This window comes from Longimicrobium sp., assembly GCF_036399935.1.
In the GTDB taxonomy this organism is placed as follows: Bacteria; Gemmatimonadota; Gemmatimonadetes; order Longimicrobiales; family Longimicrobiaceae; genus Longimicrobium.
Map to the genome: position 1 here is coordinate 57,672 of NZ_DASWMD010000083.1, position 57,515 is coordinate 115,186.

Genomic DNA, 57,515 nt, shown 5'->3' on the forward strand with positions numbered 1-57,515 from the left:
AGGATCACCTCCATCCCGGCCTCGTGCAGCGCCTTGACCATCTCCTTGAACTCGCGCACCTGGTCGCAGAAGCCGCGCACCGAGGAGTAGCGGCCCGCCGGGGCGAAGTAGTTGATGGTGTTGTAGCCCCAGTAGTTGCGCAGCCCTTTCTCGACCAGGAACGAGTCGTCGACGATCTCGTGCACCGGCAGCAGCTCGATGGCGGTGACGCCCAGCGACTTCAGGTGCTCGATGATGGCCGGGTGCGACACGGCCCGGTACGTCCCACGGATGTCATCGGGGATGTCGGGGTGAAGCATGGTGAGGCCCTTCACGTGGGCCTCGTAGATCACCGTCTGGTACCAGGGCGTGTCGGGCCGCCGGTCGTCGCCCCAGTCGAAGTGGCCGTCGATGACCACGCCCTTGGGCACGGCGCGATAGTCGAACTCGTCGTCCAGGACGTAGTCTTCGCCGGGCTGGTCCATCATGTACCCGAACGGCATGCCCTCGCCGCGTTCGCGGGCGCTCCAGTCTACCCTGCCGGCCAGCGCGCGGGCGTACGGATCGATCAGCAGCTTGAACGGGTTGCAGCGCTGGCCCAGGTCGGGGTTGTACGGCCCGTTGATGCGGTAGCCGTAATACGTTCCAGGGCCGATGCCCTCGACGAAGCCGTGCCACACGAAGGCGGTGCGCTCGCGCAGCCGGTAGGTGCGCGAGGGCTCGGGGTCGTCGGGGGTTTCGAAAATGCAGAGCTCCACCTCGACGGCGAGCTCGGAGTAGATGGCGAAGTTGGTGCCCCCGGCCTTTTCGTTCCAGGTGGCGCCGAGGGGAAAGGGCTTGCCGGGCCAGGCGGTGACCGCCGTTTCCAGGAAGCCGGGAACGTACATCTCCGGCTGGCGCTTGACCGGGCCCGAGGGTACGGGCGGGTGCTGGTCCGGGTGTAGCGCGTTGGACTGCGGCTGCTCGGTATCGGTGTTCTGGTCGAATTCCATTCCGTCGGTTCCTTCCGTCGTTTCGCGGGCGGCGAACGTGTCGCCGCCGCGTCTCTCAAAGGCACGAAGCCCGCCGTACCCACGGCAGGTGGGTACACGCCAGGGTCTGGTGCGTCGGGACTGGCCCGGTGCTCGGGCCGGGGCCCCCCATCCCCAGCCCTTCCCCCGCAAACCGCGCGGGGGAAGGGAGCCAGTGTGGCGCGTCCGGCCAGCCGGAGCGCGGTCAGGTCTCCCCCTCCCCTGCGCAGCGGGGGACCGGGGCCGGGGGCCGGGGGGGGGCTCCCAGGGGCATGAGCGCCCCCCTGCCGAACCCGCGCCCGAAGTTCCCCCCTCTCCCGCGCGGTTTGCGGGGGAGGGGCCGGGGGAGGGGGAACCCGCTGGGCCCGCGTTCGCCCGGATCTTGCCTCGCCGCGCGCCGGCCCGCGCCGCATCATGACGGCCGCGACGAGCACCGAAATCCACAAGGCAGACCGTGAACCAGCCCGAAACCACCCCGGGAGCGCCCACCCGCGTCCCGTCATCCACCTATCGCCTGCAGCTGCACGCCGGGTTCACCTTCCGGCAGGCCGCCGACATCGTTCCGTACCTGGCCGAGCTGGGGATCAGCGACCTGTACGCGTCGCCGTACCTGCAGGCCCGCCCCGGCAGCATGCACGGCTACGACATCGTGGACCACCGCACGCTCAACCGCGAGATCGGCACCGAGCACGACCACGCGCGCATGACGGCGGCGTTGCGTGAGCAGAACATGGGCCACCTGCTCGACATCGTTCCCAACCACATGGGCGTGGCCATGGGCGTGCGCGGCCACCGCAACCCGTGGTGGATGAGCGTGCTGGAAAACGGGCCCGCCTCGCCCTACGCCCGCTACTTCGACATCGACTGGGAGCCGCTGAACCCCGAGCTGCACGGCAAGGTGCTGCTTCCCGTGCTGGGCGACCAGTTCGGCTGCGTGCTCGAGGCGGGCGAGCTGAAGCTGGTCTACGAGGACGGCCAGTTCCGGGTGGAGTACTACGAAACCGTGCTGCCCGTGGCCCCCGGCGCCACCGCGCCCGTGCTGCAGCTTGCCCTGGAAAAGACCGGACTGGCCGCCGACCACCCGGACCGCATGGAGCTGGAAAGCATCCTTACGGCCCTGCGCCACCTGCCGCCGCGGGCCAGCACCGACCCGGAAAGCGTCACCGAGCGCGACCGCGAGCGCGTGGTCACCCGCCGGCGGCTGGACGTGCTGTACGAGACGTCGACGGCCGTGCGCGAGGCGCTGGACGCCGCCGTCGCCGAGTTCAACGGCACGCCGGGCGAGCCCCACTCGTTCGATCTGCTGGCCGCGCTGCTGAACGACCAGGCGTACCGGCTGGCGTTCTGGCGGGTGGCGGCCGAGGAGATCAACTACCGGCGCTTCTTCGACGTCAACGACCTGGCGGGGCTGCGCACGGAGCTGCCCGCGGTCTTCCACGACAGCCACGAGCTGATCCTTCGCATGGTGCGCGAGGGGCACGTGACGGGGCTGCGCATCGACCACCCCGACGGCCTGTTCGATCCCCAAGGCTACCTGCGCGACCTGCAGCGCGAGTGCGTGGGGCTGGATGCGAAGGAGCGGTTCTACGTGCTGGTGGAAAAGATCCTCACCGGCGACGAGACGCTTCCGGAGGAGTGGCCCGTGGCGGGTACGGTGGGCTACGAGTACATGAACCGCGTCAACGGCCTGTTCGTAGACCCGGCGAACGAGGCGGCGATGGACGCCATCTACCGCACGTTCACGGGCCAGCGGACGGACTTCGAAGACCTGGTCTATCAGAAGAAGCTGCTGATCCTGCGCGCCTCCCTCGTCAGCGAGCTCACTGTGCTGACGACCATGCTGGACCGCATCAGCGAGCAGAACCGCTGCTACCGCGACTTCACCTGGGGCAGCCTTCGCGACGCGCTGCGCGAGGTGATCGCCTGCTTCCCCGTCTACCGCACCTACATCGACGCGTTCGCCGGAAAGATCACCGAGCGCGACCGGGGCTACGTGATGCAGGCGGTGGAGCTGGCGCGGGAGCGCAACCACAACATGCCCAGCTCGCTCTTCGATTTCGTACGCGACACGCTGCTGCTGGAGTGGCCGGACTCGCTGGACGAGGAGGCGCGCCAGCAGCACGCGCGCTTCGTGATGAAGGTGCAGCAGCTGACGGGTCCCGTGATGGCCAAGGGGGTGGAAGACACCACGTTCTACGTCTTCAACCGGCTGATCTCGCTGAACGAGGTGGGCGGCGAGCCCGACCGCTTCGGCATCGGCCCCGACGAGTTCCACGCCTTCAACCTGGAGCGGGCGGAGCGCTGGCCGCACGCCATGTCGGCCAGCAGCACGCACGACACCAAGCGCAGCGAAGACGTGCGCGCCCGCATCAACGTGCTTTCCGAGATCCCGGTGCTGTGGTCGGACCGGGTGAACGCGTGGGCGGCGGAGAACGCGCGCTTCAAGCGGGGCACGGAGCGCCGGCCCATTCCGCACGCCAACGACGAGTACCTGCTGTACCAGACCATCGTGGGCGCCTGGCCATTCGAGGACACCAGCGACCAGGCCCGGCAGGACTTCATCGGCCGCGTGCAGGCGTACATGGAAAAGGCCACGCGCGAGGCCAAGATGCACACCAGCTGGATCAACCCGTCCGCGGCGTACGACGAGGGGCTGCGCGACTTCGTGGCCGACGTGCTGCGTCCCGGCGAGAACGCGTTCGTGGAGAGCCTGGCGGAGTTCCACCCCCTCGTCTCGCGGCTGGGGATGGTGAACTCGCTGGCGCAGACGCTGGTGAAGCTGGCGTCACCCGGTGTGCCCGACATCTACCAGGGGCAGGAGATCTGGGACTTTTCGCTGGTGGATCCCGACAACCGGCGCCCCGTGGACTTCGACCTGCGCCGCCGGCTGATGGACGGCCTGAAGCGGCGGACGGAGGATGGGGACGGCGTGGCGGCGGCGCGGGGCCTGGTCGAAAACTGGCACGATGGGCGGATCAAGCTTCACGTCGTGCAGTCCGGGCTGCGGCTGCGCGCGGCGTATCCCGCGGTGTTCGGCACGGGCGAGTACGTGCCACTGGAGTCGGAGGGGGAGAAGGCCGAGCACGTGGTCGCCTTCGCTCGGTCGGCGGAAGGCGCCGCGGTGATCGCCGTGGTGCCGCGCCTGGTGGCGAAGCTTACGCGCGATCGCGAGTTCGCGCTGCCGGAGGCGGGTGACTTCGCGGCGACGCGCCTGACGCTGCCCGCGCACCTGGCCGGCCGCTACCGCAACGTGCTTACGGGCGAGGATCTGTCGGGTGTGGATGGATCGCTGGCCGTCGAGGAGGTCTTCGCCACCTTTCCCGTGGCCCTGCTCGAGCGCATCGGCTAACAAGAACGTCTCACGCAGAGGACGCAGAGGGGAACGGAGAGGACGCAGAGGAAAGCCACGGCCCCTCTGCGTCCTCTCTGTTTTCTCTGCGCCCTCTGCGTGAAACCTTCAGTTCAGAACGCCCAGTGGAGCGAGAGCCTGAGCTGCCGCGGCTCCACCGGGTGAAAGTGCACGTCTTCCACGCCGCCCGCCGGCTCGCCCGGCAGCCGCGACGCGTAGTAGTACTGGATGTCGCTCGCGTCGGAGTCCAGCAGGTTCAGCACGGTGGCCTCTACCCGCAGGCCGGAGGCGAACGCGTACCCCGCTTCCGCGTTGAAGAGCGTCGCCGGGTCCGCGCGGACGCTGTTGTCCTCGATCAGCGGATACGCCCCGAAGTGCCGCAGCCGCAGCGCGCCGGTCAGCCCGCGCTCCGGCATCCAGGCGATGCCGCCGGCGAAGACGTTCTCCAGCGCGCCGGGAATCCGGCTCTCCTCCACCGGCACGTCCGCCAGCCGCGCCCGCGCGAACGACACGTCCGCATCGATGGAAAGCGACGGCATCGGCCGGTAGAAGTTGGCCCAGGTCACGCCGCCACGCCGGCTCGTGGCGCTGGGCTCCGTCGCCCCCGCGTCTCCCACGAACAACAGCTCGCTGTCCAGCTCAAGCGCCCACACCGTCAGCGTGGAGCGCAGGCCCTGCACGGGCGCCGCACGGATGCCGATCTCCGCCCCGCGGGACCGCACCAGGGGATCCACCCGGGCCGCCGGATCGCCGCTCACCGGATCGACCCTGATGGTGGTGCCGCGCGCGTCGTTGCTGTGGAATCCGTATCCGCCGCTCAGGTACAGCTCCGTCTGGCGGGACGGGGAGTAGACGAGCGATGCCTTGGGGCTGACGATGCCCGCGGCCCGGCGACCGGAGTTGTCCGCCCGGTCGCTCTGGACGTCGAACGCGTAGCTGTCCGCGCGCAGGCCCAGTACCGTGCGGAACCGCGAGCTCCAGCGCGAATCCGCCTCCAGGAATACGCCCGTCGAGGACTGCCGGACGCGGTCCTCCCGCACCGTCCCCACTCGCTCCTGTGCCTGAGTTCGATGCAGACCCAGTCCGCCGATCCCATCCGTGCGGGCCTGCAGTCCCAGGGAGAGCAGGTGCGCGGCGCCGAGGCCGCGGACGTCCTGCGCGTGCTTGGCGTCCACCCCCAGCACCGAACGCCGGTCCACCTGGTTGAACTGGTCTCCCTGGGCCGGGTCGTCCAGGAAGTAGGTAAAGTTGGAGTACAGGTCCAGGTCGGAGTGGATGCCGTACACCTGCACCTGCTGCACCGCGTCCGGCAGCGTGCGGCTCCACGAGCCCGCCAGGCTGAAGCGCTCCGAGTTTCCGCCGTCGTCCGCCTCGATCTGCCCGAACCGGCCCACCAGCCCGCTCGCCACCGCCCGGGCGGGAATCTGGTCCGTCGCGTTCCACCGGCTGCGATACGCCATCCCCAGCAGCGAGAACCGCGACGGCCCGCGCTCCCACGAGTACCGCGCCACGCCGCTGAGCTTGCGCAGGTCCTGCCCCATCTCCCAGGGCCCGTCGTACGACTTCGCCTCCGCCGCGACCAGGAAGTCGCCCGCACCCACCGGCGCCGACGCGCCCGCCGCCACGCGCGCCAGGCCGTTCTGCCCGCCGGACACGGTGGCGAACGGCCGCTCCAGCCTGCGCACCAGGTGGAACACCGCGCCGCCCGCACTGCCGAAGTCGCCAAGCTCGGCGTGGTAGACGCCCAGCTTGTATTCCAGGTGGTCCACCAGCTCCGGAATGAGGAAGTTCAGGTCCGTCCACCCCTGGCCATGGCCGTGCGTGGGCATGTTGACGGGCATCCCCTCGATGCGCGTCTGGAAGTCCGTCCCGTGGTCCAGGTTGAAGCCGCGGACGAAGTACTGGTTCGCCTTTCCCTCGCCCGAGTGCTGGGTGACGATCACCCCGGGCACCGTCTCCAGCAGCTCGCCCTCTCGCGTGATGGGGCGCGTGCGAAGGTCCGCCGCGCCCACGTAGCCCTCCGACGCGGTGCCCGCGATGCCGATCAGGTCGTGGATGCGCCCCGTGACGCTGATGGTGTCCATCACCACCGGCGCCACGGCCGTGTCGCGCCTCGCCGGCTGCGTCTGCGCGTCAGCCGTGCTCGTCGCACCGATGCCCACCAGCGCCGCGAGCAGGATCGCTCGCCTCAGGCGGTGCGCCCGTTCGTCTGTTCCTGCATGTGGATCGATCATCGTCCCGAATGTCCCCTGTCCGTGATTTGCCGGTTTCAGGGATGCGCGGGCCTGGATCCGGCTGCGCAGGCGCGGCCGGACTCGGGCATGCGAACGCGCATCCCGCGCCTGGCCCACCGGGCGCACGCGCGCTTGGGACCAGGCGAGAAAAAGCTGAAAGACGAGCTTCAGCCCGGCAGTTGGGGTGGGGGAGATTCGATGGAGGGAACAGCCTGGTCCAGCGCCGCGGCGACCCACGGCGTGCGCGACCGGCTCCGTGCGACGCGCGGCGGGGATGCCGCGGATGCGGGAACGTAGAACTCCGAGAACGGAGCGGGCGGGAGCACCAGCTCCTCGTCGGACCGCGGGTCGTGGGTGTGGATCAGACCGCCGTGCTCGTGCGGCGCGCTCGCGATCGGCCGATGCCGCTCCTCCGCGGGCGGCGAAACAGCCTGCCGATCAGCCGCGTGGTGATGATCCTCGTCCCGCGGATGCTCGTGTGCACTGGCATGATGCGCCGGATGCTCGTGCGCGTCGGCTCCACGGGAGGGATGCTCGTGCGGCTCATCCGAAGGGGCGACGTGCACGACCGCATGCGAGTCGATCACCGAAGGCGGATCGACCGGGGCCGGCGGAGGCGTGTCGTGATGGGCGGTGGCGAGGTGCAGCGAGAGCAATCCCGCGTGCCCGATGTGCGATGTGCCGAGCCCGATGGCACAGGCGAGGAGCACCGGAAGCAGAACGATCCGCCAGGCGTGCATCTTCGACCTGCTTGGCGAGCGTCCAGCCATCCGCATCTTCGTGCGATTCAGGGTTCGTGTGGGTGGTCGGGACGGCGCGCCATCACCCGTGCCCGGAGACTCCATCTACGGGGGTAGCGTCGGTTTTATAGGCGGCCGCCCCGCCGAACTCGGATCCACCCGCCCCGGACGGCACCTACGGCAGGGGCCGCGCGCCGTCGCCGGGGGTAAAGAGAAGGCTGCGCGCGCGCCCGGCGTACTGCGCCCGCACCACGTTCACCTGGTCCTGGTACAGGTTGAAGAGCATGGCGTTGCGCACCTGCCCGCCGCGCACCCCGCTGGCTGCGGCGCCGCGCAGGCACACCCACACCACCTCGCCCTGGTACCGCGTTCCGCACCACGTAAACCGCACCGGCCGCCCGTTCCGCTCCCGCAGCACGAACGACGCACCCACGTACACGCGTTCGCGCTCGTTGAGCGTGGCGCCGCGCGCCGTGGCGACCGCGCGCGCGTAGTCGTCGGCAAAGACGCGCATCTGCACCTGCACCGCCCCGTTCGCGCCGGCCTGCAGCTCCGTGAGCGTGGTGTGCAGCGGATGGGCGGCCGGCCGCGCCGCGCCCGCCACCAGCGCCGTCACGCCCACCAGGAGGATGCAGAGCCAGCGGCGGATTACCACGGGCTGCGCTCCACCGCCCAGGCGCAGGCCACCACGGCCACCGCGGACGAAACGGCGATCACGCGAAGCCGCACCGGGGCCGGCGCGCGGGGGGGAAGCTTCACCAGCCCGATCAGGCGGTCCAGTGCGGCGAACGCCGCGAACGCGCCCGCCAGCACCAGCACCTGCCCCACCTCCAGCCCCACGTTGAAGCCCATCAGCGGCACCGCCAGGTCGTCCATGAACAGGCTGCGCAGGTAGTTGGCGAAGCCGGCGCCGTGCACCAGGCCGAAGATCCCCGCGAACACGGGCCGGGCGCGCATCCGCCAGCCGTCCTGCCGGTCGCGCTGCGCCAGGTTCTCGATGGCCGTCGCCACGATGGTGACGGGGATCAGGAACTCGATCAGCGGCGTGGGCAGGGCCAGCAGGCCGCTGACGGCCAGCGCCAGCGTGATGGAGTGGCCCACGGTGAAGGCCGTCACCACCCACAGCGCCGGGCGCCAGTCCGCCGGGCGGTAGATGGCCGCCAGCACCAGCAGGAACAGCACGTGGTCAAGCCCGTTGGGATCGGTGATGTGCCGGAACCCGAGCTGCGCAAAGGCCAGGAAGTCGCTCATCTAAATCCTCGCTTTCACCAGGGCAGGCGCAGGCGCCCGCCGCCCGGAAGGGAACGGAGCGCGGCGCGCGCGGTGGCCGCGTGGCGGGGGTGGAAGCGCGGGTTCAGCTCCAGCGCCTGGCGCAGGTGCCGGCGCGCCGCCTCGTCGTCGCCCGCGGCGCGCTCGATCATCCCCGCGTGAAAGAAGAGCAGGGGATCGCGCGTGCCCAGCCGCAGCGCCTGCTTCATCTGTGCCCGCGCCTCGGCGTGGCGGCCCGCGCGGAACAGCGCCCACGCCATCAGGTCGTGCCCGTACACGTCGCGCCGCTCGGCCAGCTCGGCCCGGGCGCGCTCCGTCACCATCACCACGTCGCCGCCGTGGTCCAGCAGGAACAGCCCCCACTCGCGGTGGATGCCGGCGGCCTGCCCCTGCACGGCCACCTTCATGGCCCCCGCGTACTCGTCGGCCCGCTCGCGGTCGCCCAGCAGCGCGTACGCCTCGCTGACGATTCCGAGGGTGGCCGGGTCCAGCACGCTGGCGGTCGCCTGCTCGCCCAGCTCCGCCGCCTTCGCGTATCGCCCGCGCGCCAGCTCCAGCCGCGCCATGGCGGAAAGCAGCCGGTAGTCGCCGGGAGCAATCACCAGCCCCGAGCGAAAGGCGCTTTCGGCCGCGTTCACCTTGCCCGCGCGAAGCTCCACGTCGCCCAGGCGCAGGTAGTACCAGGCCACCTGCTCGCCGGTGAAGTCGGTGCGGTACAGCGCCTGGCGCAGGGCGCCCGCGAAGATGGCGCGCGCCTCGTCGGGGCGGCCGTGCAGCTCGGCCCAGCGGGCCACGCGCGGCGCGACGGCCAGATTGTCGGTTTGCTGGCGGATGGTGCCGAAGGTGACCTCGGCCGCCGCGTAGTCGCCCACCTCCATCTGCAGCTCGCCCAGCAGCGCGCGGTGGGCCGGGTCTTCGGGCCAGATGCGCACCAGCTCGCGGGCGATCGTCATCGCCTCGGCAAAGCGGTGCTGCGCGAGCAGGCTGGCGGCCAGCTGCCGGAAGCCCTTGGCGTTGCCGCGGGTGCGGGCGGCGAGCGACGCGCGGGCCAGCTCCTCGGCCTTCAGCACGTCGCCATAGTCGCCCGTTTCGCGCGAACGCTGCAGGTACAGCGCGGCCAGGTTCGCCCGGTCGCCCGCCCCGCGGGGGTCGGCCTGCAGCCGCAGGTTGTACAGGGCGATGGACTTGTCGGTTTCCGCCGCCTGGGCTTCGGCCGACGGGTACAGCCCGGCCAGCGACTCGGCCGCCAGCGCGTCGCGCGGCGCGGCCTTGCCGCCCAGGGCGGCGCCGGCGGCGGCGAGCGCGCCGAGCGCCAGGATGGCGGCGGCAAGGCGCGAGGGACCGAGCTTGGTGAACATCGTGCGCATCCTTCTCTTCAGCGAAAAATCCGGATCTTCGTAACCCGTCCAGCGTTGCCGGCGAGCGCCGGCCGGCGCGGGCCCCGGAGAACATCCCGGGACCCGCGCCGTTCACTCATCCAATCAGTTGGGCGCCGCGACGTACGGGAAGACGTCGGGGTCCGTCTGGTTGTCGGGCACGTTGTCGGTGCTCAGGCCCGGGCTGACGTTGTTGTTGTTGCCCAGCGCCGTGCCGAAGATCACCGAAAGGCCCTTGTCGACCGCGTCGTCGTTGTCGAGCTTGCGGCCGCCGTAGCCCGTGTTGTTGGGCGCCAGCGCGTGCGTCAGCCACCCCACCAGGGCCGAGGCGTCGGCGTTGGCCGCCGTTACGCCGGCCGCGCGGTTGGGGAACACCGCCAGCATGTCGGGGGTCAGCGCCGCCGCGACGGCCGACGCGTAGGCCGTGTCGCGGCCGGCGACCGCGGTCACGAACCGCCGGATGTCGTCACGGAAGTTGGCGACGTCCGTGATGGGGTTGGTGGTGTTGAAGAAGTCGTGCTCACGCTTCTCGACGAACACCTCGCTCACCAGGGGGTTGCCCAGGCGCTCGATCTGGTTGAACACCAGGTTGGTGTTGCCGATGCGAACCGTGTCGCGGATGGTCACGGTGACGGTGACCGTGTCCTTCTTCTGCACTTCGACGATCGTGCGCGTCGCGTCATCGCTGCAGGCGCCGGCGCTCAGGGCCGCCACCAGGGCGAACGCCAGGGCGCCCGCCGTTTTCATCTTCCACATCGTAAAGCTCCTCGCGTGTTGGTGATCTCGTCAGCCGGCCGCGTGCGTGGCCGGCCGCATTTCCGTCAGCGGCCGATGGTGGCCCAGACACCCAGCTTGCCGTCGTTCCCGGTGGCCACGCCCAGCATCGACTCGGGCATCTCTACCACGATCGACAGGGTGTTGGCGCCCTGCAGGAAGTCCTTGGGCGTGCAGCTGGTGTCGAACGGCGCGGCCGCGCCGCAGAAGGCCGACGGCATCTTGTTGTCCGTCGCCACTTCGGTCAGGAAGGTGGCGGGGCGGCGGTCCGGCACGATCTGCAGGAACTGCTCGAGATCGATGTAGAAGGGATCGTTGCGCTGCCCGGCGAACACCGTCATCCCGGAGGTGGTGGTGAACGTGGAGCCGAACGGGTTGTTGGCCGAAACGGGGCTGGTCACCGGGCGGTTCACCATTCCCTGCGTGTCGACGTTGTTGGGCGCCGCGGGCCCCAGCACGTTCACGCGCGAGGTTCCGTCGGACATCTCGTCGAACAGGAACTGCAGCACCAGGTCTTCGCGGGCGTCGCCGGTGTTGTCGATCTTGAACTGGTACAGCGCGTTGGGATCGAAGCGCGTGACGCTGCGGCCCAGCAGGTTGGTGGGCGAAGCCACGTCCATCACCAGCACGATCCGGCCGTCGCTGCTGCCGGGGAACACGTACACGTCGTTCAGGTCCAGCGTGGGGCTGAGCTCCACCTCGGCGGTGTCGACGTGGTCGGAGCTGGTGCCTTCGCGGGCCATCAAGGCCACGCCCGCCAGAGCGGCGGCGGTCAGTACGGCGGCCGCACCCAGTCGGCCCCGCGTTTTCGCCAGTGTCATCGTTTTCCTCCCTGCAAGTGGATGGAGCACTGCGCCGTGTGGCGCCTCTCCGGTGGTGCCCCCCGCGGCACCCGCCGCGGGGGTTGGTGTCCGTCCGATCAATCGCCGCGAACGGCGCCGGCCTTGATCTCCGTCTGGTAGGGCTGGAACTCGCATCCCGACCGCACCGGCACGTACAGCACCTCGGGGGTGCCGGTGGCGCCGGTCTCGGCGAACACGCTCACGCCCTGGTACTCACCGACTCGCGTGACCTCGTTGACGCCGAGCACGCGGGGCAGGCCGTACTTCACGTAGCGGCGGCCCATCACCATCACCGCCTCGTTGTTGATGAACCACGAGGCACCGGCGGCGTAGCCCGTCATGGGCGGCGCGAACCGCTGGCCGTTCATGGTGGTGTCGCCCGTCTGCGTGTTGTACTGCACCGTCACGTTGCGCAGCATGCCGTTCTCCACCACGCACACCTGCACGTCGCGCATGGGGTTCATGGGCGGGGGCGGCGCGACCGGCGCCGGCTCCACCATCACCGGCGGCGGCGGCATGACCACCGGCGGGGGCGGCGGCAGCAGGTTGCCGAACATGGCCTTCAGCCCCAGCACCAGGCGCCCGGTGACGGCCGTGCGGTCGTCGGCGATGCGCACGCGCTGACCGGTAAGGGCGGTCACGGGTCCCACCCAGTCGTCGCCCACGTGCACGGGCGAATCGTAGACGTGCACGCCGGCCTCGGTGAACAGCGACACGGGGCCCAGGGGAATCAGGTCGAAGCCGATTCCGCCGTTGCCCTGGCCCACCGAGGCGTACTTGGGCCGCAGGGGAAGGCAGGCGGCCAGCGCCTGCTCGGTCGGCTCGCACGCCGTGCGGTCGGTGCCCGTGACGTCGACGGTCAGCCCGCCGCCGCCCACGAAGGCGTACATGCCCGACAGCAGCCGCGAACCGCTCATCACGAACGGGCGAAGCGTCAGGTTCAGGTCGTACACGTAGCTGTTGACGATGAAGTTGCTGCTCTCGCCGACGCCCTCGAACGCGCCGTCCGACCGGGGGGGCTGCATGGGCAGGTAGGCGCCATGCGCCCGCAGGCCCACACGCGGCGTGATCCAGAAGTTGGCGATGGCCCCGAAGGCGCCGCCGAACCCGGGGGCGAAGCTCTCCTCGTCGTCGTTCTCGATCGGCGTCTCGGTGGCGTTCAGCGTCACCGTCCGGCTGTCGAACCACGCGCTGGTCAGCGACCCGCCCGCGTACACCCCGAGATCGAAGCGGCTGACCTGCCGCCCCATCATCATCTCGTCCTGCGCCTGGGCCGCCGTGCTGGTCATCGCGCAACACGCGACGCCCAGGGCAAGCCGTGGTAGCAATCGATTCATCTAGACCCTTTTCCTCCCCGTCCGAGTGGATTGAAAACCTTTCCGCCGGGGCGGAGAGGTGGTGGAGCGCCTGCCCAGCCCCCCGTGAGGGCGGCTGCCTTCCCGATGCCTCCCCCATCCGACTCGCCAGGAGGGTACGCCAAACCGGTGGCGTAACCCCCATGCATTTACCGGACCAAGGTTATACAAACATTCTACAACGATGGGCGCACGATTTCGACGGTCGGGCGCGGGTGCCGAAACCGTGCGATCAACCGCTTCTCGTCTTCGCGGGGCCGATCTTCGCGCCCCCTCACAAAGGCATACGACCGGGTCTCGCGAAACGGATCTCCGGCCCGTTCCATCCTGGCTCGCGGCGGGGCGGGAAAGCACGTATGATCCGCGCATGGATGCCGTGATCTTCGACATGGACGGGGTGATCTCCGACACGCAGCGCCTTCACTCGGAGGTGGAATCCGGGCTGCTGCGGGCGTGGGGGATCGACATCGACCCGGACGACCTGACGCGCCGGTACGCCGGCATGGCCGACCGCGACTTCCTCCCCGCGGTGCTGGGCCGGCCGGTGAATGCCGCGGAGTTCGCCCGGTGGACGCGGGACAAGTGGGGGACGATGGCGGAGCGGGCTCCCGGGCGGATCGTGCCGATGGACGGTGCGCTCGAGCTGATCGCCCTGCTCGGCGCGCGCGGCGTTCCCATCGCGGTCGCCTCCAGCTCGCCGATGTCGTTCATCGACCAGGTGCTTTCCGAGCTGGGCGTGGGCGATGCGTTCGCCGCGCGGGCCACCGGCGAGGAGGTGCCGCGCGGAAAGCCGGCGCCGGACGTGTTCCTGCTCGCGGCCCGGCGGCTGGGCGTGGCGCCGGAACGCTGCACCGTCATCGAGGACGCGGTGGCCGGGATGACGGCCGCGCGCGCGGCGGGAATGCGCTGCGTGGCCCTGGTAGACGATCCCACGCGCCCCCTTCCCGCCGATGTCGCGGTGCGCTCCCTGCGCGAGGCCGTCGCCGAGCCCGAACGGATCCTGGGCCTGCGCTGACTTCCGCGGCCACCGCCCGTTCCGAGTGGATGAGCGGCGCTCACAATCCCCAGCATTTGCGCGGGTTTTCGCGCCGCTTAGATTGTCCGGCGCGACTCACCGGATGGACGGAGATCCCACCCTGGACGCGGGCCTGGAATGCGCGGTGTACGCGAGCTGTTCGACCTGACGGGGCGCGTGGCGCTGGTCACCGGCGGCGGCCGCGGGCTGGGCGAGCAGATCGCCCGCGGGCTGGCGCAGGCGGGCGCCGCGGTGGCGCTGGGATCGCGCAAGCGCGAGGCGTGCGCGGAAGTGGCCGGCGAGCTGTCGGCGGAGTATGGCGCGCGGACGGCGGCGCTGCGGCTGGACGTGTCGTCCGAGGACGAGGTGCGGGCCGCGTTCGACGAGGTGGAGGCGGAGCTGGGCCCCGTGGACCTGCTGGTGAACAACTCCGGCACCTCGTGGGGCGCGCCCGCCGCGGAGATGACGGTGGACGCCTGGCGCAAGGTGATGGAGGTGAACGCCACCGGCACCTTCCTCTGCTCGCGCGAGCTGGGGCGCCGGCTGATCGCCCGGGGTGCGCCGGGCGCCATCCTGAACGTGGTGTCCATCGCGGGGATGAAGGGAAGCCCGCCGGAGATCATGGACGCGGCGGGCTACAGCGCGTCGAAGGGCGCGGTGATCGCGCTGACGCGCGACCTGGCGGTGAAGTGGGCGCGCCACGGCATCCGGGTGAACGCGGTGGCGCCGGGCTTCTTTCCCACGAAGATGACGGAGCACGTGCTGGCCCACGCCGAAAAGGCCCTGTCGCGCCTGGTGCCGCTGGGCCGCGTAGGGGGAGACGATGAGCTGCTGGGCGCGGCGCTCTTCCTGCTCTCTCCCGCCGCGAGCTACGTCACGGGCCAGGTCCTGGCGGTAGACGGCGGCATGTCGGCGATGTAGAACGGGAAAGCCGTCGAAGCGTGATCGAATTCTCCCCCTCTCGCGCGCTTGCGGGAGAGGGGGCCGGGGGGAGAGGGCAGCCGGGGAGTGCGCCGGAGAGATCGAGGCGCACCAAGGCCGGCCAGCCTCACCGGCCGGCGCATCGGCAGCAGGGGACGCGCACTGGCTCCCTTCCCCCGCGCAGTTTGCGGGGGAAGGGCTGGGGATGGGGGGCGCCGCGGCATGCAACGCACCCTGTCGTTCCGGGACCGAAGTTCTCCCCTCTCCGCACAGCATTACCGTACGGGGTGGGGCCGGGGGAGGGGCCCCCGCGGGGGACGCGTCTCAAAGAACGGTGCTCGCTGCCGCGCCCAGGCTGAGAAGTGGCGCAGGCTAGATCCTTCGGCGCGCGTGGATTGAGGTGCGGGCTGGGTCGGTGCGCCTGCGCCTCAGGATGACAGGCTTTGGCGCAACGCCCTGACGAAGCGCACACGAATTCTCCCCCTCTCCCGCTTGCGGGAGAGGGGGCCGGGGGGAGAGGGCAGCCGCGGAGTGCGCCGGAGCGATCGAGGCGCACCAAGGCCGGCCAGCCTCACCGGCCGGCGCATCGCCAGCAGGGGACGCAATTGAAGTTGAGGTAGGGCCCAAACGAACAAACCAGGAGCCGGTGAGATGGCGACCATGCTGGACGAACCGACGCAGACCGCTTCCGCCGTGCGGATGGAGATCACCGACGGCCTGGCCGTGATCCGCCTGAACGATCCCAGCCGCCCCGTCAACGTCATCTCCGCCGGCCTGCTGGCCGAAATGACCGCGATCCTGGAGCGCCTGGAAGACGGCGAGGCCGGCGTGCGCGCCGCCGTCATCATCTCCGAAAAGAAGGGCACCTGGATCGCCGGCGCCGACATCGAGGAGTTCAAGCACTTCCTCACCCCCGCCGACGCCGAGGCCGCCAGCCGCGCCGGCCAGGAGATGCTCAACCGCCTGGAGCGCCTGGACATCCCCGTCGTCGCCGCCATCGACGGCGCGGCGCTGGGCGGCGGACTGGAAACGGCGCTGGCCTGCTCGTACCGCATCGCCACCGACAGCCCCAAGACCAAGCTGGGCCTTCCCGAGGTGCAGCTGGGCATCATCCCCGGCGCGGGGGGCACGCAGCGCCTTCCCCGGCTGATCGGCCTGCGGGCCGCGCTGGACCTGATGCTCACGGGCAAGCAGCTCGACGGCCGACGGGCCATGAAGACGGGCATCGTCGACGAGGTGGTGCCCGCGCCCGTGCTGCTGAGCGTGGCCAGCCGCGTGGCGCTGGAGCTGGCGGACCGCACGCGCCAGGCCAAGGCCGGCCGCGCCACGGGCTCGCCCGAGCGGCTGGAAAACCTGCTCCCCATGCGGCGGCTGATCTTCAGCAAGGCGCGGCAGGGGGTGATGGACAAGACCAAGGGGCTGTATCCCGCGCCGCTGCGCCTGCTCCGCGTGGTGGAGCGGGGGATCGACAAGCCCATCGAGCAGGGCTTCGCGCTCGAGGCGCAGGCCTTCGGCGAGCTGGCGGTGACGCCCGAGGCCCGCTCGCTCGTCCACGTCTTCTTCACCAGCACGGCCGCCAAGAACGACCCCGGCCTGCAGAGCCAGGCCAAGCCCAAGCACGTGGACCAGATCGCCGTGGTGGGCGCGGGGTTCATGGGCGCCGGGATCGCCGCCGCCTCGGCCGAGTCGGGGATCCGCGTGCGGCTGAAGGACGTGAAGCTCGAGGCGGCCGCCAAGGGCCTCAAGACCGCGCGCCAGAGCCTGAAGAAGCGGGCCGAGCGCAAGCGGATGAAGAAGTTCGAGGTCACCAAGCTGCTGGACCGCGTGCAGCCGACGACGGAGTACACGGGCTTTGCCGCGTCGGACCTGATCGTCGAGGCCGTGTTCGAGGACCTGGAGCTGAAGCACCGGGTGATCCGCGAGATCGAGGCGGCCACGCGCGAGGGCATCGTCCTGGGCTCCAACACCTCCACCATCCCCATCGCCCGCCTGGCCGAGGCGGCGTCGCGCCCGGACCACGTGATCGGCCTTCACTTCTTTTCCCCTGTGGAAAAGATGCCGCTGGTGGAGATCATTACCCACGCCGGCACCGCCGACTGGGTGACGGCCACGGCGCACGCGTACGCCAAGAAGATCGGCAAGACGCCCATCGTGGTGAACGACGCTCCGGGCTTCTACGTCAACCGCATCCTCTCGCCCTACATGGCCGAGACCGCGCTGCTGCTGCAGGAGGGCGTGCGGATGGAGGAGCTGGACGAGGCGATGACGGAGTGGGGCTTTCCCGTGGGCCCGGTGACGCTGTACGACGAGGTGGGGCTGGACGTGGCGCAAAAGGCGGGAAAGATCATGGCCGCCGCCTTCGCCAACCGCATGACGCCCAGCGACCTGATCGACCGCATGGTGGCCGGCGGGCGGCTGGGGCGAAAGAACGCAAAGGGCTTCTACCGCTACGACGGCGACGGCAAGAAGGGCGGCCCCGACGAGAGCGCGTACGCCGTGTTCGGCACCCCGCCGAAGAAGACGATGCCGGCCGAGGAGATCCAGGAGCGGCTGGGGCTGGCGATGGTGAACGAGGCGGTGCGGACGCTGGAGGAGGGCGTGCTGCGCAGCGCGCGCGACGGCGACGTGGGGGCGGTGTTCGGCATCGGGTTTCCCCCGTTCCGCGGCGGGCCGTTCTGGTTCGTCGACACCACGGGCGCGGCCGAGGTGCTGCGCCGGCTCCGGGCGCTGGAGCAGCGCTTCGGCGGGCGGTTCGCGCCGGCGCGGATGCTGGAGGAGATGGCGGCGGACGGGCGGCGCTTCTTTCCCGAGGGCGCCTGAGCGCCGCAGCCCCGGCCCCGGCGCGCGAGGTGGCGCCGGGGGTCCACCGCCTGTCCGTTCCCCTGCCGTCCCCCCCGAGCGAGGTGGCGGCTTGGGTAATCGAGGGCGACGACGGGCACGTGCTGGTGGACACGGGCATCGACACGCCGCCCGCCCGCGACGCGCTGCGCGAGGGCGCCGGGCAGATCGGCGTGACGCGCGAGTCGCTGCGCCACGTGGTGCTCACCCACGCCCACATCGACCACTACGGCCTGGCCGGCCCCGTCCGTGAGTGGAGCGGGGCCACGCTCAGCATCCACGAGCGCGAGGAGGAGCTGGCCACGCGCTGGGTGAACGGCTGGGCGCAGGACCGTCCCTCCGTGGAGCGCAGCTTCCTGGCGGGCGGCATTCCCGCGGGCGTCGCGCGGCAGCTGCTGGACGCGTCGGACCGCATCCACGCACGCTACCAGCATTACCCGCCCGACCACCTGCTGCGGGGGGACCGCGGCGCGCTTCCGGGCGGTGGCGGGTGGGAGTGGATCCTCACGCCGGGCCATTCGCCCGGGCACGTGACGGTCTATCACCCCGAGCGGCGCATCCTGATCGCGGGCGACCACGTGCTGCCGCGCATCTCGCCGAACATCGGCGCGGACCTGTACGCCGAGAACCCGCTGGCGGACTACCTGGCCTCCTTAGGGCGGCTGCGCGAGCTGCCGGTGGAGCTGGTGCTTCCCTCGCACGGCGAGCCGTTCGCGGACCTGGCGGGGCGGATCGACGGCATCGTGGCCCACCACCACGAGCGCAACGCGCAGACGGTGGAGCTGCTCACCCGCCCGATGACGGCGTTCGAGGTGACGCTACGCCTGTTCCCGGACCTTCCGCCGGACAACTTCCTGCACGCCCTGCGCGAGGCCCGCGCGCACCTGATCTACCTGGAGAGCGTCGGCCGGGTGGGACGCGACACGCGCGGCGGCGCCGAGGTCTGGCACCGGGACTGAGGCCCCACCCCCGGCCCCTCCCCGCACAAACTACGTGCGTAGAGGGGGGAACTTCGAGCGGGGTTCGACAGGGTGCCTCGCATGCCGCGGCAGCCCCCTCCCCCCGGCCCCCTTCCCCCGCTGCGCAGGGGAGGGGGAGATTTCAACGGCCTTCCGGGCACGCGCACGGCCATCTGTCATTCCAGAGGCCCGACATTCGCCCTCGCACGGCCATCTGTCATCCAGAGGCCGGAGCGCCCAATCTGCGCGCAGCACACCCCACGCGGGCCGAAGGATCCAGCCGCGGCCACGAATTACCTAGGGCGCGGCAGCGGTCACGATACCCGAGGCCGCGGCCCCGCTGGGGCCCTCACCCGGCCGCGCTGACACGCGTGCCACCCTCTCCCACAAACAGCGTGGGAGAGGGGGTACACACCTGAGTCAAGTGCGTCCGAAGCAGCCGAAGCGCGATTCAGGTCTCCCCCTCCCCTGCGAAGCGGGGGACGGGGGCCGGGGGGAGGGGGCTCCCAGAGGCATGCACCGGCACCCCGTCGAACCGGTGTGAATTCTCCTCTCTCCCGCGCAGTTTGCGGGGGAGAGGCCGGGAGAGGGGGCATCGCGGCATGCGCCAAACCCAGCCTACCGGCGTGAAGTTCCCCCCTCTCCGCACGTAGTTTGTGCGGGGAGGGGCCGGGGGAGGGGCCCCCGCGCGGCCCGCAACCTGCCTCGCCCCCACCGCCCATCCACATCCGCCACAATCGACCCGGAGAACGCCGCCGTGCCCGAGAACGGACTGCCGCCCGCGCTGGTCATTGAACGCGTGGTGCTGCTGGGCTACATGACCTCGGGCAAGAGCACCGTGGGGCAGGCGCTGGCGCGGCGGCTGGAGTGGGGCTTCCTGGACTTCGACGTGGAGATCGAGCGGCGGGAGGGCCGCACGATCAAGCAGATCATCGGCGCGGACGGGCAGGAGGCGTTCCGGCAGATGGAGGCGGCGCTGACCGCGGAAGTGGCCGAGCAGCCGAGGGTCGTCCTGGCGCCCGGCGGCGGATGGATCCTGCGCCCCGAGCAGCTGGACCCGCTGGGCGCCACCACGCTCTCCGTGTGGCTCCGCGTTTCCGTCGACGAAACCGTGCGCCGCCTGCGCGCCGACACCATCGACCGCCCGTTCCGCGAGCACCCCGACCCGCGCGGGATGATCGCGTCCATGCTGGCGGAGCGCGAGCCGCTGTACCGCCTGGCCGACGTTTCCATCCCCGCCGAGGGCCGCTCGCCCGAGGACATCGCCTTCGAGATCGAGACCATCATCCGCACCCGGCGCGAGGTGCGGCTGCGGTAGGGACGGGTAACCGCGCTCGGGACGGGGCACGGCGAGGACCCAACGGCGGCGGGCTCAGCGCGAAGTGTGTGGCGGATCCCTCGGTCGCTGCGGTCCACGGTGTACGGGCGAGTTCGGCGGGGCCGCTCCGTCGGGATGACAACGCCGGCCCGTGTGCGACCCACTGTTGTGACCGTGGTGACCTGATACCGTACTTGCCGCTGTTCCAACCGCGGTCCTCGTGGTATTTTCGGACCTCGAAAGCACCCCGCGGCCCGCCGCGCTGACCGTTTCCTGATCCTGATCCGATGAGCAATCTCGATACGTCCCGCTTCATCTACGTGATGAAGGAACTGCGCAAGGTGGTTCCGCCCAACCGCGAGATCCTCAAGGGCATCTGGCTGTCGTTCTACCCGGGCGCCAAGATCGGCGTCGTGGGCGCCAACGGCAGCGGCAAGAGCTCGCTGCTGCGCATCATGGCCGGCGTCGACAAGGACTTCAACGGCGAGGCGTGGGCCGCCGAGGGCACCCGCATCGGCTACCTGGCCCAGGAGCCGGAGCTGGACGCGGCGCTGGACGTGCGCGGCAACGTCGAAGAGGCCGTGCGGGCCCAGCGCGAGGTGCTGCGCCGCTTCGAGGAAGTGAACATGAGCTTCGGCGAGCCGGATGCCGACTTCGACAAGCTGCTCGAAGAACAGGCGCGGCTGCAGGACCAGATCGACGCGGCCAACCTGTGGGAGCTGGACCGCAAGATCGAGATCGCCATGGAGGCCCTGCGCCTGCCGCCGCCCGACGCGCGGGTGGAGAGCCTGTCCGGCGGAGAAAAGCGCCGCGTGGCGCTGTGCAAGGTGCTGCTGGAAGAGCCCGACATGCTGCTGCTCGACGAGCCCACCAACCACCTGGACGCCGAGTCGGTGGCCTGGCTGGAGCACCACCTGGCCGCGTTCACGGGCACCATCGTCGCCATCACCCACGACCGCTACTTCCTGGACAACGTGGCGGAGTGGATCCTGGAGCTGGACCGCGGCGAGGGCATTCCCTGGAAGGGCAACTACACCAGCTGGCTCGAGCAGAAGCAGGAGCGGCTGCGGAAGGAAGAAAAGCAGTCGTCCGCGCGCCAGCGCACGCTGGACCGCGAGCTGGAGTGGGTGCGGATGGCCCCGCGCGCGCGGCAGGCCAAGAGCAAGGCCCGCCTGACCAGCTACGAAGAGCTGCTGAACGCCGACCAGAAGGAGCGCGCCTCCACGGCCGAGATCATCATTCCCGCCGGGCCGCGCCTGGGCGATGAGGTGGTGGTGTCGGACGCGGTGGCCAAGGGGTACGGCGACAAGCTGCTGGTGGAAGACCTGAACTTCCGCCTGCCGCGCGGCGGAATCGTGGGCGTCATCGGGCCCAACGGCGCGGGCAAGACCACGCTGTTCCGCATGATCACGGGGCAGGAGCAGCCCGACGCGGGCGCGTTGAAGGTGGGCTCGACGGTCAAGCTGGCGTACGTGGACCAGAGCCGCGATTCGCTGAACGGCGAGAACACGGTGTGGCAGGAGATTTCGGCCGGGCAGGAAACGCTGGAGCTGGGCCGGCTGAAGATGAACTCGCGCGCCTACTGCGGGTGGTTCAACTTCAAAGGCAGCGACCAGCAGAAGCTGGTGAAGCACCTGTCGGGCGGCGAGCGCAACCGCCTGCACATGGCCAAGCTGCTGAAGGAAGGCGGCAACCTGATCCTGCTCGACGAACCCAGCAACGACCTGGACGTCGACACGCTGCGCGCGCTGGAAGACGCCCTGCTGAACTTTGCCGGCTGCGCGGTGGTCATCAGCCACGACCGCTGGTTCCTGGACCGCATCGCCACGCACATCCTGGCGTTCGAGGGCGAAAGCCGCGTCGTGTTCTTCGAAGGCAACTACCAGGAATACGAGGTCGACAAGAAGCGCCGCCTGGGCGCCGACGCCGACATCCCGCACCGCATCAAGTACAAGCGCCTGGTGCGAGCGTAACGTCCCTGCTGTAGGATGTACGAAAGAGGGTGGCCGCGAGCACGCGGCCACCCTCTTTCTCGTCTCCGCGTCCTCCGCGCCTCCGCGTGAGACCCGCTGTTGCGCTCAGTTCTGCGGCGTCTCGGGGGCGTGCGGGCCGCCGATGGCGGGGAGCGTGTCCGGCTCGTTCGGCTCGGAGAGGATGCGCACCGGTCGTTCGACCGGGCGCGCCTCGGGTGCCTTGCGGGCGGTGCGCGGGGGCTGGATGGCGCGGCCGGTGCCTGTGGGTACGCGCTGGGGCTCGCTCTGGCGCGGCCGGTACTCGTCCAGGCCCAGCGCACCGTTGAAGCGGAAGTCGTACTCCCGCGCCGAACGGGCCACCGGCGATGCGGCCAGCCGGGGCTCCGCCTGACCCAGTCCCCACGTGGCGCCGCGCCGGGCATCGGGGTCGCCGTCGCGCGCGGCGGCCCAGAGGTCGGCGAGGTTCACGTCGTACGTTACCTGCAGCTCGGGCCCGATCGACGGCCTGGGCGCGGCATCGCGCACGAGCGCAGTGGCCAGCGTCGGCCGAGTGGCGCTCGCGAGCGGTGCCGGCGAGGGCTCCGTGCGGGTGGGACGGCGATCGCCTGACGCCCGCGGCTGCGGGCGCGCGTGGTCGTCGATCGCAGCGGTGACGGTAGGCGTGGGCCGCGGAGCCTTGTCGTTCGTGCGGACGGACGGGGCGGCGGCGGCGAGCGGAAGAAGGGCCAGCGCCCCGGCCGCGGCGCACGCCAGGGCCACCCGTGCAGAGACGCTGTCGCGCGCGCGCGCGCCGTCCAGCACGGCCACCACGCGGTCCTCCAGCTGCGAGCGCGCCGCCATTCCCACCGCCGCGGCCGCGGTCAGGCGCGCCGGGCGAAAGGCGCGGGCGACGGCCAGCAGGTGGCCGGCATAGTCCGAGGCACGCGTGCCGGCGGCGAGCACCCGGTCGTCGCAGGCCTGCTCGCGCTCCTCGCGCATGCGGTGCGCGGCCCACCACGCGCCCGGGTGAAACCAGTACAGCGCGCAGCCCAGCGACGCCACCAGCTGCCACAGGCAGTCGCGCCGCGCCACGTGCGCAAGCTCGTGCAGCAGCACCACGCGCTGCCGCTCCGCCGTCCACGCGTCCGCCTCGGCGGGCAGGAGCACGGCCGGGCGCAGGACCCCCCACGTCATCGGCATCGCGCCGCCGGACGCGCGAAGGAGGCGCACGCGGCGGGTGACCCCCAGCTCCCGCGCCGCCGACACCATCCGCTCCTTCCACTCACCGCCATTGATCGGCGCCGCGCGGCTCGCGAGCGCGCGCACCGCGGCCTGCGCCACCACCAGGCGCACGAGCGCAATCAGCGCACCCGCCGCCCAGAGCGCGAGCGCGATGGTTCCCCACGGCAGCGCGGCCAGCGCCGCGGCGCGCGCACCGGGGACGAGGAGCGCGGGGTGGATGGCATCTACCGATACGAACGCCAGCTCCCAGTGCGGCAGGACGAGTGACAGCGCAGGCAGCGCGAGCAGCGAGACCATCGCCAGCGCCCACACCAGGTGCCGCGCCGCCGCCGACCGACGCCGCATCAGCGCCGCGGCCAGCGCGGCGGCGGCCAGCAGCAGCGTCCCGCGGGCCACCAGCCATACGGCGGGCGCCAGCCACGGGGCGGCATCGTGGGCGGGGAGCGGGATGGCCATCCGTCAGTGGCCCTGGCTGCGCGCCGTTTCGATCAGGCTGGCGATGCGCTCCAGCTCGGCTTCCGACATCCGGTTGCGCGATTCGTCCAGCAGCGCGGCGACCGCGGCCTCGGTAGACCCGCCGAAGAAGGTGCGCACCATGTGCGACAGCGCGCTGCGCCGCGCCGACTCACGCGGAACGGTGGGCAGATACAGGTAGCGAGGGCCGTCCTGTTCGTGCGCCAGGTGGCCCTTCTCTTCCAGGATGCGCATCAGCGCGCGGACGGCGGAGTAGCTGGGCGGCTCGGGGATGCGGTCCAGCACGTCGTTCACGCTGGCTTTTCCCAGCCGATAAACCACGTCCATGATCTGCCGCTCGCGGCGGCTGAGGTCGGATGCGGTGGATGCGTCGGGCATTGCGGCGGATGGTCGGGCGAATGGTCGGTCGCTAAGGAATTAGCAGCTTGCGAAGCGTAGGCGCGCGGCGGGAGGGTGTCAAGGAAAACGGACCCGGCCGCGCTGGTCCGGGGACGCGGAAATCGTGACACATCCGTGGTACAACCCGCGGGCAAGCGGGGAGTTCCACTGTCCACTGTGCTAAAATCTTACCTGTGGCGCCGGGGTGAAATCCGCATCACCATTGGATTGGAACGGGTGCGGCGCGGGGTCAGAAATCCGCGTCTGCCACGTTCCACCTCGGGTCCCTTTCCCACCTCCCAGAGGGAGATCGCCATGGCAACACGCTTCGTCAGCACCCTGTTCGCCCTGCTCCTGCTGCTCGCGTCCCAACCCGGCCGGGCGCAGGCGCCCGCGGTGGTCACGGGCCGCGTCACCCATCCGCAGGGCCAGCCCGAGGCCGGGGTCCTCGTCCGCATCCAGGCCTACAACCTGGGTGCGGTAACCACGACCGACGGCACGTACCGGCTGGTGGTTCCCGCCGAACGCATCCGCACCGGAACGGCGGTTCAACTCACCGCCAGCCGCGTGGGGCTGGGTGCCGTGACACGATCCATCACCCTTCAACCCGGCGCGACAATCGTCCAGAACTTCACGCTCGCTCCGCAGGCGCTGTCACTGGACGGCATCGTGGTGTCCGGGACCGCGCCGCAAGTCTCCAACCGGGAACAGCTGGGGGACGCGACCTGGTCCGGGAGCACGCCCGCCCCCGGGCCTCCGGGACGCGGCTACAACACGGAAGAATACAACCACATCGAGGAGAACGTCTTCCACACCGCCGCGCGTACCCCGCTCAGCACCTTTGCGGTGGACGTGGACCGGGCCTCGTACAGCAACGTCCGCCGTTTCATCCGCGACGGCGGGGCGCCCCCGCGCGACGCGGTGCGCATCGAGGAGATGGTGAACTACTTCTCGTACGCCTATCCCGATCCCACCGGCGAGCACCCGTTCGCCGTGGTAACCGAGGTGGGCGCGGCGCCGTGGAACCCGCGGCACCAGCTGGTGCGGATCGGGCTGCAGGGGCGGCGGTTGCCCCGGGCCGGCGTGCCGCCCAGCAACCTGGTGTTCCTGGTGGACGTATCCGGGTCGATGGACGAACCCGACAAGCTCCCCCTGGTGCAGCAGTCGCTTCGGCTGCTGGTGAACGAGCTTTCGGCGCGCGACCGGGTGGCCATCGTCGTCTACGCGGGCGCGGCGGGGCTGGTCCTGGAATCCACCCCGGGCGACCGCAAGGACGAGATCCTCGACGCCATCGAGCGGCTGCAGGCGGGCGGCTCCACCGCCGGGGCGCAGGGGATCCGGCTGGCGTACGAGGTGGCGCGGCGCAACCACATCGCAGGCGGGAACAACCGGGTGATCCTGGCCTCCGACGGCGATTTCAACGTGGGTGTCAGCAGCCAGGGAGAGCTGGTTCAGCTGATCGAGGAAAAGCGCGGGCAGGGCACCTTCCTCACCGTCCTGGGCTTCGGTACGGGCAACCTGGCCGACACGCGGATGGAGCAGATGGCTGACCACGGCAACGGCAACTACGCCTACGTCGACGACCTGATGGAGGGCCGCAAGGTGCTGGTCACCGAGATGGGTGGCACCCTGTTCACCATCGCCAAGGACGTGAAGCTGCAGGTGGAGTTCAACCCCGCGCGGGTGTACGCGTACCGCCTGATCGGGTACGAGAACCGCCTGCTCGCCGACGAGGACTTCAACGACGACCGCAAGGACGCGGGGGAGATCGGCGCGGGGCACTCCGTCACCGCGCTGTACGAGGTGGTGCCGGTGGGCGCCGACAGCGAGGTCCGCGTGGGAACGGTGGATTCGCTGCGGTACCAGCGCACGGACGCGGAGCCGGTGGGCGCCTTCGGAAGCGAGATGATGAACGTGAAGGTGCGCTACAAGGCGCCGGATGGTGACCACAGCCGGCTGCTTTCCCACGCGGTGCAGGTGCCCGCGCGCAACGGCGCCACCTCCGACGACTTCCGGTTCGCGGCGGCGGTGGCGGCGTTCGGAATGGTGCTGCGCGAGTCGGAGCACCGGGGGCGTGCGACGGTGCAGCAGGTGCTGACGCTGGCGCGCGGCGCCCGTGGTGGCGACGCCGAGGGCTACCGGGCGGAGTTCATCCGCATGGTGGAGGGCTATGCCCACATCCGCACGGCGGCGGCGCCCACGGGCGATCGGTGATTTGCGGGCGGGCTGATTGAATTCACCTCACCGGGACCCGAGGTGTGAACGAAGAAGCCCCGTGGCGAGCGGGGCTTCTTCCGTTGGTGGACCGACCGATCTCGGGGCCTCGGCTCCCTCGGGCGAATGAATTCGCTGCAACGACCACACGATGTCCGCCTGCGCGGACTGGCCTGTTCTCGTGTGATGCGGGCCGTGTGGCGCGCCCGGAGTGTGTGGCGGATCCCTCAGTCGCTGCGGTCTTGGGGCGTGCGGGCAGGTTCACCTTGGCCGCTCCATCGGGATGACATCGCGGATTTACCCGGCCGCGGGTCTTTCCGCGGCGCCGACGCCGAGTGCCTTGCGGACCGCGGGGGCGACCTCGGTTCCGAACAGCTCGATGCAGCGCATGATCTGCCGGTGCGGCATGGTGCCGATGCTGAACTGCAGCAGAAAGCGGTCGTGCCGAAAGATCTCGTGCTGAAACAGGATCTTGTCGATCACCTCGCTGGGGCTGCCCACCACCAGCGCGCCGCGCCGGGTCAGCTGCGCCTCGTACTGCTGGCGCGTGGTCGGCGGCCACCCGCGCTCCCGCCCGATGCGCGTCATTACGTCGGCGTAGGGCGGATAGAACTCGTCCGCCGCCTGGCGCGAAGAGTCGGCGATGTAGCCGTGCGAGTTGATGCTGACGGGGAGCTTCGCGGCATCGTGCCCCGCTCGGCCCGACACGTCGCGGTACAGCTGTACCAGCGGCGCGAACTGCTCGGGCATGCCGCCGATGATGGCCACGGCCAGTGGCAGCCCCAGCGTCGCCGCGCGGACCACGGACTGCGGCGTGCCGCCCACGGCGATCCACACGGGGAGCGGGTCCTGCACGGGGCGCGGATACACGCCCTGGCCGGTGAGCGGCGCGCGGTGCCTGCCCGACCAGGTGACGTGCTCGCTCTCGCGCAGCTTCAGCAGCAGCTCCAGTTTTTCGGAGAACAGCGCGTCGTAGTCCTGCAGGTCGTAGCCGAACAGCGGAAACGACTCGATGAACGATCCGCGCCCGGCCATGATCTCGGCACGGCCGCCGGAAAGCAGGTCCAGCGTGGCGAAGTCCTGGAACACGCGCACGGGATCGTCGGAGCTGAGCACCGTCACCGCACTGGTCAGCCGGATGCGCTTCGTCCGCTCCGCGCCCGCAGCCAGGACGACGGCGGGCGACGAGACCGCGTAGTCCGGACGGTGGTGCTCGCCCACGCCAAAGACGTCCAGGCCCACCTGGTCGGCCAGCTCCATCTCTTCCATCAGGTCGCGCAGCCGCTCCGCCGCGTTCACCGTGCGCCCGGTGACGGGATCGGGCGCGACTTCCGCGAAGGTGTAGATCCCCAGTTCCATCGTATCTCCTGGCGAAACGATTGGATCACGCAGAGACGCAGAAACGCAGAGAGAAACCGCGGCCTCTCTCTGCGTCCCTGCGTCTCTGCGTGAGACCGATCAGTTCATTTTTCGATGGGCAGCCGCACGGCGTTGCCCCACTCCGTCCACGAGCCGTCGTAGTTGCGGACGTTGGAGTAGCCCAGCAGGTACGTCAGCGCGAACCAGGTGTGCGACGAGCGCTCGCCGATGCGGCAGTAGGCGATGGTGTCCTGGTCCGGCTTCAGCCCGGCGCCCTGCTCGTACAGCGCGCGCAGCTCCTCGGCGCTCTTGAACTCTCCCGTGTCCACGTTCACCGCCCGCGCCCACGGCACGTTCTGCGCGCCGGGGATGTGCCCGCCGCGCATGGCGCCTTCCTGCGGGTAGTCGGGCATGTGCAGCTTTTCGCCGCTGAACTCCTCGGGCGAGCGCACGTCGATCATCTGCCCGCGGCGCTTCACGTGGTCCAGCACGTCTTCGCGGAAGGCGCGGATGGCCTCGTCGTCGCGCCGGGGCGTGGGATACTCGGCCGGCGCGACCGTGGGCAGGTCTTCGGTCAGCGGCCGCCCCTCGTCCGACCACTTCTTGCGCCCGCCGTCCATCACCTTCACCCGCTCGTGGCCGAACAGGCGGAACACCCACAGCGCGTACGTGGCCCACCAGTTGTTCTTGTCGCCGTAGAACACCACCGTCGTGTCCGGAGAGATGCCCTTTTCGCGCATCAGCGCCGCAAACGACTCCGCATCCAGGTAGTCGCGCATCAGCGGGTCCTGGAGGTCGGTGTGCCAGTCGATGCGCACCGCGCCGGGGATGTGCCCCGTGTCGTACAGCAGCACGTCCTCGTTGCTTTCCACGATGCGCACGGCGGGGTCGTCCAGGTGCCCGGCCACCCACTCCGTCGATACCAGCCCATCGGGCTTCGCGTAGCCGCGCTGCTCGATGGGCAGCGATTCCGTCGCCATCCTCGTCCTCCGTTTATGAAAGCCGTTCCGCCGCGTGCGGCGCCCGTGCAGGCCAGGGAAGCAGAACGCCCGGTACGCTGCAACCAGCGGACCGGGCGTGGGGAACGATGCTACCGGCGCGCCGGTGCAGTGTCAAGCAGCCGGTGCGCCGCCCTGGGGTGCCCCACCCTCCATCTCGCGAACGGCCCGCTCGGCGGCGGCAAAGCCGACCCGGCTGTGCGTGCCGTCGCAGAACGGCTTGCGGACAGATGCGCCGCAGCGGCAGAGCTTCACCTGCTTGCCCGCGGGCACCGGGTACTCGGTGCCGTCGGCGTCAACCAGGCGAAAGGGGCCATCCACCAGCAGCGGCCCGTTGTTCCTCACCTGGATGGTCACCGGCGGTACGCCCGCCTGCGGCTCGTTTCCTTCCTGCATCGGATTCCTCGACAGTCGTTGAAAGTTGTGCCCCTCGCGCGGCAAGCTCGTCACGCCGGGAGGGCCGCGTTCACCATCCACAGCACCCCGATGGCCGCGCTCCCCAAAGCCGTCATTGCACGCAACGTTCCGGCCAGCGCGGGCCCGCGGTTCGCCGCGCGGGTGAACAGCGCTCCGGCCGCCACGGCGTACAGCGCCATCGCCACCGTGGTCCCCACGCCGAACAGGGCCAGGTACCCCGCCGCCTGCCACGCCGAGCCTGCCGCCGTGGCCGAGAGCGCGGCCACCAGCGGCGCCGTTCCCGACAAGCCGTGCGCCAGCCCCACCCACAGCGACCCGCGGCCGTGGTGGTGATGGTGCGCGTGTGCCTCGTCCGCGGACGCCTCGCCCGCCAGCCGGTGGGCGCGTTCGTGGAGCACGTTCCACAGCAGCCACAGCCCCAGCCCCAGCAGCATGGCGCCCACGCCGAACTCCAGCCCGCGGGCCAGGAGCTCCGGCAGCTGAACGTTCAGTGCCACCAGGATGCAGCCGACCACGAGAATGGCGGCGGAGTGCCCCGCGCCCCAGCGCACGCCGAAGCCCAGCGCCTGCAGCGGCCGGGGGCGGCGCGACACGAAGGTGGTGACCGCCGCCATGTGGTCGGGCTCCAGCGCATGCGCGAAGCCCGCGACCAGGGCGGTCACGGGAGCAAGAACCTGCAGTGAGTCCATGGGATTCGGATGGTTACGAAAGCAGAGCGGCCCGCGCGCGGAAGGCACGCGGGCCGCATCAGTGTACCGGCTCAGGGTTCCCGGGTCAATCGTGATCAGCACCCTCGCGGCGCACCGCGGCTTCGCACGGATTCCCATCCAGCCCCCGGTGACGTGCAGCATTTGCCCGACCCCAAGGGAACGTCGATTGCAAGTCCCTGGCGGGCCAGGACAGGCCACACACCGAAGCCAAGGGAGGCACCATGCGCTACGATGGCGGATATGGGCGCGGATACGGCCGCGACATGGGCGGGCGGCCGCCGATGCGGGGATACGACTACGGGCTGCGCGGGTTCTACGAGACGGCGCCCCAGCGGCCGCCGGTGCGCACGCGGGTGGCGTATGACGAGGGGATGCGCGGCGGGGGCGGAGGCGGGGGGTACGACCGCGGGTACTACGGGCGCCCCGCGTTCAGCAACCGGGTGACGCAGCGGTACAACCGCGAGTACGTGCACCCCACGCCGGCGCGGTACGAAACCAACTACAACGCGTTCGGCGGCGACCACGAGGGGCGCATCGTGGACGTCACGGGCTACTGGCGGCCGTACAACACCATCGGCGGGTCACGGACCATGCGCGGCGGCGGCATGCCCATGGGCTGGGAGCGCGAGGCGAACTACCGCTACGACGCCGAGTTCCGCGGCTACGGCCGCGACTTCTACGGTCCCATGCGCTGACGGACCGGCCAGAGCATCTGCGGAACGGAGCGGGGCCGCGAGAGATCACCTCTCGCGGCCCCGGTCCACTCCCGAATCTGAGTCACGTGCTCCTGTTTACGCTGTGCACTTACATGGCGTAAGCACCAATGGCTGCTCGAAATCGTGGGACTTGACGCGGCCCTGCGGTGTGCATATACTTACATCCAGTTCGTCACCGGCAGCCCTTCGGGACTGTGCGGTTTATGGCAGCGAAAGGCCGCGTCTTGCACGCGGCCTTTCGCACGTTTGGAGGGCAGCATGGAACCGGTCCATACCCCACCCGCCACCGCAAGCACAGCTCGCAAGCCTCGTCTTCTCATCCTGGTGGATGGGACCAACTTCCAGGCGTCCATGCGCGAGGCTGGGCTGGAGTACCCGATCGACTTCCCCAGGTTAGCCCACCAACTCGCCAAGAGTGTGGATGGCGGCGCGATTCTCGTGAAGCTTCGGTTCTATGCGGCCGCGAGCGCCAATCGCGAGGTGCGGAAACGTGAAGCCGTGCTTTTCGATGTCCTCCGGCGGTCCTCAGCGACGGAACTGGTCGAAGGCTGGCACGAGCGGAAGCAGTGCAGCCAGTGTCGCGCGCCGTACCACCGCGAGAAGGAGACAGACGTCAATCTCGCGGTCGATCTGGTGGATGGGGCCCATCGTGACAAGTACGATGTCGCGCTCGTCATCAGCGCCGATTCCGACTTCGTGCCCGCCATGGAACGTGTTCGCACAGTCACGAAGATCCGCGACGGTGTGCCCGCCCAGAAACGGGTAGTGTGGGGGCACTTTCCACATCAGGCGCACGTAAGGCGCATCGAGCGGGCAAGTGGCGAAACCTTCCTTCTGACGGACAAGCTTCTGCGCACGTGCAAGCGCCACAACCTGAATCGACCCGATAAGTAGCACCGCTGGCGGTCGAGTTGCCCAATACCGGAACGGAGCGGGGCCGCGAGAGATCACCTCTCGCGGCCCCGGTGCATATGCGATGTATTCGACCGTTCAGCCCGGAGTTGGAGGCCCCGGGGCGGCCGAGCTGTGGGAGACGAACCTGCCCAGCATCCCCAGGATCCGGGCCAGCCGCTGGTTCGTCCCCATGTCGTTGAACCACTCCCAGATGCGGGCCTCTTCACCCCCGGCCCGGATGCGAAGTCCCGCCGCGCTTTCGTCAGGCACGGGGGGACGCGGCGGCGTACGCTGCTCCCAGGCCTGTAGTTCCACGAGCAGGCCGATCAGGGCGCGGACCGAATCCGCCGGAACACGCCCCGAACGTTCGGTGAGTTCGCCCCGCTGCACGTGCCGGGAGGCGAGAGTGCCATCCGCGTCCAGCCGGATCGTGGTACCGCCGTGCATCCCGTGCATGTCGCTGTAGATCACCTGAAAGTCCGACGGCACATCCCCGCCACCAGCCGCCGCACGCAGAGCCTGCTCCACGGCGGTCGGCTGCGGAGCTGGCGTCGGCGGCGGTACGGGAGGATGGCATGCCGAGAGCACGGCGAGCAGAACGAGCGCTGTGAAACGCGGAGCCGCCATCAGCTTCTTCGTTGAGTGGTGATCGGTACGCCGGGGGATTGTCCCTTCCGCGGCGGCCCTCGTCCTTACGCACCGCCGATCACGCCGCGCGCCCGCGACCTCGCGCCCCGCCGCGTCCCCCGCGCGGGTCCACGCGCACCCGGCGTTTCCGGCCGCGGCGCCGCTTCCATCCATCCAGCGACACGACCTTTTCGTCCTCGCTTTCCTCTTCGTCCGAGACGGGCCCCGCGCCGGGGCGGGCGCGGCGGGGTTCGGCCGTGCGGTGGGCGCGATGGCGCTCGCGCTCCAACTCGCGAAGCACCTGCTCGGCGGGCGCGTCCCACACCAGCGACAGCGTGCCGATCAGCGTGGCCATTCCCCGGCCCAGCGTGGCCGCGTGCCGCCCGGCGTCCATGCCCATGGACACGGGGAGCAGGCAGCTGGGCGCGGCCACGGCGTGCCGGTCGCGCGCCCGCTCGATGCGCACCGCCGCCGCGGTGACGATGCGCCGCGCCGCGTAGCGCCGCCGGTGCAGCCGCCGCCCCGCGCACAGCCGCCGCACCTGCGTGCGCCACGGCTCGCCGCCCGCCGAGCTTTCGGCCAGCAGCCACACGGCCGCGTACACCTCGGCAAAGACGCGCACGTCGATCTGCCGCACGGTGTCGGGGGATAACGTCGAGAGGTATTCCAGGAAAGCCAGGATGCGCCCGGGCCGGGCGAGGAGGAAGAGGACGACTTCCTGGCAGCCCCGCCGGTGGTTGCAGTCGGCGCAGGCGGGAACGATGATGCGGGCGTCTTTTCTTCGGCCGCCGCGAGCCTGGGGGATCACGTGCTCTCGGGTGAGGGGCCGGTCCGGGGCCGCGGGGGCCCGGCAGTACACACACCTTCCGTTTCTGATGCGGTGCTCCAGCTCTCGCCGAAGGGAGCCGCCCGATCCGTTTCCTCGCACTTACGCTCCCGGTCACAGGAGTTTCGGCGGACGCTGCCGCCGGGTGCGGCCCGCCGCGCCGCCGAGCGAAACGGCGCGGGGGAAGGTCTTTGGTGGTACCGGGTAAAGCCAGTTCGGTGCCAGGGGTGGCGTGCCCGCGTAACAGCCGGGCGGCCAGCCCGTCTCACCTGATACCGCGGCGCGGCTCCGGTTGTTTCAGGGGTGCCCGGATGGAGAGCGCGGCGCCACGGGTGGGGGTCGTGCAAGGGGGATGCACCCGTCACCCACTATATGTAGTGCGATGCTCCGCTCCGCACCAGAGTCTTGTGCGCGAGCGGCGGCGGGAGAGGTTTACGGCGTGAACCCGTCCGCGTCCGCGTCGGCGTTCGCGGCCGACGAAGGCAGCACCATGGCGGTCGTCACCCGCCCGTCGGCGGCGCGCACCTCCACCAGGGGATGGCGGATGGGCTCGACGGTGCCGTCCGGGTGGTACGCCATTCCGCCGCCGCGCGGAATTCCGAATCCCACGGCCTGCCCGTCGTGGGCCAGCACCGCGGCGCGAAGCTCCGCCCATTCGTCGTCCTCGGCGTGCGCGTCCACCAGGAACGGCACCAGCCCCCAGGTGGCGAACAGCTGCGCCGTGCTTCCCTCGGGCCACCCCGCCATCCCCAGCTGCACCGCGCCCGCCGACACGCCCACCAGCACGGCGCCCTCCTGGTGCCGCTGGGCCACGGCCTCGCGCACGCCACTCCGCTCGAACGCCGTCCATCCACGCTGCACGTCGCCCCCCGCCAGCAGCACCAGCCCGGCGGAGCGCAGGAACGCCATGTCCTCGCTGGACGGCACCGCGGGGATCATCCGGCACTCCGCGTCGAGACCGGCCATGGCGGCCTGGAACAGCTGGAAGTACTCGGGCTGGTCGCCGTTGCTGGCCCCCAGGTACGCGGCGCGAAAGGCGCCGCCTCCCGCGTACTCCGCAAGGCGCTGCACGAAGCGGCCGCCGGCATCGTCCCAGAACAGCAGCTGGCTGTCGGCCAGCAGGAACAGCGGCCGGGTGGAGGGCTGGGGCTCCGCCGGCTCGTCTCCCACGAGGGAAATCTGCCCCAGGTGCATGCGCGGGCCGGTCACCGCAGGACGTTCACGAAGAAGGTGATCACCAGCGCGTTGGTGAAGTCGATGAAGAAGGCGCCCACCATGGGCACCACGAGGAAGGCGCGGGGCGCCGGGCCGAACCTTTCCACCAGGGCGCGCATGTTGGCCATGGCATTGGCCGTGGTCCCCAGCATGAAGCCCACGAACCCGCCGCCCATCACCGCGGCCTCGTAGTCGCGCCCCATCAGGCGGAAGATGGGCCACACGATGGCGGCGATCAGCGCCACCTGGGCGGCCAGGATCACCAGCATCGGCAGCGCCAGGTTGGCGATCTCCCACAGCTTCAAGGTCATCAGCGCCATCACGATGAACAGCGCCAGCGCCACGTTCCCCACGTCGTCGATCACCCGCTGCGACACCTTGATGCGGCCGGTGACGTCGTCGACGTTGCGGATGACCGCCGCCACCAGCATGGCGCCGATGTAGGCGGGGAGCTTGATGCCGACCGAGGTGAACCACGCGCTCAGGTATCCCCCCAGCCACATGGCGACGAGCACCAGGACCACGGACTGCAGCAGGACGAACGACTCCTCGTCTTCGCCCGCGGGGGTGGCCGCGGGCTGGTCGTCAAGCTGCTCCTCCACGATCTGCGTGGCCACGGGCGTGTCCATCTCCGTCACCTCGCCCTTGGCCCGGCGCAGCCCGTTCCGCTCGATCAGCCGGGTGGCGATGGGCGCGCCGATCACCCCGCCCGCCACGATGCCCACCATCGCCGAGGCGACCGCCACGGTGGCCGCGGCAGGTACGCCGGCCTCCTCGAAGAGCGGGGCGAAGGCCAGCCCCGTGGCCGGGCCGCCGGTGAGCGTTACCGACCCTGTCAGCACGCCGAAGAGCGGGTGAAGCCCCATGGCCATCGCCAGCCCCGCGCCCAGCAGGTTCTGCACGACCGCGAACGCCGTGGCCACGCCGAAGAAGATCAGCACCTGCGGGCCGCCCACCTTGAGCAGGCGCAGGCTGGCCGCGAAGCCGATGCTGGTGAAGAACGCCACCATCAGCGGGCTTTGCAGCGTGGTGTCGAACTCGAAGGGCGTCTGCCCGGCGGAGCGCGCCCACACCATCAGCACGGCCACGATCAGCCCGCCGATCACCGGCGCGGGGATGTTGTGGCGCGCCAGCGGGCGAACCAGCCTGCGGACGCCGTAGCCCAGGAACAGGACGACGCCGGCGAAGGCCAGGGTCTGGATCAGGTCGAGCTTCATCGGTCAGCCAGCCTGGAGGGAGAAGGGGGTGAAGTCGGTGTCGCGGTCGAACCAGTCCTCGTGCTCGGCGCGCTTGAGCGCGGCCACCACCCGGTAGGTCACCGGCAGCGCGAGCACCTCCCACAGCACCTTGAGGACGTAGTTGGTGGCCATCACCACCAGCACGTCGCGGGTGGCCCACACGCCCAGGAACGCCACGGGATAGAAGATGAGCGTATCCACCCCGGCGCCCACCGCGGTGGAGCCGATGGCGCGGCTCCACAGGTGCCGGCCCGCCGTGGCCACCTTCATCCTGGCGAGCGCGAACGAGTTGGTGAACTCGCCGGCCCAGAACGCCGCCAGCGAGGCAAGGACGATGCGCGGCGTGAGCGCGAACACCGACTCGAGCGCCTCCTGCCCCGCGTAGCCGGGCGCGGGGGGCAGGCGAAGCACGACGACGCTCATCAGGCTGGCGAACGCCAGCGCCGCGAAGCCCGTCCACACCACGCGGCGGGCGCGGGCGTAGCCGTACACTTCCGTCAGGATGTCGCCGAACAGGTACGAGAGCGGAAAGAAGAGGATTCCCGCGCCGAAGGTGAATCCCCACAGCGTGCAGATCTTGGCGGGGCCGATGAGGTTGGCCGTCAGCAGCACGGCCACGAAGGCGCCGGTGATCAGGTCGTAGTACTTGTACTGGCGGTTCGCGGAAACGGACGCGGTGGGCTGCATGGAGATCGGATCGCGGGGGAAAGGCCGGCGGGCGCCGGGCATCAGTGTAAGCGCGCCCCCACCGGATGTCGAGAGCGGCCGGCCGGGGACGGTCGTGCGTTTCCCGCCGCGCGATGCCGGATCTTGCGTCCCATCCGCCCGGCATCGCACGTTCTCCGTCCATCCACCCTGCACCTCCACGCCCCGACCCGCCCCGTCCGATGATCCGCATCCGCCACTCCCTGTCCCTGGTCGTGCTGGCCGCCGCCTCCGCGTGCAGCTCCGCAGGCTCGATGGCCGCCGCCTTGCCGGCCCCGCCGCCGCCGGGGGTTCCCGGCCAGCGCGCGGTGATCCAGCAGGCGGGCCTGTCGATGGTGACGGACAGCCTCGGCCGCCTCCACCGCGCCGCCGACAGCCTGACGGTGGCGCTGGGCGGGTACGTGGGAGAGGCGGAGCTGCGCGAGAGCGACCTGCACATGTCGCTGCACGTGCCCGCGCCGGCGCTGAACGGCGTGCTGGACCGGCTGTCGGTCATGGGGACGGTGAAGCGGCGGACGGTGCGGCGGCAGGACGTGACGGCGCAGGTGGTGGACGTGGAGGCGCGGCTGGGGACGCTGCGCACCGTGCGCGACCGGCTGCGCGCCTACCTGGGGAACGCCGCGGCCACGGCGGACCTGGTGGCCATCGAGCGCGAGCTTGCGCGGGTGCAGGGCGAGATCGACGTGTTGGAGGCGCAGCAGCGGATGCTTTCCACGCGGGTAGACCTGGCGGAGGTGAGCCTGGAGGCGCGGCGGCCGCGCATCCTGGGGCCGCTGGGATGGCTGGTTTCCAGCGTGGCGACGATGATCGAGAAGCTGTTCGTGATCCGCGACTGAAGGGCGGGCGCCCTCCCCGGGCGCCCCACCCCGGCGGGCCCGTCCCCCGGCCCCTCCCCCGCAAACTGCGCCGGGAGAGGGGAGAATTCGCACCGGATGGGCTGGCTGCCGGTGCATGCCTTGGGAGCCCCCCTCTCCCGGCCTCTCCCCCGCAAACAGCGCGGGAGAGAGGAGACCTTCAATCGGGGTTCGACACGGTGCCGGTGAATGCCTCGGGAGCCCCCTCCCCCCGGCCCCCGTCCCCCGCTGCGCAGGGGAGGGGGAGATCTGAACTGCGCTTCGGCAGGCCTTGCGCACTCGACTGCAACGAGGGCCAGGAACGGTGCGCTGCGGGGGGAATCGGCGCATGCCCTTGGCGGCCCTCTCTCCCCGGCCCTCTCCCCCGCAAGCGGGGGAAAGGGAGAATTCGACCGCGCTTCGGCTGGCCTCGCGCACCCGACTGCGCGTGCAGTCCGCGAAGGCGGACTTTGTGATTTGCCAGCCGCGGTTTCAACCGCCGGGACGGATGTGGCGGCCTCTGCTCCCGTGACCGCTGCCGCGCGCTGGCCTGTACGTATCCTCGGCTGGATCCTTCGGCCCGCGAGGCATGGCGGGCGGGCGAGTGAGGCGTGGCTCGGCCTTCAGGATGACAGAATCGGGTGCGCCCCGATGCTTGGATGCGCACCCGAACTGGGGTGTACCCCCTCGCCCACGCTGTTTGTGGGAGAGGGTGGCACGCGTGTCAGCGCGGCCGGGTGAGGGCCCCGTCAGCCGTGGGCGATGGGGAGACGAAGGGTGAAGCTGCTCCCCTGGCCGGGGGTGCTGGACACCTGCAGGTCTCCCCCCAGCAGTGTCGCCAGGCGGCGCGCGATGCTCAGCCCCAGCCCGCTGCCGCCCGCTTTGCGGGTCATGGGGTTGGCCGCCTGCCAGAAGGGCTCCCAGATCATCTCGATCTGGTCCGTGTCCAGCCCGATCCCCGTGTCCGACACCTCCACCGCCACCCACGACGTGTCGCGGCTGAGCGTTACGTCCACCCGCCCCGCCTCCGTGAACTTCACCGCGTTGGAAAGCAGCGCGCGCAGCAGCTCGCGCGCGCGGCGCTTGTCGGTTTCGGCGATGCAGCCGTCGGCCTCGTGGATCTCGATCGTCAGTCCCTTCTGCGTGGCGGTGGGCAGGATTTCGCGCACCGCCTCGGCCGCCACCTCGGCCAGTTTCACCTGGCCCAGCTTCACGCCTTCGCCTCCCGCGTCCAGCCGCGCGTAGCCCAGCACGTCCTCGATCATCCGCAGCAGCTGGTGGCCGTTGCTGCGGATGCGCTCCAGGTGGCGCCGCTGCATGTCGCTGAGGGCGGCGGCCTCCTCGCGCAGCAGCTCCGTGTACCCCGTGATGGCGTGCAGCGGCGTCTTCAGCTCGTGCGTCACCACGGCCAGGAAGTGCGTCTTGGCCTGGTTGGCCGCCTCGGCCTCGGCGCGGGCGATGCGCTCGCGCAGCAGAAGCGACTCGCGCTCGGCCTCGGCGCGCAGGCGCTCGGTGACGTCCTCGGCAATGCAGTACACGCCGATGTTCTGCCCCTGCACGATGATGGGCACCAGCGTCACCCGCAGGTCCACCCGCTTCCCCACCCGGTGCACCAGCGCCGTCTGCGCGTGGCAGGGCTCGCCCTGCGCCGCCGACTCGAAGAGCGCGCGCATCCGGTCGCGGTCGTCGGGCGCCATCAGCGACCAGAACGAGCGCATCCGCAGGTCTTCGATCTCGTAGCCGGTCAGCGCCTCGGCCGCGGGGTTGGCGGTGCGCAGGGTGCCGTCCAGGTCGAACGAGCAGATGGCGTCGGGGTTGTTGTCGAAGAGCGAGCGGTAGCGCTGGCGGCTTTCCTCGTACCGGATCGCCACTTCCTTGCGCTCGGTGAGGTCGCGGGTGATCTGCCCGAACCCGATCAGCCGTGCCGACTGGTCGTGGATGGCCGTGATCACCACGCTCACCCACAGCCGCGAGCCGTCCTGCCGCATCCGCCAGGCGACCGTTTCGCAGCGCCCGTCCGCCGCCGCCTGGTGCAGGTCGCGCTCGGGGGTGCCCGACTCGGCGTCTTCCGGGGGAAAGAAGATGGAGAAGGGGCTGCCCAGCACCTCGGCCTCGCGGTACCCGAACATCCGCTCCGCGCCCTCCGTCCACGTCACCACGCGGCCCTCGGGGCTCAGCATGATGATGGCGTAGTCGGTGACGTTCTCCACCAGCAGACGGTACAGCTCGTCGCGGCCGGGGAGGGCGGGTACGGACAGCGGCGGTCGGGTGCGCATTCGGTGCGGCATCGCAAACGATTCAGGAGGTGCCCATGAACCAGACCGGCGCGCGGGATGATGCAAGGTGCTGGCCGGGGCCGGGAAGCACGCCCCGCGGGACCGTCCGGCGCGTGGCGTGTACCATGCGGACCTCTGCCGGGGCCTTTCGCGCGGGCGGCGGCGGACCCACCTTGTGGGGGCTCCATGGGGAGCCATCGTCGTACAGATTCGGGGCGGCGGGCGCTCGGCACAAGCCCTTTCCGCACCCGCGCGCACCCGGAGTGGAGACCGATGATCCGGCTGGGGATAACGGGAACTGAAACCAGCGTCGGAAAGACGTACGTGGGCACGGTCCTGCTGGGGCTGATGCGGCGGGGGGGGATGCGCGTGGCCGGCATGAAGCCCATCGAAACGGGCGTCAAGGCCGACGACCCGGCGAGCGACGCCCTGCGCCTTCGCGACGCGGCGGGCGCGGACGACTCCATCGACCTGGTGCGGCCGCTGCTGCTGACCGAGCCGCTGGCCCCCTGGGTCACGCTGTCGCGCTCCGGCGGCGTGCTGGACCTGAACGCGCTGGACGCGGCGTACCGCTCCCTGTGCGAGGGGCGCGACGGGATCGTGGTGGAGGGCGCGGGGGGGCTGCTGGTGCCGCTGACCCGCGACCTGGCGTGGGACGGGCTGTTCGTGGGGTGGGACCTGGACCTGGTGATCGTGGCCGGCAACCGCCTGGGCGCGCTGAACCACACCATGCTCACCGTGCGCGCCGCCCACGACGCCGGCCTGCGGGTGCGCGGCGTGGTGCTGAACAACGTGAGCCCCGACCGCCCCGGCATCGCCGAGCGCACCAACCTGGAGGCGCTCGCCGAGCTGCTGGAGCCCATCCCGGTGCTCCCCTTCCCCTGGATCCGCAAGGACCGGCCGCTGGACTACGCGCTCGACATCGCCGACGAGAACGGCTTCGCCACGCTGATCGCCGACCGCTCGCGCCGCGCCGCCTAGCGGCGGCGCCTCCGGGCGCTCACCACCCCGACGATGAGCACGATCAGCACGACGACTACCCCGGCGGACGAGTTCATCGGGGGGTCCGGGTCTGCTGGGCGGCGGGGGCCGGACGGATGGCCTGGCCGCGGACCGGCTCGCCCCGCGCGACCGGCTGGCCGTCGGCGAGATAATCGGTGAACTGCGGGGGAAGCCCCGCCGACGGGCCCATCTCCGGCCCGTCCTGCAGCTGGTAGTGAAGGTGCGGCTCGGACGAGTTTCCGCTGTTGCCGCACTCGCCCAGCCGCTGGCCCCGGGCCACGCGATCGCCGGCGCGCACCGCCACCGAGCCGCTGCGCAGGTGCGCCAGCACGGAATATTCGCCCGTCCCGTGGTCCACGATCACGTGGTTGCCGGCCACCTCCGGCGCGTTCGTCTGCCCCGGCACGTTGTCGGCGACGCCGTCCACGGCCAGGACCACCCGCCCGCCCGCCGGCGCAAGGATCGGCTCCCCGAAGCAGTGGTAGTCCTCGTTCCGCCGGCCGTCGCCGGTGTGGGTGGAGCCGCCGCGCATCACCAGCAGGTCGTAGGCGAAGCGCTGGTTGGCGTGCGCGGCGTGGTAGTTCTGCTCCACCGTGCGCCCGCCCCACACCACGAGGAACTCCCCGTCGAACGGCAGGCGCAGGTCCGCCCTCGTGCGGTGCTCCAGGTGTTCGCTGGGCGCGGGCGGCTGCGGCGCCGCCTGGTCCGGCGCGATGTGGAAGCCCGCCACCCTCCCCTCGGGGCCGACGAGGGTCCATTCCACCGTGACCAGGCCCGAAGAACGCGCGAAGCGGGCGCGCCGCCGGTACACCCGGACGCCCCCCATCGGGGTGACCGTCTCGGCCTCGACGGCGGTCTCGGCGCCCAGGCCGGCCTCCACCCGTGCCCGGAAGGCGGCGAGCGCGTCGGGGCTGCCGAGGGCGTTTCTCATCGCGGGCTCCATCCGCTCCCATATCTGTGCCGTGCGGCCGGCGTAGAACGATTCCGTCAGCTCGCGCCCGGGAGCCAGCTCGGGCTGCGCGGCCGCGGAGGCCAGGGGAACGGCGGCGAGCACGGCCGCCAGTACGATGCGTAGCATGTTCAAGACTCCTCGATGGATTGCGTGGGGATGCCGGCGACGACCTCCGCCAGGTGCCGGCGGTAGCGGTCCAGCGCCGTCCGGCCGGCGGGAGTGATGCGGAGCGTGGTCAGCGGCCGCTTTCCGCGAAACGACTTGAGAACTTCGATGAGCCCGCCCGCCTCGAGCTTGCTCATGTGGCTGGAAAGGTTGCCCTTGCTGAGGCCGCTGAGCTTTTCGATGAAGCGGAACTCCACCTCTTCCGCGCCGGCGAGCATGGCCAGGATCAGCAGGCGGGCCGGCTCGTGCACCAGCCGGTCCAGCTGCATCACCGAACCGAGTTCCTCGCCCGGGCTCATGCGCCGGACCCGCCGGTGAGCCGCGCGATGCGCTTCGTAACGCCGCGGAACCGCAGGTGGTCGCGCACGCCGGCCACGATCAGCGCCACGGCGGCGAAGGGGAAGACGATGGCCACGCTCAGCAGCGGATACGGGGTCCCGTTGAACGCCAGCGCCGCCTGGCACATCAGGAAGATGCCCGTCACGAACTCCAGCGGGGCCCGCAGCCACAGCCACGCCACCACCGGCATGGCGGCGACGACCGCAAGGTACCCGGCCGCGTCCATCACCCGATCGCCCCTGGCCAGCACGCCGGCGGCGACCACGATGCTGATGAGCGCCGTCCCCGCGGTGGTGACCACGCGGCCGCGCCGCTCGCGCCGGGTCTCCGGCTCGGCCGCGGCGCCCAGGTGCTGGTAGTAGTGCCGGCGCATCAGCTCCTTGCACACGATCCAGACGAACGGGATGGCGATCAGGGCCGCGCGGACCGGCCCGCTGGGGCCGAGCAGGCCGCCGGCCGCGTAGGAGCCCAGGCACAGGAGGCCGCCCAGCACGGAGCCGAGCCCGCCCGCGCTGCGCGAAAAGCGCGCGTACTCACGCGTGATTGATTCCAGCTCCGCCAGCCGGTCGGGCAACAACACGGTTTCGTTCATCGGTTCGATCTCCTGGTTCGCATACTTGTTTGCAATGCAAACCTAACGAGCATGATCGACCCGCACAAGGGGCAGATGACGATGGAGCAGGGAGAGATCCTCCGGCGGACGGAAGCGTTCGTGCGGGAGCGGATGTCGGGGGAGGGAACGGGGCACGACTGGTGGCACGTGCACCGGGTGCGTCGGGTGGCGCTGCGGCTGGCGGGCGAGGAGGGGGCCGATCTCTACGTCGTGGAACTGGCGGCGCTGCTGCACGACGTGGCCGACCACAAGTTCCACGGCGGCGACGCCGGTGCCGGGCCGCGGGCCGCGCGGGAGTGGCTCTCGGCCCTCGACGTCGAACCCGAGGTGACGGAGCACGTGGCTACCATCATCGCCGAGCTGTCGTTCAAGGGCGCCGGGGTGGCCACGCCCATGAGCTCACCCGAGGGCCGGGTGGTGCAGGACGCGGATCGGCTGGATGCCATCGGCGCGGTGGGCGTGGGGCGCGCCTTCGCGTACGGCGGCAGCCGCGGCCGCCCGATGCACGAGCCCGAGGCGGCGCCGGAGATGCACGACAGCTTCGAGCGCTACAAATCCAGCACGGGCCCCACCATCAACCACTTCCACGAAAAGCTGCTGCTGCTCCGCGACCGGATGAACACGCCGTCGGCCCGCCGCATGGCCGAGGGGCGGCACCGGTTCATGGAGCAGTTCCTGGAGCGCTTCCACGCGGAGTGGGACGGGCTCGACTGACGACGAGCTCCTGTGGGGCCTCTCGTCAGAGAGCCCCCTTCTCCCACGGCCCCCAGAGGGCGTAGGTGCCGCCCTGCATGTTCGCCGAGGTGGTGGCGTTGGTTCCGCCCTGGATGTTGAAGAACAGCGTGCGTCCGTTCGGGCTGAAGCACGCGCCCGCGGTTTCGGCCGAAGGGCCGTCCGTGTGCACCACGTCGAAGATCTCGCCGTCGGGGGTCAGGCCGCGCAGGAACTGCACGCCCAGACCGTCCTCGCAGATCACCAGCCCCCCGCGCGGGCTGACGCACAGGTTGTCGGGGCTGTCCAGCACGTCGCGGGACGGCGACTCGAACACCAGCGTCAGCTCTCCCGCGTCGCCCCGTCCCGGCCGGTAGCGCCACACCTGGCCGGCGCCCGCGTCGCCCCCGCTGGTGGAATTGAAGTAGATGCTTCCATCCGCCGCGAAGCACCCCTCCAGGCGCTGGAACGCCGCCCCGCCCCGCGCCCAGCCCTGCTGGAACACGGCGGAGGAGTTCGCCTCCGCCCCCGCCGGGTCCGGGTCCGGGATGTCTACCCAGCCCGTGCGGTACGTCGCGCCCGGCTGCTGGCCTCGGAACGTCATGTAGTTCGGGCGGTCTACGATGGAGAGCATCTGCAGCCGCCCGGTCCGCAGGTCGCCGGGCGTCGCCGGAACGAAGCGGTAGAAGCCCGCCGCGCGACCCGCCGGCACGGTGGCGTCGTAGGTGATGTCCTCGGTCAGGTACACGATGGAGGTCGCGGGATCCACCGCCACCGCCTCGTGGACGAAGCGGCCCATGGCCTTCAACGGCACCGGCTGCACCTCGCCGTTGGCGCTGGCGGCCACCTCGAAGCAGTAGCCGTGCGGCTGCTCGAACCCGCGCGCCGGGCCCACGGTCGTTTCTTCGCAGGTGATCCACGTGCCCCAGGGCGTGCGGCCCCCGGCGCAGTTGGTGTGCGTTCCGCTGAGGCTGATGAACTCCTGTTCCAGCGCCACCGCCCCGTCCGGCGCCTGCCGAAGCTGCAGGGTGCTGGTGCCGCCGCCCGCCTTGCGGTCGTAGGCGCGCTCGCCCGGGCCGAGGAGCCGGGCCACCGTCACGTTGTCCGACACCTCGTGGTTGCGCACGAGGCGCACGCTGCCGTCGGCCCCGGGGAACGCGGACATCCCGTCCACGCCGTACTTGACGGTCAGGCTGGGGTTCACGAGCGACGGTGCCTTGGTGGTGCTGAGCTTTCGGGCACGGAACCCCCGGGGAATCCACAGCTCCGGGACCTCCGCGCTGCGGACCAGCGGCCCGTAGCCGGGGGTGCGCCGAAGCCCGTTGGTGGCGTGCGAACAGGCGGAAAGCCCCACCAGGCCGGGGGCCATGAGGGCGCCGCCGCCCAGCACGGCGGCGCGGCGGAAGAATTCGCGGCGGTCGAGTTTCTGCGTCATTCGCTGCTTCACCTCTGGTCTGCTGGATGCTCTTTCGAAAATCGCGGCGGCGCGTGCATCCTGCAACCGCGGCACGGCCGAATCCTGTAACGGACGGGGAACGAATGGCGGGGCAGATGGAGGGGCGTGTGTGCGTGGTCACCGGCGCCACGGCGGGGATCGGCCAGGCGACGGCGGCGGCGCTGGCGAAGATGGGGGCCACCGTGGTCCTCGTCGCGCGCAACGCGGACAAGGCCGGGGCGACGCGGGAGGAGATCGTCCGCTCCGCCGGCCACGCGCGGGTGGAAACGGTGATCGCGGACCTGGCGATCCAGTCCGAGGTGCACGCCGCGGCGGCGGAGATCCGCGCCCGCAATCCGGCGATCCACGTGCTGGTGAACAACGCCGCCATCTACACCAAGACGCGCCAGGAGACGGCGGACGGGATGGAGATGCAGCTGGCCGTCAACCATCTCGCCCCGTTCCTGCTGACCCACCTGCTGATGGATGCGCTCCGCGCCGGCGCCCCGGCCCGCGTGGTGACGGTGAGCTCCGAGGCGCACCACCGCGCCTCGTTCTCATGGGACGACATCCAGATGCGGAGGAAGTACGGCGCCCTGCGCGCGTACTGCAACGCCAAGCTCTTCAACATCCTTTTCACCCGCGAGCTGGCCCGCCGCGCCGCGGAGGTGACGGCGAACGCCATGCACCCGGGCGTCGTGGGCACGGCGCTGCTGTTCGGCGGATGGGCGCCGCTGCGCCTGCTGAAGCCGTTCATTCGCACGGCCGAGGAGGGCGCGCGCACAGCCATCTACCTGGCCTCGTCCCCCGACGTGGCGGGCATCACGGGTGCGTACTTCAAGGACGAGAAGCCCAGGTATCCATCCCGCGCGGCCCAGGACGACGAATCCGCCCGCCGCCTCTGGCAGATCAGCGCCGAGCTGACCGGCCTCGCCGCGAACTCCTGACCCGACGCCCCGCACTTTCGCACTAACGCACTAACGCACTAACGCACTCACGCACTTTCCCTCGTCCTTCCCGTCAGGACATTCCCCACCCCGGATGAGCCGATCTACCTATCACGCGACAGGCGCGGGCCGCGTACCTTGTCATCCGGAATCCGGCGAGGCTGCAGGGTACAGCGGACGGAGGATGCGATGAGCGACGGCGTGATCGTGATCGGCGGCGGGATCGGCGGGCTGTCGGCGGCCATCGCGCTGCGGCGCGCGGGCATCGACGCGCAGGTGTACGAGCGCGCGCCCGAGCTGCGCGAGGTGGGTGCCGGCATCAGCCTGTGGCCCAACGCCACGGCACAGCTCCGCCGCTGGGGACTGCTGGACGAGATCATCCGCCGCGGGCACCTCTACACGCGCGGCGAGGGGCGGGCGGCGGACGGGCGCCTGCTCACCGTGTTCGACGTTCCGGCGATGGACGCGCCGGGCGTGCTGATCCACCGCGCGGATCTTCACTCCGTGCTGCTGGAGGCGCTGCCGGCGTGGGCGGTCAACACCGGCGCCGCGTTCGAAAGGTTCCACGAGACCGCGTCGGGCGTGGAGGCCGACGTGGGCGACGCGGGCTCCGTCGCGGGCGCCTGCCTGGTGGGGGCGGACGGTCTGCGCTCCGCCGTCCGCGAGCAGCTGCTGAACGACGGGCCGCCCGTCTACCGCGGATATCCCGTGTGGCGCGGCGTGGCCCCGGCGGGCACGGCGGAGTGCGACACGCTGATCGAAACGCTGGGCCGCGGGCAGCGCTTCGGCATCGTGCCCATCGGTGGGGGGCGCATCGCCTGGTGGGCCACCGCGAACGAGCCGGAGAATGCGCCGGAAGAGGGGCACGACCGCAAGGCGAAGCTGCTGCGCATGTTCGGCGGCTGGCACCAGCCCATTCCGCAGCTGATCGAGGCCACGCCGGACGAGGAGATCCTGAAGAACGGCACCTACGACCGTCCGCCCGTCCGCCGGTGGGGGCGGGGGCGCGTGACGCTGCTGGGCGACGCGGCGCATCCCACCACGCCCAACCTGGGGCAGGGCGGGTGCATGGCCATCGAGGACGGGGCGGTGCTCGCCTGCTGCCTGGCGAACGCGAGCGACGCCGCGGCGGGGCTGCGCGCGTACGAGGCCCGGCGGTTCCGCCGCACGGCGTGGATCACGCGGCAGTCGCTGGCCTACGGCCGCATCGGGCAGTGGCAGAACGCGGCGGCGGTGCGGCTGCGCGAAACCATGTTTCGCCTGACGCCGCCGTCCGTCACCGAGGCCTCGTTCCGCCGCCTCTTCGCGTTCGACCCGGTGGGGTGAAGGGGGCGCCCCTCCCCCGGCAACTGGCGCTCGGGGGCTGAATAGGTTGGAAGGATTCGGTGCAGTTCGAAATCTCCGGCGCACTCCCCGGCTGCCCTCTCCCCCCGGCCCCCTCTCCCGCAAGCGGGAGAGGGGGAGAATTCGAGTGCGCTTCGGCAGGCCCTCCGCCAACGATTGTCATCCCGACGGAGCGGCTACGGCTCCCCTGCTCGTACGCCGTCGATTGCAGCGATCGAGGGATCCGCCACACATCGATCGAAACGAATCGTGGCCGAGGCGTGCACCTCGCCATGAGCGGGTGAACCCGCCGCTGGAAAAGCGGTGAACCCCCGGCCCGGGCCGCTGTCGCGTCCCGCCCGCGGATTCACCTGCACCCCGCGCGAAAGGGGAGCCCGTGGGTGGGCACCGCTAATCCATTGACGCACAAAGGTTTGTCATCCTGAGGTCCAGGCGCACGGCACTCACCCACACACGCCACCTCGCGGGCCGAAGGATCTAGCATGGGTTACGTAATCGCCTGGGCGCGGCAGCGGTCACGATTGCGTGGGACGGGGCTCATCAGGGCTGCGGTGGAGCACTTCGGCTTGCGCCGGCCATAACTCGAGACCCCTTCGAAGCGTTCGATTCCGCGTCGGCAAGTGTAGCGTGCGTGCAGGTGAAGCCCCGAGCGGGACGTGCCAGCGGCCCGAGTTGGGGCTTTCCGCTCTTCCAGCCGCGGGTTTACCCGCTCCTGGAACCCGCCGCTGGAACCCGCCCCTAGAACCCGCCCCTGGAACCCGCGCGATAGAATCGGCCTTGTCGCGGCGGATCATCGTCTCCCGGCCCGACGACGGAACCGGCCGCCCTCCCACATTCGGAAGGCGGCCGGGCTCGTCCGATTCGGACCCGCGGATTCAGCTCGTCAGCTGCCGCACTTGTGGTCGGCGGTGTAGAGCTTGTGGTCCTTGGGGTCGGCGGGGTTGTAGCACACCTTGTACGTCTTCGCCGGATCGTACCAGGTGATCTCGTCCATCTTGCGGCTGTGCACGTTGTTCTGCCCGTCGACGAACGCAAAGGTCAGCGTGTGCCCCTCCTCGTTATCGTCGCCGTTGAACCACGTGGCAGGCGTCGCCACGAACCCCACCGCCTGGGCCTCGGCGGTCTGGCGCCGGCTCGTCGCCTGGTTGTCGCGGAGCACGAAGAATACGATGGCCCCGGTGATGGCCGCCACCAGCCCCAGCACGATCACGTAGCTCTTCATCAGTCGCTGTCCTCCGTCATCTTCACCCGCGCCGAGTCGATGGCCTTGTCCACCGCCTTGAACAGCTCCGGCTCCTTCTGCTCCACCTCCGCCAGCAGCTGCTTGATCGGCTGCACCGAGTGCCGCGATGCCAGATCGCGCGTGGAGGCGGGAAGCACGTAGCCGACGGAGGTGAACACCATCATCGTCTTCTTCTCTTCCACCTCCAGCAGGCCGCGGCCGGAGAGCCCCCGCTTCATCAGCCCGATGGCGCGCGCCGCCGGATCGCGCGATTCCTGGCCGAAGAACGACGCCAGCACGGCATCCAGCTCGTTCTCCGCCCCCGCCGCCTCCACCAGGTGCGCCTCCAGCGATCCCTCGGGATAGCTGGCGGAGGCCGTGCCGCGCACCAGGTGCAGCTTCCGGGTCTTAACCAGCCCGAACAGCGCCTTGCCCTGGCGGATCTCCAGCCGGATGGCGCCCGCGCGCTGCAGCGTCCACACGGCGGCGTGCATGGCCTTTTCCATCAGCGTCTGCGCATTGACCTTCACGCCACTGGTGAGGACTTCCTCCTTGCTGGACAGCATCGACGCGTCGGGCACGAACTGGTCGCCGAAGAGGACGACCAGCTCGCTGGGAGCAAACACGTCCACGGCGGACGCGGGGGTGGACTGGCTCACGAAATTCGCTCCGGATGTGGGGATGTCAGGGGCGCGCGGCGCCGCGCTCGGTGATGCGGCCTTCCACGGCCGGGCTGATGGGCTGCCCGGCGGCGTACGCGGCGGCCAGCGCGTCGAACGCCATCAGCCGCAGGTCCGGCCCCGGCGGAATGCTCATGATCGCCCGGTTGTGGAAGCTGTACGTGTCGCCGCCGCCCATCAGGTAGTCGGGAACCGCCACCACGTAGACGCGGTTGTCGTCCAGCGGCTCCCACGCGTCGCCCCGCCGGATGTCGACCGAGGTGACGCGCTGCCCCGGCGCGCGCGAGCGGTCGAAGCTGAAGCGCAGCCCGGAAACCTGCAGGAAGCGCCCTTCGCCCCGGCCGCCCGAGACGCCGCGCTCCAGCACGGTTTCGCGCAGGTCTCGCCCGCGCAGCCACACCAGCCCCACCCGCGTGGGAAAACCGAAGGTGCGCGCCAGGTGCTCCCAGCGGATGTCGCCCTGGATGGCGTCGTCGATGCGGATGGCGCCGCCGTTCAGGATGCCGACGTCGGCGGGGATGTCGGGGTAGGCGCGGCGCATCACGTCGGCCAGCCAGTTGCCCCAGGCGCTCTCCTCGTTGCGCACCACCTCCTCCGACGCGTCCATCCGCGTGCCGCTGCGGCCGATCACCTGGTCGAAGAAGGGGATCTTGGCGCGCATGCTGTCGGCCCACTTCGCCTGCACCTGGCGCTGGTACGCGGGATCGACGGGCACCGATGCGTCGAGCACGATGGAGTCCGCGCGCACGGCCGGCGAACCGCCGCGGCGTCCCAGCACCACCTGCCAGATGCGCCGCGCGTTGCTGTCGCCCTTGGTGATGGCTGCGGTGCTGTCGGTGAGCGGATGGTGGATGAGGAAGTGCTCGTGCCCGCCCGCGATCCACACCAGCTTGGGATGCGTGGCGCGCAGCGCCGCGATCTGCCGGTCCATCCCCACATCCAGGTGCGTCAGGCCGATGATGGCCTCGGCGCCCTGCGACTCCAGCTCGCGGATCTGGCGCTCGGCGATGGCGACGTACGCCGTGTCCGCCGACGCATACTCGCGGGGCGAATCCAAAAAAGTGAGCGTGAAGATGCCCACGCGCATGCCGCCCGCGTCGATGATGGTGTCCGATCCAAGGCGCCGGTCGGCTCCCGCGTCGCCGGTGTTCAGGCGAACGTTTGCGGCCAGCCAGGGAAAGCGCGACGCGTTGAGGGCGCCCGCCAGCATGCCCGGGCGGCGCTCGTCGAACTCGTGGTTGCCCGGCACGACGATCATCGGCGCGCGCGCATGGAGGAAGTTCAGCGCGTCGATCATCTGCAGCCCCGCGAAGTACCGGCTTTCCAGCGAGGGCGCGATGAAGTCGCCGGCGTGCAGCACGCGAACGGGAACGCCCGTCCTGCGGCCCGCGGCGGCGGCGGCGGTCACCACGCGGCCCAGCCCGCCCACGTGTCCGCCCTCCACCGCGTCGATGCGATAGACGTCGTTCACCTGGATGAAGGTGGCTGCGGGGCGAAACTCCTGGGCGTGCAGCGCGGGCGCGAGCAGCACGGCGGCGGCGAGCGCGCGAACGGTCGGTCGGCGGACGGAGATCATGGGGCGGACGGGGTCGCGGGGCGTCGCGGATTGTGGGCGGCGGTGAGGATACGCGGAAGACCGGGGAAAACACAAGAACGCGGCGCCCCTCCCCCGGCCCCTCCCTGCACAAACCCCGTGCGGAGAGGGGAGAACGTCGATCCCGGCCCGCGGTCCAAGGCGGGTACCCGAGCGCGTCCCAAGCGCAGATGCGAGGCGCAGGTGCAGATGCGGGGGAGCAGGTGCCGGGGCGGTCGCAGACGCGGGTTCCAGGGGCGGGTGAACCCGCGTCTGGAACAGCGGAAAGCCCCGACACGGGCCGCTGGCGCGTCCCGTTCGGGGCTTCACCTGCACGCGCGCCGCACCTGCCGAAGCGCAATCGAATTCTCCCCCTCGCCCGCTTGCGGGAGAGGGGGCCGGGGGGAGAGGGCAGCCGGGGCCTGCCCGGCCGTTCTCGAAGCGCTCCCAAGCTGGTGCCGGCCTCAGCCCAAGCACGGGTACTCCCCAGACGCACCGGACTGGCTCCCTTCCCCCGCGCGGTTTGCGGGGGAAGGGCTGGGGATGGGGGGCGCCAGCCGCCGCATCGAATCCAGCCTCATCGGTGCGAAGTTTCCCCCTCTCCGCACAGCAGTACCGTGCGTGCAGGGGCCAGGGGAGGGGCACACGAAGGGCGGCCCCGTCGGAGCCGCCCCAGTGTCTTCTTCTCCGAACCTCGCGAAACGCCTACGCCGCCTCGCCCTCGCCCGCGTGGGGCTCGTGCCCCGGGTAGTGGCGGCGCAGCGTGTCCAGCCGCTCCATGTCCTCGCGCCACACGGACTTGAGGATGGGGTGCCGCTCCATGTACACGCGGAGCCCGTCCACCAGCGCGTCGAGGTTCACGTCCTCGAAGTCCTCGGCGAAAGTGGGGGTCTCGTCCGCCGGGTCCGGCGCCAGCGCCGACGAGGGCGCGTCGCCCAGCCACACCACGCGGCCGTCGGTGAACTGGATGCCCACGCGCTCGCCGTCGGTGGCGTAGCTCCGGGCGCCTTCCCACGGCATCACGTCGTGCACCTCGCGGCCGTCGGGGCCGGGGCGGGGCAGGTAGAAGCGGTCCGGAAGGCGAATCTCGCGTACGGCAGCCATCGCTGAAGCTACGGGCGGTGGGTTCAGGATGCGAAATGGGCGCCCGAAGGCGCCCATGGGGTCAAGCGACGAACTCGGCGGGCTCACGGCGGGCCGAAGGAGCGCCGGGCTGCGCCACGGTGCCGTCGATGCCTTCGGGGTGAATGCGCTCCAGCTGCGCCCGCACCTCCACGAAGCGCTGCGCCTGCGCCACCAGGCCGCGCCGCTCCAGGAACTCGTTCAGGTGGCCGAGCACCGAGCAGAGCGCGTCGTACCGCTCTCCGACCCGCCGCAGACGGCGGATTTCGCGCACCAGGCGCAGCACGGCATCGGGGTGAAGGGCGGCGATGTAGCGCTGGTCCGCCTCGGCCAAATCGCGCTCGCGCTCCACCACGTACGTCAGCTCGCCGTCATCGCCGGGGGCGTGCACCACCACGCGCGCGCTCTCGCCCGTCTGGTAGTCGAGCACCACCTGGGGCTCCCACGGACCGGGCGTGGCATCGCAGGCGAGCGATTCGATCTGGAACAGCTCCTGGTCCGACGGCGGAGTGTGCTTGGCCATGGATGGGGGCAGGGAGTGCGGCGCGTCGCGCGCGCGAAGCCGGGGATGCGGCGGGGTATGGATCGGAAACGATGGAGACGGCGGGCACCCTTCGCAAGCCCTTCGGGCTCGTTTCGGGACACAGACGGGTTCCGAGCGGAGGTGCTGCGACGTGGGGAACGTCCGCCCTACTCGGCGGCCGCAGCCGGTGCAGGCGCGTCCACCGGGCCGGCGCCCAAGCCCTTTTCCTCCGCGGCGATCTCCGGGCGCCGGCGGCGGAAGTAGCGCACGGCCTCCATCCCCAGCCCGCAGGTGAACGCCCAGGCGCCCCCGGTCGCAAAGCCGCCCAGAACGTCCGAGGGATAGTGCACGCCCAGGTACAGCCGCGAAGCCCCCACCAGCAGGATGACGAGGGCGGCGATGGCGTAGGTGGCGATGCGCGTCGCCCGCGTGGGCATCAGCCGGCCCAGCAGGTAGCCCAGCGTGCCGTAGATCACGATGGAGGTCATCGCGTGGCCCGACGGGAACGACGCGTTGCCCACGTGCGGGGTGCGCCAGGGAAAGACGTCGGGGCGCGGGCGGTCGAAGAACTCCTTCATCGTCATGTTGATCAGCCCCGCCCCCAGCATCGACACCCAGAGGAGCGCGGCGGACCAGCGGTGGCGGTTCAGGAGCAGGAACGCCGTGGCCACCATCACCACCATCCACACCACCAGCCGCGCGCCCAGGGCGGTCACCTCCAGCATGAAGCTGTCGACCGCGGGCGACCCGTTGGCCGACATCCACCGGAGCACCGCCTCGTCCAGCCGCAGGGTGTGGCCGGCAACGACGGCGCGCGCCAGCTCGGCGAAGAGCACCGCCCCGATCAGCACGCACGAGAGGCCGATGAACAGGAACGCGCCCACGGCGGCGTAAAACCCCTCGACGTGGCGGCCGATCCATCGCAGCAGCGCGAACAGCAGGTCGCGCAGGCGGTGGATGGGCCCGCGGCGCGGGTCGGTGCGGCGCTCCAGGGGGAGAGTGGGAGGGCGCGTGCTCATGCCGGCACCGGGGCGCACGATCCATACCGGGGTTGCGATCCGGCGGGGCGGGGCGTACGCTCCCGCTCATGATCCAGGTGACTGACGTGGTGAAGGAGTTCGGCGGCCCGCTGGCGCGCTGGCGCGGCGAGGGGGTGCGCGCGCTGGACGGGGTGACGCTGCACGTGCCCCCCGGGGCGGCGGTGGGCATCGTGGGGCCCAACGGCGCCGGCAAGAGCACGCTGATCCGGCTGCTGCTGGGCTACCTGCACCCCAGCGGCGGCGGCGTGGAGATCGGCGGCATGCTGCCCCGTGACTACGCCGAGCGGCACGGGGTGGCATACGTCCCCGACCGGGTGGAGATCCCGCGGTCGTGGACGGTGCGCCGCGCGCTGGAGGCGTTCGCCGCGCTGGGCGAGGTGGACGGAGCCCACGCGCGCATCGAACGCGAGATGGCGCGGCTGGGGCTGGCCGAGCTGGCGGGCCGCCGCGTGGCCGCGCTTTCCAAGGGCAACCTGCAGCGGCTGGCCCTGGCCCAGGCGCTGCTGGGCGACCGCAAGGTGATGATCCTGGACGAGGCCACGGACGGGCTGGATCCCGAGTGGGTGGCGCGGGTGCGCGAGATCGTCACGGCGTGGCGCGAGGCAGACCCCGAGCGCGTGCTGCTCTTCGCCTCGCACGACCTGGAAGAGGTGGAGCGGGTCGCCGACCAGGTGGTGGTGCTGCAGGCGGGCCGCGTGCGCGAGGTAATCGACCTCGCCGCGGGGCGCGGTCCCGTGCCGGCGTGGCGGCTGGAGGTGCACGACACCGAGTCGGCGCACCTGGTACCATCTGCGTTTCCCGGCGCGCTCCCTGTGCAGGGGGAGGCGCACGCGTTCCGGGTGGAGGCGGGAAGCGCGCGTGACCTGAGCACGCGGCTGCGGCAGCTGCTGGACCGGGGTGGTGTCGTCCACGGGGTGACGCCCGAGCGGCTGTCGCTGCGCGAGCGGTTCCGCGGCCAGGGCGGCGAGCGCAAGAAGGGAGGGCGCGCGTGATCCCCATTCTGCTGCGCGGAATGCTGCCGCGCCTGGCGATGGTGGCACTCGCCGGTCTGCTGTTCTTTGCCCTGGAGCCCGGCTTCCATCGCCACGACGAGGTGCCCGGCGCCGAGCCCTCGCTGGACCTGGGCTACCTGGGAATCGCGGCCACGCTGGCCAACTACGCCGCGCTTTCCATGCTCATCCTGCTGGGCGGCTTCGTCTCCGGCGACCGGCGGTCCGGGTACTACCGGATGTTCTTTTCGCATCCCACGCGGCCGCTGTCGTTCTACGGGCTTCGCTGGCTGCTGGCGCTGGGTTTTTCGATGCTGGCGGCGGCGATCTTCCTGGTGGTGGGGCAGATGGTGGCCTGGGGCGGCTTCGAGGGCGGGTGGATCGGGCTGTACCTGGCGCTGCTCGCGGCCGTGGCGTACGGCGGGATGGTGGCGGTGCTGTCGGTGCTGCTTGCCCGGGGCGACGCGTGGGTGGCGCTGGTGCTGTACCTGGCGAATTACGTGTGGCTGCAGCTGGTCAGCTCAGGGGTGGAGCCCCTTCCGGGGGTGCTGGGCGACGTGGTGGGGCTGCTGCTTCCCCCGCAGCTGGCCCTTTCCGACGTGTACGACGGCATCCTGCGCGGCGAGATCGCGTGGGGCGCCAGCGCCTTCGCCGGCGGCTACGGCCTGTTCTGGCTGATCATCGCGGGCGTGCTGCTCAAGGCGCGTGAATGGCCCTGACGGGTCGTCCGGCCGCATGACCACCGCGGCCGGCGCACGCTCCACGTAACGGATCTGCGCCGCGCGCAGGTGAAGCCCCGGCGGGACGCGACAGCGGCCCGAGCCGGGGCTTTCCGCTTTCGCAGCGGCGGGTTCACCCGCTCACGGGGCCCACGGAGGCGCGCAAATTCCTCCGCCGACGCCCGTTCCCGGAGAACGCTTTCCGACGCGCCGCCGCCGCACCCCGCCCGGGCACCGGGATTGCACCCGACACCCCGCCACTCGCGGCGAAGCCGGCGCAGGCCGGTGATGAACGTTCCCCCAAGGCCTGGCCTGACCACTTGATGGACGACGAGCAGGGAGCGGCGCCCGCATTCCACGGGGGAGAAACGCTGCGCCGCGTGGCGGAGCAGGCCCGCGCCGTCGCCGGCGCACCGGGCGCGTTCATCGCGCGCGCCTTTCCTGGCGCGGACAAGGTGCAGGTGCTGGCGGCTTCGGGCGCCGGGCATCCGCCCGTCGGCGCGCGTGTGTCCGGAGGCGAGGCGGCGGGTGCGTGGCAGGTGCCGCTGGAGGTGGACGGTCGCCGCCTGGGCGTGCTCAGCCTGGTGGGCGCGGCACCGCGGCCGGAACAGGAGGAAAGCCTTCGGACGCTCGCCTCCGCCGCGGGGCTGGCGCTCCTGGCCGAGGAGCTGGCGGGCGATGCGGCCCGGTGCCGCGAGTCCCTTTCACGAAAACGAGCAGCGCTTCCGGCAGCTGGCCGAAGGCATCCGCGAGGTGTTCTGGATCAGCGACCCGGAGTTCACGCGGATCATCTACATCAGCCCCGCCTACGAGGAGATCTGGCGCCGCTCGCGCGAAAGCCTGGTCCACGATCCCCGCTCCTTCCTGGAAGCCGTGCATCCCGAGGACCGCCAGCGGGTGGAAACGGCCCTGGCGGGGATGAATACGGGGCACTACGACGTGGAGTACCGCATCGTCTGGCCCGACGGGCAGGTGCGCTGGGTGTGGGCGCGCGGCTACCCCGTGCGGCGGGAAAGCGGCGAGATGTACCGGGTGGTGGGCATCATCGAGGACACCACCGACTACAAGGAGGCCGAGGAGCGCCGCAGCCGGCTCCTGGCGCTGGAACAGGAAGCGCGCGCACGGCTGAACGCCATCCTTGAAAGCATCACCGACGCCTTCTTCCACCTGGACCGCGAGTGGCGGTTCACCTACACCAACCGCGGCACCCGCGAGATCATCCGCGTCGTGCTGGGACGCGACCCCGACGAGGTGATGGGCGTGCCGTTCTGGGACGCCGTCCCGCAGTTCCGCGGAACGCGCTTCGAGGACGAGTACCGCCGCGCCATGGAGACGCAGCAGCCGGCGCACTTCGAGGAGTTCGCGCCCATGTTCGGCGTGTGGTTCGAGGTGCACGCCTATCCGTCGGCCGACGGGCTGTCCGTCTACTTCCGCGACGTCACCCAGCGCAAGCACACCGAGCAGGAGCTTCAGCGCTACGCGGACCAGCTTCACGCGCTGGCCCAGGCGGCGCTGGTCGTCAACACCTCCGCGCCCGTGCACGACATGCTGCGCACGGTCACGGAGCAGGCGCGCCGCGTGGTGGGCGCGCACCAGGCCGTCGCCAGCCTGTCGACCGACGTCACCTGGTCGCAGGCCATCAACGCCGTCTCGCTCTCCGACCGCTACGCCGACTGGCGGGAGTACGACACGGTGCCCGACGGCAGCGGCATCTACCGCCTGGTGGGCGAGGCCAACCGGTCGATGCGGATGACGCAGGACGAGCTGGAGGCGCACCCGGCGTGGAAGGCGTTCGGCGCCGAGGCCGGCCGGCATCCGCCCATGCGTGGCTGGCTGGCGGCACCCATGGTCGCGCGCGACGGCCGCAACCTGGGGCTCATCCAGCTTTCCGACCGCTACGAGGGCGACTTCACCGCGCAGGACGAGGCCGTGCTGCTGCAGCTGGCGCAGATGGCCTCCATCGCCCTCGAGAACACCCTGCTGTACGGCGAAGCGCAGACGGCGCGTACGGCGGCGGATTTCGCCAACCGGGCCAAGAGCCAGTTCCTGGCCAACATGAGCCACGAGATCCGCACCCCCATCAACGCCATCCTGGGCTACACCGACCTGCTGGAGATGGGCATCGGGGGCCCGCTGACGGACGACCAGAAGGGCAAGCTGGAGCGCGTGCGCCTGAGCGGGCAGCACCTGCTGGGGCTGGTGAACGACGTGCTGGACCTGTCGAAGATCGAGGCCGGCCAGATGGAGGTGGAGCACGAACGCACCCGCGCGTCGTACGCCGTGGCCGAGGCCATCGCGCTGGTCACGCCCCAGGCCACCGACCGCGGGCTGAACCTGTCCAGCCAGTGCACCGTCTCGTCCGACGTGCAGTACGTGGGCGACGAGGACCGGGTGCGGCAGATCCTGGTGAACCTGCTTTCCAACGCGGTGAAGTTCACGGAAAGCGGCGGGAGCGTCTCCGTCACCTGCGGCTGCACGGCCCAGGCCGACGAAGAGGCCGACGTGGGCCGCGAGGGGCCGTGGGTGTACGTGCGGGTGGACGACACGGGGATGGGCATCGCGCCGGAAAAACTGGGCGCCGTGTTCCAGCCCTTCGTGCAGGCCGAGGAGGGGCACACGCGCAAGCACGGCGGCACCGGACTGGGATTGACCATCAGCCGCCGCTTCGCCCGGCTGATGGAGGGCGACCTGACGGTGCGCAGCACCCTGGGCCAGGGCTCGTGCTTTACGCTGTGGCTACCCGCCGCGCGCGACGCCGCGGCCCAGGAAGCGGCGTCCACCGCGCACGACTGGCCGTCGCGGCCGGGGCAGGTGCCCGGCCTGGCCGACGTGGGGCACATCCTGGCCGCCAGCGCCGATGGCCTGGTGCGCGACATCGGCACGCGGCTGCGGGGCGACCCCCGGGTTCCCGGCGCGCGCGGGCTGGACCGGGCGCAGCTGGAGGACCACATGGCCACCTTTCTGCTCGACATCGGCAAGTCGCTGATCACCCTGGACGAGGGCGGCGGCGAGCCGGAGCTGATGCAGGACGGCTCCGACATCCAGCGGATGATCAGTGAGCGGCACGGCGACCAGCGGCGGCGGCT

Annotated in this window: 49 protein-coding genes (2 of these 49 cut by a window edge); 18 read left to right on the forward strand and 31 right to left on the reverse strand. The window is 70.9% G+C overall.

Annotated features, from left to right (window positions below):
- On the reverse strand, window positions 1–866 hold the 5' end (the start) of the coding sequence (gene glgX, locus VGB24_RS24720; RefSeq protein ID WP_349263952.1) for a glycogen debranching protein GlgX. It extends 1,330 nt beyond the left edge of the window; only the first 866 of its 2,196 coding nucleotides appear in the window; it begins with the start codon at window positions 864–866; its stop codon lies beyond the left edge, outside the window.
- Window positions 867–1,443: 577 nt separating this feature from the next.
- Here glgX and treY point away from each other — a divergent pair.
- Window positions 1,444–4,338 (forward strand): malto-oligosyltrehalose synthase, encoded by a 2,895-nt coding sequence (gene treY, locus VGB24_RS24725; RefSeq protein ID WP_331075608.1) that lies wholly within the window; start codon window positions 1,444–1,446, stop codon window positions 4,336–4,338.
- Between the two features lie 113 nt (window positions 4,339–4,451).
- Here treY and VGB24_RS24730 read toward each other — a convergent pair whose 3' ends face one another.
- The 8 genes from VGB24_RS24730 to VGB24_RS24765 form a co-directional block, all read right to left on the reverse strand.
- Window positions 4,452–6,572, reverse strand: a complete 2,121-nt coding sequence (locus VGB24_RS24730; RefSeq protein WP_331075609.1) for a TonB-dependent receptor — start codon at window positions 6,570–6,572, stop codon at window positions 4,452–4,454.
- Between the two features lie 167 nt (window positions 6,573–6,739).
- On the reverse strand, window positions 6,740–7,312 hold the full coding sequence (locus VGB24_RS24735; protein WP_331075610.1) for a hypothetical protein: 573 nt from the start codon (window positions 7,310–7,312) through the stop codon (window positions 6,740–6,742).
- A gap of 175 nt (window positions 7,313–7,487) precedes the next feature.
- On the reverse strand, window positions 7,488–7,967 hold the full coding sequence (locus tag VGB24_RS24740) for a DUF6702 family protein (protein ID WP_331075611.1): 480 nt from the start codon (window positions 7,965–7,967) through the stop codon (window positions 7,488–7,490).
- On the reverse strand, window positions 7,961–8,563 hold the full coding sequence (locus VGB24_RS24745) for a HupE/UreJ family protein (RefSeq protein WP_331075612.1): 603 nt from the start codon (window positions 8,561–8,563) through the stop codon (window positions 7,961–7,963). The genes VGB24_RS24740 and VGB24_RS24745 overlap by 7 nt, the downstream gene beginning before the upstream one ends.
- A gap of 14 nt (window positions 8,564–8,577) precedes the next feature.
- Window positions 8,578–9,939, reverse strand: a complete 1,362-nt coding sequence (locus tag VGB24_RS24750; RefSeq protein ID WP_331075613.1) for a tetratricopeptide repeat protein — start codon at window positions 9,937–9,939, stop codon at window positions 8,578–8,580.
- A gap of 123 nt (window positions 9,940–10,062) precedes the next feature.
- The gene (locus VGB24_RS24755) at window positions 10,063–10,713 is read right to left on the reverse strand and encodes a DUF4331 family protein (protein WP_331075614.1); all 651 of its coding nucleotides are present in this window, start codon (window positions 10,711–10,713) and stop codon (window positions 10,063–10,065) included.
- Between the two features lie 65 nt (window positions 10,714–10,778).
- Window positions 10,779–11,552 (reverse strand): DUF4331 family protein, encoded by a 774-nt coding sequence (locus tag VGB24_RS24760; protein ID WP_331075615.1) that lies wholly within the window; start codon window positions 11,550–11,552, stop codon window positions 10,779–10,781.
- Between the two features lie 98 nt (window positions 11,553–11,650).
- Window positions 11,651–12,862 (reverse strand): hypothetical protein, encoded by a 1,212-nt coding sequence (locus tag VGB24_RS24765; RefSeq protein WP_331075616.1) that lies wholly within the window; start codon window positions 12,860–12,862, stop codon window positions 11,651–11,653.
- Between the two features lie 433 nt (window positions 12,863–13,295).
- Here VGB24_RS24765 and VGB24_RS24770 point away from each other — a divergent pair, with 433 nt between their 5' ends.
- From VGB24_RS24770 to ettA, 6 genes are all read left to right on the forward strand, one after another.
- Complete coding sequence (locus VGB24_RS24770; RefSeq protein WP_331075617.1) at window positions 13,296–13,943, forward strand: HAD family phosphatase; 648 nt, start codon at window positions 13,296–13,298, stop codon at window positions 13,941–13,943.
- Between the two features lie 138 nt (window positions 13,944–14,081).
- Window positions 14,082–14,864, forward strand: coding sequence for an SDR family oxidoreductase (locus VGB24_RS24775; protein WP_331075618.1), 783 nt, complete (start codon window positions 14,082–14,084; stop codon window positions 14,862–14,864).
- Between the two features lie 651 nt (window positions 14,865–15,515).
- Window positions 15,516–17,684 carry a fatty acid oxidation complex subunit alpha FadJ gene (gene fadJ / locus VGB24_RS24780; protein ID WP_331075619.1) on the forward strand — a complete coding sequence of 723 codons (2,169 nt, stop codon included), beginning with the start codon at window positions 15,516–15,518 and terminating at the stop codon, window positions 17,682–17,684.
- Window positions 17,685–17,767: 83 nt separating this feature from the next.
- Window positions 17,768–18,661 (forward strand): MBL fold metallo-hydrolase, encoded by an 894-nt coding sequence (locus VGB24_RS24785; protein ID WP_331075620.1) that lies wholly within the window; start codon window positions 17,768–17,770, stop codon window positions 18,659–18,661.
- 757 nt (window positions 18,662–19,418) lie between these two features.
- Window positions 19,419–19,979 carry a shikimate kinase gene (locus VGB24_RS24790; RefSeq protein WP_331024193.1) on the forward strand — a complete coding sequence of 187 codons (561 nt, stop codon included), beginning with the start codon at window positions 19,419–19,421 and terminating at the stop codon, window positions 19,977–19,979.
- Between the two features lie 287 nt (window positions 19,980–20,266).
- A complete protein-coding gene (gene ettA / locus VGB24_RS24795; RefSeq protein ID WP_331075621.1) occupies window positions 20,267–21,952 on the forward strand; it encodes an energy-dependent translational throttle protein EttA in 1,686 nt (561 codons plus the stop codon).
- Between the two features lie 105 nt (window positions 21,953–22,057).
- Here the strand turns inward: ettA and VGB24_RS24800 are convergent, their stop codons facing one another.
- Window positions 22,058–23,629, reverse strand: coding sequence for a M56 family metallopeptidase (locus VGB24_RS24800; RefSeq protein ID WP_331075622.1), 1,572 nt, complete (start codon window positions 23,627–23,629; stop codon window positions 22,058–22,060).
- Window positions 23,630–23,632: 3 nt separating this feature from the next.
- Entirely contained in the window at window positions 23,633–24,025 is a 393-nt protein-coding gene (locus VGB24_RS24805; protein WP_331024189.1) for a BlaI/MecI/CopY family transcriptional regulator, read from the reverse strand.
- 315 nt (window positions 24,026–24,340) lie between these two features.
- Here VGB24_RS24805 and VGB24_RS24810 point away from each other — a divergent pair, with 315 nt between their 5' ends.
- A complete protein-coding gene (locus VGB24_RS24810) occupies window positions 24,341–26,239 on the forward strand; it encodes a YfbK domain-containing protein (protein WP_331075623.1) in 1,899 nt (632 codons plus the stop codon).
- Between the two features lie 297 nt (window positions 26,240–26,536).
- Here VGB24_RS24810 and VGB24_RS24815 read toward each other — a convergent pair whose 3' ends face one another.
- The 4 genes from VGB24_RS24815 to VGB24_RS24830 form a co-directional block, all read right to left on the reverse strand.
- Entirely contained in the window at window positions 26,537–27,598 is a 1,062-nt protein-coding gene (locus VGB24_RS24815) for an LLM class flavin-dependent oxidoreductase (protein WP_331075624.1), read from the reverse strand.
- Between the two features lie 104 nt (window positions 27,599–27,702).
- Entirely contained in the window at window positions 27,703–28,578 is an 876-nt protein-coding gene (locus VGB24_RS24820) for a sulfurtransferase (RefSeq protein ID WP_331075625.1), read from the reverse strand.
- A 132-nt stretch (window positions 28,579–28,710) separates the two neighbouring features.
- The gene (locus VGB24_RS24825) at window positions 28,711–28,992 is read right to left on the reverse strand and encodes a CDGSH iron-sulfur domain-containing protein (RefSeq protein WP_331075626.1); all 282 of its coding nucleotides are present in this window, start codon (window positions 28,990–28,992) and stop codon (window positions 28,711–28,713) included.
- A 50-nt stretch (window positions 28,993–29,042) separates the two neighbouring features.
- Entirely contained in the window at window positions 29,043–29,702 is a 660-nt protein-coding gene (locus tag VGB24_RS24830) for a sulfite exporter TauE/SafE family protein (RefSeq protein ID WP_331075627.1), read from the reverse strand.
- Window positions 29,703–29,944: 242 nt separating this feature from the next.
- On the opposite strand from VGB24_RS24830, the gene VGB24_RS24835 reads away from it, so the two are divergent.
- Both VGB24_RS24835 and VGB24_RS24840 read left to right on the forward strand, forming a co-directional pair.
- Window positions 29,945–30,418: a hypothetical protein gene (locus tag VGB24_RS24835; RefSeq protein WP_331075628.1), complete on the forward strand. Its 474-nt coding sequence runs from the start codon at window positions 29,945–29,947 to the stop codon at window positions 30,416–30,418.
- 279 nt (window positions 30,419–30,697) lie between these two features.
- Window positions 30,698–31,333 carry an NYN domain-containing protein gene (locus VGB24_RS24840; RefSeq protein ID WP_331075629.1) on the forward strand — a complete coding sequence of 212 codons (636 nt, stop codon included), beginning with the start codon at window positions 30,698–30,700 and terminating at the stop codon, window positions 31,331–31,333.
- A gap of 96 nt (window positions 31,334–31,429) precedes the next feature.
- Here VGB24_RS24840 and VGB24_RS24845 read toward each other — a convergent pair whose 3' ends face one another.
- The 5 genes from VGB24_RS24845 to VGB24_RS24865 all read right to left on the reverse strand — a co-directional run bounded on the left by VGB24_RS24845 (window position 31,430) and on the right by VGB24_RS24865 (window position 35,926).
- Entirely contained in the window at window positions 31,430–31,804 is a 375-nt protein-coding gene (locus VGB24_RS24845; protein ID WP_331075630.1) for a hypothetical protein, read from the reverse strand.
- Between the two features lie 235 nt (window positions 31,805–32,039).
- Window positions 32,040–32,888 carry an HNH endonuclease gene (locus VGB24_RS24850; RefSeq protein ID WP_331075631.1) on the reverse strand — a complete coding sequence of 283 codons (849 nt, stop codon included), beginning with the start codon at window positions 32,886–32,888 and terminating at the stop codon, window positions 32,040–32,042.
- 330 nt (window positions 32,889–33,218) lie between these two features.
- Window positions 33,219–33,995 (reverse strand): Type 1 glutamine amidotransferase-like domain-containing protein, encoded by a 777-nt coding sequence (locus tag VGB24_RS24855; protein WP_331075632.1) that lies wholly within the window; start codon window positions 33,993–33,995, stop codon window positions 33,219–33,221.
- Window positions 33,992–35,218, reverse strand: a complete 1,227-nt coding sequence (gltS, locus tag VGB24_RS24860) for a sodium/glutamate symporter (RefSeq protein WP_331075633.1) — start codon at window positions 35,216–35,218, stop codon at window positions 33,992–33,994. The genes VGB24_RS24855 and gltS overlap by 4 nt, the downstream gene beginning before the upstream one ends.
- A gap of 3 nt (window positions 35,219–35,221) precedes the next feature.
- Complete coding sequence (locus VGB24_RS24865; RefSeq protein WP_331075634.1) at window positions 35,222–35,926, reverse strand: queuosine precursor transporter; 705 nt, start codon at window positions 35,924–35,926, stop codon at window positions 35,222–35,224.
- Between the two features lie 200 nt (window positions 35,927–36,126).
- On the opposite strand from VGB24_RS24865, the gene VGB24_RS24870 reads away from it, so the two are divergent.
- On the forward strand, window positions 36,127–36,780 hold the full coding sequence (locus tag VGB24_RS24870) for a DUF4349 domain-containing protein (protein ID WP_331075635.1): 654 nt from the start codon (window positions 36,127–36,129) through the stop codon (window positions 36,778–36,780).
- Between the two features lie 746 nt (window positions 36,781–37,526).
- Here VGB24_RS24870 and VGB24_RS24875 read toward each other — a convergent pair.
- A complete protein-coding gene (locus tag VGB24_RS24875; protein WP_331075636.1) occupies window positions 37,527–39,053 on the reverse strand; it encodes a PAS domain S-box protein in 1,527 nt (508 codons plus the stop codon).
- 273 nt (window positions 39,054–39,326) lie between these two features.
- On the opposite strand from VGB24_RS24875, the gene bioD reads away from it, so the two are divergent.
- Window positions 39,327–40,034, forward strand: coding sequence for a dethiobiotin synthase (bioD, locus tag VGB24_RS24880; RefSeq protein ID WP_331075637.1), 708 nt, complete (start codon window positions 39,327–39,329; stop codon window positions 40,032–40,034).
- Between the two features lie 73 nt (window positions 40,035–40,107).
- Here bioD and VGB24_RS24885 read toward each other — a convergent pair whose 3' ends face one another.
- The 3 genes from VGB24_RS24885 to VGB24_RS24895 are packed head-to-tail and all read right to left on the reverse strand — an operon-like array spanning window position 40,108 to window position 42,103.
- Window positions 40,108–41,133, reverse strand: a complete 1,026-nt coding sequence (locus tag VGB24_RS24885) for a M23 family metallopeptidase (RefSeq protein ID WP_331075638.1) — start codon at window positions 41,131–41,133, stop codon at window positions 40,108–40,110.
- 2 nt (window positions 41,134–41,135) lie between these two features.
- Entirely contained in the window at window positions 41,136–41,471 is a 336-nt protein-coding gene (locus VGB24_RS24890; protein WP_331075639.1) for a transcriptional regulator, read from the reverse strand.
- Window positions 41,468–42,103, reverse strand: a complete 636-nt coding sequence (locus VGB24_RS24895; RefSeq protein WP_331075640.1) for a hypothetical protein — start codon at window positions 42,101–42,103, stop codon at window positions 41,468–41,470. Before VGB24_RS24895 ends, VGB24_RS24890 begins: the two co-directional genes overlap by 4 nt.
- Before the next feature lie 51 nt (window positions 42,104–42,154).
- Here VGB24_RS24895 and VGB24_RS24900 point away from each other — a divergent pair, with 51 nt between their 5' ends.
- Window positions 42,155–42,838: an HD domain-containing protein gene (locus tag VGB24_RS24900; RefSeq protein ID WP_331075641.1), complete on the forward strand. Its 684-nt coding sequence runs from the start codon at window positions 42,155–42,157 to the stop codon at window positions 42,836–42,838.
- A 25-nt stretch (window positions 42,839–42,863) separates the two neighbouring features.
- Here the strand turns inward: VGB24_RS24900 and VGB24_RS24905 are convergent, their stop codons facing one another.
- A complete protein-coding gene (locus VGB24_RS24905) occupies window positions 42,864–44,270 on the reverse strand; it encodes a PhoX family protein (RefSeq protein ID WP_331075642.1) in 1,407 nt (468 codons plus the stop codon).
- A gap of 104 nt (window positions 44,271–44,374) precedes the next feature.
- Between VGB24_RS24905 and VGB24_RS24910 the strand changes: the two genes are divergently transcribed.
- On the forward strand, window positions 44,375–45,217 hold the full coding sequence (locus VGB24_RS24910; protein ID WP_331075643.1) for an SDR family oxidoreductase: 843 nt from the start codon (window positions 44,375–44,377) through the stop codon (window positions 45,215–45,217).
- 189 nt (window positions 45,218–45,406) lie between these two features.
- Window positions 45,407–46,543 (forward strand): FAD-dependent monooxygenase, encoded by a 1,137-nt coding sequence (locus VGB24_RS24915; RefSeq protein ID WP_331075644.1) that lies wholly within the window; start codon window positions 45,407–45,409, stop codon window positions 46,541–46,543.
- A gap of 901 nt (window positions 46,544–47,444) precedes the next feature.
- Here VGB24_RS24915 and VGB24_RS24920 read toward each other — a convergent pair.
- The 6 genes from VGB24_RS24920 to VGB24_RS24945 all read right to left on the reverse strand — a co-directional run bounded on the left by VGB24_RS24920 (window position 47,445) and on the right by VGB24_RS24945 (window position 52,700).
- Window positions 47,445–47,783, reverse strand: coding sequence for a hypothetical protein (locus VGB24_RS24920; protein ID WP_331075645.1), 339 nt, complete (start codon window positions 47,781–47,783; stop codon window positions 47,445–47,447).
- Window positions 47,783–48,442, reverse strand: coding sequence for a hypothetical protein (locus VGB24_RS24925; protein ID WP_331075646.1), 660 nt, complete (start codon window positions 48,440–48,442; stop codon window positions 47,783–47,785). The genes VGB24_RS24920 and VGB24_RS24925 overlap by 1 nt, the downstream gene beginning before the upstream one ends.
- 25 nt (window positions 48,443–48,467) lie before the next feature.
- Entirely contained in the window at window positions 48,468–50,039 is a 1,572-nt protein-coding gene (locus VGB24_RS24930; RefSeq protein WP_331075647.1) for a bifunctional metallophosphatase/5'-nucleotidase, read from the reverse strand.
- A gap of 702 nt (window positions 50,040–50,741) precedes the next feature.
- Window positions 50,742–51,140: a hypothetical protein gene (locus VGB24_RS24935; RefSeq protein WP_331075648.1), complete on the reverse strand. Its 399-nt coding sequence runs from the start codon at window positions 51,138–51,140 to the stop codon at window positions 50,742–50,744.
- 61 nt (window positions 51,141–51,201) lie between these two features.
- Window positions 51,202–51,681, reverse strand: coding sequence for a hypothetical protein (locus VGB24_RS24940; protein ID WP_331075649.1), 480 nt, complete (start codon window positions 51,679–51,681; stop codon window positions 51,202–51,204).
- A 167-nt stretch (window positions 51,682–51,848) separates the two neighbouring features.
- On the reverse strand, window positions 51,849–52,700 hold the full coding sequence (locus tag VGB24_RS24945) for a phosphatase PAP2 family protein (RefSeq protein ID WP_331075650.1): 852 nt from the start codon (window positions 52,698–52,700) through the stop codon (window positions 51,849–51,851).
- Between the two features lie 68 nt (window positions 52,701–52,768).
- Between VGB24_RS24945 and VGB24_RS24950 the strand changes: the two genes are divergently transcribed.
- From VGB24_RS24950 to VGB24_RS24960, 3 genes are all read left to right on the forward strand, one after another.
- A complete protein-coding gene (locus VGB24_RS24950) occupies window positions 52,769–53,713 on the forward strand; it encodes an ABC transporter ATP-binding protein (protein WP_331075651.1) in 945 nt (314 codons plus the stop codon).
- Entirely contained in the window at window positions 53,710–54,429 is a 720-nt protein-coding gene (locus VGB24_RS24955; RefSeq protein ID WP_331075652.1) for a hypothetical protein, read from the forward strand. The genes VGB24_RS24950 and VGB24_RS24955 overlap by 4 nt, the downstream gene beginning before the upstream one ends.
- A 678-nt stretch (window positions 54,430–55,107) precedes the next feature.
- Window positions 55,108–57,515, forward strand: the 5' portion of a protein-coding gene (locus VGB24_RS24960; protein ID WP_331075653.1) for a PAS domain-containing sensor histidine kinase. Its footprint extends 184 nt past the window's final position; only the first 2,408 of its 2,592 coding nucleotides appear in the window; it begins with the start codon at window positions 55,108–55,110; its stop codon lies off the right edge, out of view.

Coding starts and splice junctions, on each gene's coding strand:
- VGB24_RS24755 (WP_331075614.1), bottom strand. CDS start 10,713: ATGTGGAAGATGAAAACGGCGGGCGCCCTGGCGTTCGCCCTGGTGGCG.
- VGB24_RS24895 (WP_331075640.1), bottom strand. CDS start 42,103: ATGAACGAAACCGTGTTGTTGCCCGACCGGCTGGCGGAGCTGGAATCA.
- VGB24_RS24765 (WP_331075616.1), bottom strand. CDS start 12,862: ATGACCAGCACGGCGGCCCAGGCGCAGGACGAGATGATGATGGGGCGG.
- VGB24_RS24745 (WP_331075612.1), bottom strand. CDS start 8,563: ATGAGCGACTTCCTGGCCTTTGCGCAGCTCGGGTTCCGGCACATCACC.
- VGB24_RS24770 (WP_331075617.1), top strand. CDS start 13,296: ATGGATGCCGTGATCTTCGACATGGACGGGGTGATCTCCGACACGCAG.
- ettA (WP_331075621.1), top strand. CDS start 20,267: ATGAGCAATCTCGATACGTCCCGCTTCATCTACGTGATGAAGGAACTG.
- VGB24_RS24875 (WP_331075636.1), bottom strand. CDS start 39,053: ATGCGCACCCGACCGCCGCTGTCCGTACCCGCCCTCCCCGGCCGCGAC.
- VGB24_RS24890 (WP_331075639.1), bottom strand. CDS start 41,471: ATGAGCCCGGGCGAGGAACTCGGTTCGGTGATGCAGCTGGACCGGCTG.
- VGB24_RS24840 (WP_331075629.1), top strand. CDS start 30,698: ATGGAACCGGTCCATACCCCACCCGCCACCGCAAGCACAGCTCGCAAG.
- VGB24_RS24870 (WP_331075635.1), top strand. CDS start 36,127: ATGATCCGCATCCGCCACTCCCTGTCCCTGGTCGTGCTGGCCGCCGCC.
- VGB24_RS24885 (WP_331075638.1), bottom strand. CDS start 41,133: ATGCTACGCATCGTACTGGCGGCCGTGCTCGCCGCCGTTCCCCTGGCC.
- VGB24_RS24775 (WP_331075618.1), top strand. CDS start 14,082: ATGCGCGGTGTACGCGAGCTGTTCGACCTGACGGGGCGCGTGGCGCTG.
- fadJ (WP_331075619.1), top strand. CDS start 15,516: ATGGCGACCATGCTGGACGAACCGACGCAGACCGCTTCCGCCGTGCGG.
- VGB24_RS24865 (WP_331075634.1), bottom strand. CDS start 35,926: ATGCAGCCCACCGCGTCCGTTTCCGCGAACCGCCAGTACAAGTACTAC.
- VGB24_RS24910 (WP_331075643.1), top strand. CDS start 44,375: ATGGCGGGGCAGATGGAGGGGCGTGTGTGCGTGGTCACCGGCGCCACG.
- gltS (WP_331075633.1), bottom strand. CDS start 35,218: ATGAAGCTCGACCTGATCCAGACCCTGGCCTTCGCCGGCGTCGTCCTG.
- VGB24_RS24800 (WP_331075622.1), bottom strand. CDS start 23,629: ATGGCCATCCCGCTCCCCGCCCACGATGCCGCCCCGTGGCTGGCGCCC.
- VGB24_RS24760 (WP_331075615.1), bottom strand. CDS start 11,552: ATGACACTGGCGAAAACGCGGGGCCGACTGGGTGCGGCCGCCGTACTG.
- VGB24_RS24820 (WP_331075625.1), bottom strand. CDS start 28,578: ATGGCGACGGAATCGCTGCCCATCGAGCAGCGCGGCTACGCGAAGCCC.
- VGB24_RS24900 (WP_331075641.1), top strand. CDS start 42,155: ATGATCGACCCGCACAAGGGGCAGATGACGATGGAGCAGGGAGAGATC.
- VGB24_RS24930 (WP_331075647.1), bottom strand. CDS start 50,039: ATGATCTCCGTCCGCCGACCGACCGTTCGCGCGCTCGCCGCCGCCGTG.
- VGB24_RS24815 (WP_331075624.1), bottom strand. CDS start 27,598: ATGGAACTGGGGATCTACACCTTCGCGGAAGTCGCGCCCGATCCCGTC.
- VGB24_RS24905 (WP_331075642.1), bottom strand. CDS start 44,270: ATGACGCAGAAACTCGACCGCCGCGAATTCTTCCGCCGCGCCGCCGTG.
- VGB24_RS24920 (WP_331075645.1), bottom strand. CDS start 47,783: ATGAAGAGCTACGTGATCGTGCTGGGGCTGGTGGCGGCCATCACCGGG.
- VGB24_RS24830 (WP_331075627.1), bottom strand. CDS start 29,702: ATGGACTCACTGCAGGTTCTTGCTCCCGTGACCGCCCTGGTCGCGGGC.
- VGB24_RS24950 (WP_331075651.1), top strand. CDS start 52,769: ATGATCCAGGTGACTGACGTGGTGAAGGAGTTCGGCGGCCCGCTGGCG.
- VGB24_RS24935 (WP_331075648.1), bottom strand. CDS start 51,140: ATGGCTGCCGTACGCGAGATTCGCCTTCCGGACCGCTTCTACCTGCCC.
- VGB24_RS24945 (WP_331075650.1), bottom strand. CDS start 52,700: ATGAGCACGCGCCCTCCCACTCTCCCCCTGGAGCGCCGCACCGACCCG.
- VGB24_RS24835 (WP_331075628.1), top strand. CDS start 29,945: ATGCGCTACGATGGCGGATATGGGCGCGGATACGGCCGCGACATGGGC.
- VGB24_RS24810 (WP_331075623.1), top strand. CDS start 24,341: ATGGCAACACGCTTCGTCAGCACCCTGTTCGCCCTGCTCCTGCTGCTC.
- VGB24_RS24825 (WP_331075626.1), bottom strand. CDS start 28,992: ATGCAGGAAGGAAACGAGCCGCAGGCGGGCGTACCGCCGGTGACCATC.
- VGB24_RS24915 (WP_331075644.1), top strand. CDS start 45,407: ATGAGCGACGGCGTGATCGTGATCGGCGGCGGGATCGGCGGGCTGTCG.
- VGB24_RS24730 (WP_331075609.1), bottom strand. CDS start 6,572: ATGATCGATCCACATGCAGGAACAGACGAACGGGCGCACCGCCTGAGG.
- VGB24_RS24750 (WP_331075613.1), bottom strand. CDS start 9,939: ATGTTCACCAAGCTCGGTCCCTCGCGCCTTGCCGCCGCCATCCTGGCG.
- VGB24_RS24940 (WP_331075649.1), bottom strand. CDS start 51,681: ATGGCCAAGCACACTCCGCCGTCGGACCAGGAGCTGTTCCAGATCGAA.
- VGB24_RS24805 (WP_331024189.1), bottom strand. CDS start 24,025: ATGCCCGACGCATCCACCGCATCCGACCTCAGCCGCCGCGAGCGGCAG.
- VGB24_RS24735 (WP_331075610.1), bottom strand. CDS start 7,312: ATGCACGCCTGGCGGATCGTTCTGCTTCCGGTGCTCCTCGCCTGTGCC.
- bioD (WP_331075637.1), top strand. CDS start 39,327: ATGATCCGGCTGGGGATAACGGGAACTGAAACCAGCGTCGGAAAGACG.